The sequence below is a fragment of the Mycoplasmoides alvi ATCC 29626 genome (assembly GCF_000701785.1).
Taxonomy (GTDB): Bacteria; Bacillota_I; Bacilli_A; order Mycoplasmatales; family Mycoplasmoidaceae; genus Mycoplasmoides; species Mycoplasmoides alvi.
The window spans coordinates 1-57671 of sequence record NZ_KL370825.1 but is presented as its reverse complement, the minus strand read 5'-3'; the positions used below and the strand labels follow the sequence as shown (position 1 = coordinate 57671).

Annotated in this window: 62 protein-coding genes, 1 tRNA gene and 1 pseudogene (1 of these 64 running past the window's edge); 7 read left to right on the top strand and 57 right to left on the bottom strand. The window is 26.7% G+C overall.

All coding sequences use genetic code 4. The features are described 5' to 3' along the window. On the top strand, positions 1 to 230 hold the 3' portion of the coding sequence (rpsT, locus tag T383_RS0103145; RefSeq protein ID WP_033160219.1) for a 30S ribosomal protein S20. Its footprint begins 25 nt before the window's first position; the window shows 230 of its 255 coding nt (coding positions 26-255); the start codon falls outside the window, past its left edge; the stop codon is at positions 228 to 230. A gap of 81 nt (positions 231 to 311) precedes the next feature. Here rpsT and T383_RS0103140 read toward each other — a convergent pair whose 3' ends face one another. The 4 genes from T383_RS0103140 to hisS form a co-directional block, all read right to left on the bottom strand. Further along, entirely contained in the window at positions 312 to 2036 is a 1725-nt protein-coding gene (locus T383_RS0103140) for an amidohydrolase (RefSeq protein WP_052664055.1), read from the bottom strand. A gap of 12 nt (positions 2037 to 2048) precedes the next feature. Then, positions 2049 to 4217, bottom strand: a complete 2169-nt coding sequence (locus tag T383_RS0103135; RefSeq protein ID WP_033160218.1) for an MFS transporter — start codon at positions 4215 to 4217, stop codon at positions 2049 to 2051. 86 nt (positions 4218 to 4303) lie between these two features. Beyond that, positions 4304 to 6055, bottom strand: a complete 1752-nt coding sequence (gene aspS / locus T383_RS0103130) for an aspartate--tRNA ligase (protein ID WP_052664054.1) — start codon at positions 6053 to 6055, stop codon at positions 4304 to 4306. Positions 6056 to 6058: 3 nt separating this feature from the next. Next, on the bottom strand, positions 6059 to 7318 hold the full coding sequence (gene hisS, locus T383_RS0103125) for a histidine--tRNA ligase (RefSeq protein WP_033160217.1): 1260 nt from the start codon (positions 7316 to 7318) through the stop codon (positions 6059 to 6061). A gap of 83 nt (positions 7319 to 7401) precedes the next feature. Between hisS and T383_RS0103120 the strand changes: the two genes are divergently transcribed. Beyond that, positions 7402 to 8214, top strand: a complete 813-nt coding sequence (locus tag T383_RS0103120; RefSeq protein ID WP_033160216.1) for a protein kinase family protein — start codon at positions 7402 to 7404, stop codon at positions 8212 to 8214. Here T383_RS0103120 and mtnN read toward each other — a convergent pair. Together mtnN and T383_RS0103110 are read right to left on the bottom strand one after the other, a co-directional pair. After that, on the bottom strand, positions 8203 to 8949 hold the full coding sequence (mtnN, locus tag T383_RS03790; protein ID WP_084269098.1) for a 5'-methylthioadenosine/S-adenosylhomocysteine nucleosidase: 747 nt from the start codon (positions 8947 to 8949) through the stop codon (positions 8203 to 8205). The two genes, T383_RS0103120 and mtnN, sit on opposite strands and share 12 nt — an antisense overlap. Continuing rightward, a complete protein-coding gene (locus T383_RS0103110) occupies positions 8927 to 10300 on the bottom strand; it encodes a DEAD/DEAH box helicase (protein ID WP_052664052.1) in 1374 nt (457 codons plus the stop codon). Before T383_RS0103110 ends, mtnN begins: the two co-directional genes overlap by 23 nt. A 368-nt stretch (positions 10301 to 10668) precedes the next feature. Here T383_RS0103110 and T383_RS0103105 point away from each other — a divergent pair, with 368 nt between their 5' ends. Then, positions 10669 to 11013 (top strand): TlpA family protein disulfide reductase, encoded by a 345-nt coding sequence (locus T383_RS0103105; protein WP_033160215.1) that lies wholly within the window; start codon positions 10669 to 10671, stop codon positions 11011 to 11013. Positions 11014 to 11089: 76 nt separating this feature from the next. Here T383_RS0103105 and T383_RS0103100 read toward each other — a convergent pair. The 4 genes from T383_RS0103100 to T383_RS0103085 form a co-directional block, all read right to left on the bottom strand. Further along, positions 11090 to 11164 (bottom strand) — tRNA-Trp (locus tag T383_RS0103100). 77 nt (positions 11165 to 11241) lie between these two features. Continuing rightward, complete coding sequence (locus tag T383_RS0103095; RefSeq protein WP_033160214.1) at positions 11242 to 11826, bottom strand: hypothetical protein; 585 nt, start codon at positions 11824 to 11826, stop codon at positions 11242 to 11244. A 114-nt stretch (positions 11827 to 11940) separates the two neighbouring features. Next, positions 11941 to 13719: a molecular chaperone DnaK gene (gene dnaK, locus T383_RS0103090; RefSeq protein WP_033160213.1), complete on the bottom strand. Its 1779-nt coding sequence runs from the start codon at positions 13717 to 13719 to the stop codon at positions 11941 to 11943. A 628-nt stretch (positions 13720 to 14347) separates the two neighbouring features. Further along, on the bottom strand, positions 14348 to 15118 hold the full coding sequence (locus tag T383_RS0103085; RefSeq protein ID WP_033160212.1) for a hypothetical protein: 771 nt from the start codon (positions 15116 to 15118) through the stop codon (positions 14348 to 14350). Between the two features lie 429 nt (positions 15119 to 15547). Between T383_RS0103085 and T383_RS0103080 the strand changes: the two genes are divergently transcribed. Then, complete coding sequence (locus T383_RS0103080) at positions 15548 to 17041, top strand: aldehyde dehydrogenase family protein (RefSeq protein ID WP_052664051.1); 1494 nt, start codon at positions 15548 to 15550, stop codon at positions 17039 to 17041. A 7-nt stretch (positions 17042 to 17048) separates the two neighbouring features. On the opposite strand, the gene T383_RS0103075 is transcribed toward T383_RS0103080, so the two are convergent. The 5 genes and pseudogenes from T383_RS0103075 to T383_RS0103055 all read right to left on the bottom strand — a co-directional run. Then, positions 17049 to 18674, bottom strand: coding sequence for a hypothetical protein (locus T383_RS0103075; protein ID WP_156940255.1), 1626 nt, complete (start codon positions 18672 to 18674; stop codon positions 17049 to 17051). Between the two features lie 169 nt (positions 18675 to 18843). Beyond that, a complete protein-coding gene (smpB, locus tag T383_RS0103070; RefSeq protein WP_033160210.1) occupies positions 18844 to 19275 on the bottom strand; it encodes an SsrA-binding protein SmpB in 432 nt (143 codons plus the stop codon). Then, positions 19244 to 19648: a hypothetical protein gene (locus tag T383_RS0103065; RefSeq protein ID WP_033160209.1), complete on the bottom strand. Its 405-nt coding sequence runs from the start codon at positions 19646 to 19648 to the stop codon at positions 19244 to 19246. Before T383_RS0103065 ends, smpB begins: the two co-directional genes overlap by 32 nt. A 10-nt stretch (positions 19649 to 19658) precedes the next feature. Further along, the gene (locus T383_RS0103060; protein WP_033160208.1) at positions 19659 to 20453 is read right to left on the bottom strand and encodes an NAD(+) kinase; all 795 of its coding nucleotides are present in this window, start codon (positions 20451 to 20453) and stop codon (positions 19659 to 19661) included. A gap of 161 nt (positions 20454 to 20614) precedes the next feature. After that, positions 20615 to 21046 (bottom strand): annotated as a pseudogene (locus T383_RS0103055) (Spx/MgsR family RNA polymerase-binding regulatory protein); the annotation flags it as partial. A gap of 138 nt (positions 21047 to 21184) precedes the next feature. Between T383_RS0103055 and trpS the strand changes: the two are divergent. Together trpS and T383_RS0103045 are read left to right on the top strand one after the other, a co-directional pair. Beyond that, positions 21185 to 22246 (top strand): tryptophan--tRNA ligase, encoded by a 1062-nt coding sequence (gene trpS, locus T383_RS0103050; RefSeq protein WP_033160207.1) that lies wholly within the window; start codon positions 21185 to 21187, stop codon positions 22244 to 22246. Further along, positions 22218 to 23120 carry a Cof-type HAD-IIB family hydrolase gene (locus T383_RS0103045; RefSeq protein WP_052664050.1) on the top strand — a complete coding sequence of 301 codons (903 nt, stop codon included), beginning with the start codon at positions 22218 to 22220 and terminating at the stop codon, positions 23118 to 23120. Before trpS ends, T383_RS0103045 begins: the two co-directional genes overlap by 29 nt. Here the strand turns inward: T383_RS0103045 and tilS are convergent. The 6 genes from tilS to gmk form a co-directional block, all read right to left on the bottom strand. Further along, positions 23110 to 23997: a tRNA lysidine(34) synthetase TilS gene (tilS, locus tag T383_RS0103040; protein ID WP_052664049.1), complete on the bottom strand. Its 888-nt coding sequence runs from the start codon at positions 23995 to 23997 to the stop codon at positions 23110 to 23112. The genes T383_RS0103045 and tilS overlap by 11 nt on opposite strands. After that, positions 23990 to 24556 carry an aminoacyl-tRNA hydrolase gene (pth, locus tag T383_RS0103035; RefSeq protein ID WP_245595173.1) on the bottom strand — a complete coding sequence of 189 codons (567 nt, stop codon included), beginning with the start codon at positions 24554 to 24556 and terminating at the stop codon, positions 23990 to 23992. The genes tilS and pth overlap by 8 nt, the downstream gene beginning before the upstream one ends. Before the next feature lie 195 nt (positions 24557 to 24751). Beyond that, positions 24752 to 25603: a ribosome small subunit-dependent GTPase A gene (gene rsgA / locus T383_RS0103030; RefSeq protein ID WP_052664048.1), complete on the bottom strand. Its 852-nt coding sequence runs from the start codon at positions 25601 to 25603 to the stop codon at positions 24752 to 24754. A 13-nt stretch (positions 25604 to 25616) separates the two neighbouring features. Further along, positions 25617 to 26804: a serine/threonine-protein kinase gene (locus tag T383_RS0103025; protein WP_033160206.1), complete on the bottom strand. Its 1188-nt coding sequence runs from the start codon at positions 26802 to 26804 to the stop codon at positions 25617 to 25619. Then, on the bottom strand, positions 26791 to 27615 hold the full coding sequence (locus T383_RS0103020) for a PP2C family serine/threonine-protein phosphatase (protein ID WP_052664047.1): 825 nt from the start codon (positions 27613 to 27615) through the stop codon (positions 26791 to 26793). The genes T383_RS0103025 and T383_RS0103020 overlap by 14 nt, the downstream gene beginning before the upstream one ends. Positions 27616 to 27672: 57 nt before the next feature. After that, the gene (gene gmk, locus T383_RS0103015; protein ID WP_033160205.1) at positions 27673 to 28251 is read right to left on the bottom strand and encodes a guanylate kinase; all 579 of its coding nucleotides are present in this window, start codon (positions 28249 to 28251) and stop codon (positions 27673 to 27675) included. Between the two features lie 71 nt (positions 28252 to 28322). Between gmk and def the strand changes: the two genes are divergently transcribed. Further along, the gene (gene def / locus T383_RS0103010; RefSeq protein ID WP_033160204.1) at positions 28323 to 28883 is read left to right on the top strand and encodes a peptide deformylase; all 561 of its coding nucleotides are present in this window, start codon (positions 28323 to 28325) and stop codon (positions 28881 to 28883) included. 3 nt (positions 28884 to 28886) lie between these two features. On the opposite strand, the gene T383_RS0103005 is transcribed toward def, so the two are convergent. From T383_RS0103005 to rpsJ, 36 genes are all read right to left on the bottom strand, one after another. After that, on the bottom strand, positions 28887 to 31739 hold the full coding sequence (locus T383_RS0103005) for a cation-translocating P-type ATPase (protein ID WP_033160203.1): 2853 nt from the start codon (positions 31737 to 31739) through the stop codon (positions 28887 to 28889). A gap of 485 nt (positions 31740 to 32224) precedes the next feature. Next, positions 32225 to 32770 (bottom strand): RNA polymerase sigma factor, encoded by a 546-nt coding sequence (locus tag T383_RS0103000; RefSeq protein WP_033160202.1) that lies wholly within the window; start codon positions 32768 to 32770, stop codon positions 32225 to 32227. A 100-nt stretch (positions 32771 to 32870) separates the two neighbouring features. After that, entirely contained in the window at positions 32871 to 35405 is a 2535-nt protein-coding gene (locus T383_RS0102995) for an ATP-binding cassette domain-containing protein (RefSeq protein ID WP_033160201.1), read from the bottom strand. Positions 35406 to 35411: 6 nt separating this feature from the next. Continuing rightward, entirely contained in the window at positions 35412 to 36704 is a 1293-nt protein-coding gene (locus T383_RS0102990; protein WP_052664046.1) for an ABC transporter ATP-binding protein, read from the bottom strand. A 3-nt stretch (positions 36705 to 36707) separates the two neighbouring features. Beyond that, positions 36708 to 37859: an ABC transporter permease gene (locus tag T383_RS0102985; protein ID WP_052664045.1), complete on the bottom strand. Its 1152-nt coding sequence runs from the start codon at positions 37857 to 37859 to the stop codon at positions 36708 to 36710. A 2-nt stretch (positions 37860 to 37861) separates the two neighbouring features. Continuing rightward, positions 37862 to 39079, bottom strand: coding sequence for an ABC transporter permease (locus T383_RS0102980; RefSeq protein WP_084269093.1), 1218 nt, complete (start codon positions 39077 to 39079; stop codon positions 37862 to 37864). Between the two features lie 38 nt (positions 39080 to 39117). Beyond that, positions 39118 to 41748: an MG321/MPN456 family lipoprotein gene (locus T383_RS0102975; protein WP_033160199.1), complete on the bottom strand. Its 2631-nt coding sequence runs from the start codon at positions 41746 to 41748 to the stop codon at positions 39118 to 39120. A 242-nt stretch (positions 41749 to 41990) separates the two neighbouring features. Next, on the bottom strand, positions 41991 to 42446 hold the full coding sequence (gene rplQ, locus T383_RS0102970) for a 50S ribosomal protein L17 (RefSeq protein ID WP_033160198.1): 456 nt from the start codon (positions 42444 to 42446) through the stop codon (positions 41991 to 41993). Positions 42447 to 42453: 7 nt separating this feature from the next. Continuing rightward, a complete protein-coding gene (locus T383_RS0102965) occupies positions 42454 to 43431 on the bottom strand; it encodes a DNA-directed RNA polymerase subunit alpha (protein ID WP_033160197.1) in 978 nt (325 codons plus the stop codon). Positions 43432 to 43449: 18 nt separating this feature from the next. Then, positions 43450 to 43815: a 30S ribosomal protein S11 gene (gene rpsK / locus T383_RS0102960; protein WP_033160196.1), complete on the bottom strand. Its 366-nt coding sequence runs from the start codon at positions 43813 to 43815 to the stop codon at positions 43450 to 43452. A gap of 15 nt (positions 43816 to 43830) precedes the next feature. After that, positions 43831 to 44205 (bottom strand): 30S ribosomal protein S13, encoded by a 375-nt coding sequence (gene rpsM, locus T383_RS0102955; RefSeq protein WP_033160195.1) that lies wholly within the window; start codon positions 44203 to 44205, stop codon positions 43831 to 43833. Between the two features lie 24 nt (positions 44206 to 44229). Further along, the gene (gene rpmJ / locus T383_RS0102950; RefSeq protein WP_033160194.1) at positions 44230 to 44343 is read right to left on the bottom strand and encodes a 50S ribosomal protein L36; all 114 of its coding nucleotides are present in this window, start codon (positions 44341 to 44343) and stop codon (positions 44230 to 44232) included. Between the two features lie 63 nt (positions 44344 to 44406). After that, entirely contained in the window at positions 44407 to 44628 is a 222-nt protein-coding gene (gene infA, locus T383_RS0102945) for a translation initiation factor IF-1 (protein ID WP_033160193.1), read from the bottom strand. Between the two features lie 13 nt (positions 44629 to 44641). Beyond that, positions 44642 to 45388 (bottom strand): type I methionyl aminopeptidase, encoded by a 747-nt coding sequence (gene map / locus T383_RS0102940; RefSeq protein ID WP_033160192.1) that lies wholly within the window; start codon positions 45386 to 45388, stop codon positions 44642 to 44644. 1 nt (position 45389) lies between these two features. After that, positions 45390 to 46046, bottom strand: a complete 657-nt coding sequence (locus T383_RS0102935) for a nucleoside monophosphate kinase (protein WP_033160191.1) — start codon at positions 46044 to 46046, stop codon at positions 45390 to 45392. Further along, the gene (secY, locus tag T383_RS0102930; RefSeq protein WP_084269088.1) at positions 46040 to 47500 is read right to left on the bottom strand and encodes a preprotein translocase subunit SecY; all 1461 of its coding nucleotides are present in this window, start codon (positions 47498 to 47500) and stop codon (positions 46040 to 46042) included. The genes T383_RS0102935 and secY overlap by 7 nt, the downstream gene beginning before the upstream one ends. An 8-nt stretch (positions 47501 to 47508) precedes the next feature. Then, positions 47509 to 48000: a 50S ribosomal protein L15 gene (rplO, locus tag T383_RS0102925; protein WP_033160190.1), complete on the bottom strand. Its 492-nt coding sequence runs from the start codon at positions 47998 to 48000 to the stop codon at positions 47509 to 47511. Between the two features lie 25 nt (positions 48001 to 48025). Then, positions 48026 to 48637 (bottom strand): 30S ribosomal protein S5, encoded by a 612-nt coding sequence (gene rpsE, locus T383_RS03650; RefSeq protein WP_036433738.1) that lies wholly within the window; start codon positions 48635 to 48637, stop codon positions 48026 to 48028. Positions 48638 to 48656: 19 nt separating this feature from the next. Beyond that, positions 48657 to 49016, bottom strand: a complete 360-nt coding sequence (rplR, locus tag T383_RS0102915; RefSeq protein ID WP_052664044.1) for a 50S ribosomal protein L18 — start codon at positions 49014 to 49016, stop codon at positions 48657 to 48659. A gap of 30 nt (positions 49017 to 49046) precedes the next feature. Beyond that, positions 49047 to 49604 carry a 50S ribosomal protein L6 gene (rplF, locus tag T383_RS0102910; RefSeq protein WP_033160189.1) on the bottom strand — a complete coding sequence of 186 codons (558 nt, stop codon included), beginning with the start codon at positions 49602 to 49604 and terminating at the stop codon, positions 49047 to 49049. 17 nt (positions 49605 to 49621) lie between these two features. After that, positions 49622 to 50026 (bottom strand): 30S ribosomal protein S8, encoded by a 405-nt coding sequence (gene rpsH, locus T383_RS0102905; protein ID WP_033160188.1) that lies wholly within the window; start codon positions 50024 to 50026, stop codon positions 49622 to 49624. A gap of 21 nt (positions 50027 to 50047) precedes the next feature. Further along, a complete protein-coding gene (locus tag T383_RS0102900; RefSeq protein ID WP_033160187.1) occupies positions 50048 to 50233 on the bottom strand; it encodes a type Z 30S ribosomal protein S14 in 186 nt (61 codons plus the stop codon). 3 nt (positions 50234 to 50236) lie between these two features. Next, entirely contained in the window at positions 50237 to 50794 is a 558-nt protein-coding gene (gene rplE, locus T383_RS0102895) for a 50S ribosomal protein L5 (RefSeq protein ID WP_033160186.1), read from the bottom strand. Further along, the gene (rplX, locus tag T383_RS0102890; protein ID WP_033160185.1) at positions 50794 to 51126 is read right to left on the bottom strand and encodes a 50S ribosomal protein L24; all 333 of its coding nucleotides are present in this window, start codon (positions 51124 to 51126) and stop codon (positions 50794 to 50796) included. The genes rplE and rplX overlap by 1 nt, the downstream gene beginning before the upstream one ends. A gap of 14 nt (positions 51127 to 51140) precedes the next feature. After that, complete coding sequence (gene rplN / locus T383_RS0102885) at positions 51141 to 51509, bottom strand: 50S ribosomal protein L14 (protein ID WP_033160184.1); 369 nt, start codon at positions 51507 to 51509, stop codon at positions 51141 to 51143. Between the two features lie 11 nt (positions 51510 to 51520). Beyond that, positions 51521 to 51778 carry a 30S ribosomal protein S17 gene (gene rpsQ, locus T383_RS0102880; protein WP_033160183.1) on the bottom strand — a complete coding sequence of 86 codons (258 nt, stop codon included), beginning with the start codon at positions 51776 to 51778 and terminating at the stop codon, positions 51521 to 51523. Between the two features lie 2 nt (positions 51779 to 51780). After that, complete coding sequence (gene rpmC, locus T383_RS03865; RefSeq protein ID WP_033160182.1) at positions 51781 to 52266, bottom strand: 50S ribosomal protein L29; 486 nt, start codon at positions 52264 to 52266, stop codon at positions 51781 to 51783. Then, entirely contained in the window at positions 52266 to 52688 is a 423-nt protein-coding gene (gene rplP, locus T383_RS0102870) for a 50S ribosomal protein L16 (protein ID WP_033160181.1), read from the bottom strand. The genes rpmC and rplP overlap by 1 nt, the downstream gene beginning before the upstream one ends. Positions 52689 to 52690: 2 nt before the next feature. Further along, positions 52691 to 53488 (bottom strand): 30S ribosomal protein S3, encoded by a 798-nt coding sequence (rpsC, locus tag T383_RS0102865; RefSeq protein ID WP_033160180.1) that lies wholly within the window; start codon positions 53486 to 53488, stop codon positions 52691 to 52693. Between the two features lie 3 nt (positions 53489 to 53491). After that, entirely contained in the window at positions 53492 to 53914 is a 423-nt protein-coding gene (rplV, locus tag T383_RS0102860) for a 50S ribosomal protein L22 (RefSeq protein WP_033160179.1), read from the bottom strand. Between the two features lie 18 nt (positions 53915 to 53932). Continuing rightward, positions 53933 to 54196, bottom strand: coding sequence for a 30S ribosomal protein S19 (rpsS, locus tag T383_RS0102855; RefSeq protein ID WP_033160178.1), 264 nt, complete (start codon positions 54194 to 54196; stop codon positions 53933 to 53935). 11 nt (positions 54197 to 54207) lie between these two features. Beyond that, a complete protein-coding gene (gene rplB, locus T383_RS0102850) occupies positions 54208 to 55050 on the bottom strand; it encodes a 50S ribosomal protein L2 (RefSeq protein WP_033160177.1) in 843 nt (280 codons plus the stop codon). Between the two features lie 3 nt (positions 55051 to 55053). Further along, positions 55054 to 55383, bottom strand: coding sequence for an uL23 family ribosomal protein (locus T383_RS0102845; RefSeq protein ID WP_033160176.1), 330 nt, complete (start codon positions 55381 to 55383; stop codon positions 55054 to 55056). Position 55384: 1 nt separating this feature from the next. Beyond that, positions 55385 to 56020, bottom strand: a complete 636-nt coding sequence (rplD, locus tag T383_RS0102840; RefSeq protein ID WP_033160175.1) for a 50S ribosomal protein L4 — start codon at positions 56018 to 56020, stop codon at positions 55385 to 55387. After that, entirely contained in the window at positions 56013 to 56759 is a 747-nt protein-coding gene (gene rplC / locus T383_RS0102835) for a 50S ribosomal protein L3 (protein WP_156940254.1), read from the bottom strand. The genes rplD and rplC overlap by 8 nt, the downstream gene beginning before the upstream one ends. Positions 56760 to 56787: 28 nt before the next feature. Further along, positions 56788 to 57090: a 30S ribosomal protein S10 gene (gene rpsJ, locus T383_RS0102830; protein WP_033160174.1), complete on the bottom strand. Its 303-nt coding sequence runs from the start codon at positions 57088 to 57090 to the stop codon at positions 56788 to 56790. Between the last annotated feature and the right edge of the window lie 581 nt (positions 57091 to 57671).

Sequence of the window (57671 nt, the reverse complement as noted above, 5' to 3'; positions counted from 1 at the left end):
AAACTTTAAAAAAATCAACTAAAAAAAGAACAGTGCATAAGGGGCAAAAAACAACTCTTAAAAATCAAGTAAAAAAAACTAAAAGCACTGCTAATAAAAAAGACCTTTCAAAGACATATTCAACTGCTGATAAATTAGCCAAAAAAGGAACTATTCCAAAAGCTAAAGCACAACGTGTAAAGTCAAAAACAGCAAAATCTTTAAACAAAAAAGCTTCTGCTAAAAAATAATTAATTTAATTGTTTTTTAATACATCTGGTAAATTTTAATAGTTTTTGCCAGATGTATTTTTTTTATAAAAAATAAAAAAATTAATTAGTCAAATATACTTTTCCACCTAAAACAGTAGCATAAATATTAATATTTTTAATATTTTCTTTATCTATTTCTGTCAAAGGACTATCTAAAACCGTAAAGTCAGCAAATTTATGTAAATCAATAGAACCAATATAATTTTCTTGATTTAGTAAATAAGCAGCATTTATTGTTATGGCTTTTAAAGCATCATAAACAGAAATAATTTCATCTTCTCCATATATAGAACTAGTAAGAGATTGACGATTAACTGCTGTTCATATAGATAACAATGGATTTACAGGGGTTACAGGATCATCAGAGTGAAAAGCGAAAATTACATTTTTCATTAATCCAGATTTAGTTGGATTCATTCCATGAACTAAATTTGGTCCAACTGTATATTTTGCATGAATATCACCATAATAATAGATATGATTAATAAAAAAATTGGAACAAATATTGTTTTTGCTCATTCTACTTAATTGATTATTAGTGACTAATTGATTATGCTCAATTGTGTGCCTAAATTTATTTGAATTATAAGGATGAATTTTTTCAATAACTTTTATACAAGCCTCTATGGCCCCACTACCATTTGCATGAATATGCGAAGGTAAATTATGGATTTCTGCATTTTCAATAAATGTAGCCAATTCATTTTCATTCAATTGCAAATTTCCATTAACTAAAATATTATCTACATAAACTTGCCCAGGAATTAAATTGGCTGTAAATCCTTGGATAGAACCATCAAGAATAATTTTTTGGCCTCCTATTCATAAATATTTATTATTATTTTTAATCATTTTTTCAATTTTATTTCAACCACCATAAACAATTATGCTAGCAAATCAAATGTCTAAATGAAATCTTGTAAAGCTTTCTTCATTTAAAGAATATTTTACATATGCTTGATAAGATAATTCGGGATTTAAAGATGGAAACCCTAAGCCTTTATCAGCAATTGTGGTTACACCATTAAGCTGAGCTATTTTGGATACTAATTTAGTTGCATTAATAAAGTCATCTAATGACGCTTTAAAATTCATTGCCCCAGATATAATAGCTAATTTCATTCCCTCAGTTTCTGAAACAATACCTGTTAGTTCTCCATTAATTTTCTGTAAATTATTGCTATCAAATAATGGATCATCCTTTGAAAGATTGGTATATCCTGCTTTTTGAAGACCAGCTGTATTTAAACTCATGACATGATTTGACTGATGTAAAATACAAATAGGTATATCTTGATTTATTGAATCTAAAACATCTTTTGTTAGAAATTCTTTGTTATGAAATAATGGATCATAACCTCAAAAATTTATTCATTTTGAATTTTTATTTGCATCTTTATTAATTTCTTTTTTAATAAATTCAATTACTTCTTTTAGAGTTTTTAAACCCTTTAAAATTTTGCCATTAGGCAACTTACGATCAAAAAAACCAATATAAGGAAAATTGAGGAGGTACATACCAAGCAATTGAGGATGCATATGAGGTTCAATAAAACCAGGATAAATATATTTATTTTTAAAAAGATTATTCACAATATAATTTAAATGTTTTTTGTTTAATAATTTTTTAAGTTCATTTGTTTTTCCATAGCCAATAATTTTATCTTCTTGAACTAAAACAGCTTCTGCCTCATCATTTCTATCATTAACTGTAATAATTTTTTTAGCAACATACAATGTAATTAATTTGTTTTTTAAAATTTTGGTAGAAAGTATTGTATTCATATTTATAAATTCCTATTTGTGATAATATTTATGATCGAATTTAAATGCTTTATCTTCTTCTAAGTGTTTAATTAATAAATTGTTTAAATATCTAGCCCGATTTCTATAAAATTTTTTAGCCGCTTCATAATCTTCATTTATTCTTTGTTTTGAAATTTCTAATTGCTTTATCTTTTCATTTAATTTTTTATCATTAGCTAAAATCTTGTTTTGCAATTCATCAATAGGTTTAGTTTCTAATTTTTTATAGTTAGAAATTTTTTTAGATACTTTGTTTTGAAAATAAAATTTTTGTAAATTATTTTTATTTTTAAGATCTTTAGATGATACTTTATTCAAGTATTTATCTAATTTATGTCTACTTAAATTTTGATAAAATAAAATTTTATGTGATTTTATATGATTGCTAGTAAGTTCTTTATTTTTTTTAGAAAATTTATTTTTAATTTTTTGTTCTATATCTGCAATTAATTTAAATTTATTTTTATAAATTTTGTCTTCAATTTTCATTGAAAAATCATATCGAAATTTATTGTTATCTAATTGAGCTTTTTTAAGTATTTTCTGTCAATATTTGCTTTCTGTGATATCTTTTGACATGTAAAGACCAAAAAATCGAGCTATTCACAAAAATAAACCATATTTTTTTCTAATTAATTTATTTAAATTAGTATTTTCATATTTTGATAAAAAAATAATTCCCAAATGGTGTAAAACTATCAATGATACAAAAATCATCAAAAACCCTATTGTTAAAATGATGATGCATATAATTCATACAATAGGTCATGTACCTGAAATTTGATGCCCTAAAAAATTATTAACATTTAATCACTCAGTGCCTGATGAATTTAATCCAGTTTTTCCCACTATCAATCCATCAATAAATAAAAATAAACCAAATCCTAAAAAATAGGGAAAACTAACAATTCCAAGGTGTTTAGTTTGATTTTTATTACCAAATAAATAACTACACATGTATTGGGCACTAGATGTAAAAATGTAAATTCCAAGTCCAGCAGTTATTCCTCAAACATAAGGTAAAATGTGTGGTGCAAGTGGAGAAAATAACATTGAAAAAGCAGCTATTAATTCTAAAATAAAACCAATAAAAAAAGATTTCTTAATACCAATTTTGTCATTTAAAAATCCCCCTATTGGATTTCCCAATAAACAACCAAATCCATAAATAATTGTTATGTTCGATAAAATTTTTAAAGAATTATTTCGATTAAATCCGTCATTGAGTTCAATTAAACCATTAGCTACTGTTTCTTGTGCCTGAGTAATAATTGTTCCAACTCCTGCAGATAAAAAGAAAAAACCAACTATAAATATTTTGTATCAAATTAATTTAAATGTTCTATGTGGTGTTACAACAATCTTATTTATTTCATCCATTTTTAATTGTTCTTTATCTATTATTGATGATAGATAAATAGATTCATAAATTGGAATTGGATCTATAACAATAATTAAACAAACAATAATTCCAACAATTAAAGATAATCCGCCAAATAAAATAAATATAGCATATGAGGAATTTAAAAATAAATTCATTAAAAGATTTTCTACCAATGGTGTGATTCACATATTACCAACTGCTCCGCCCATAAAAACAATTCCTAAAATTAAGCCTTTTTTAGATTGCGGAAATCATTTAGAAATTAAGTAATTAATTCCTAATGTAGAAAATATTAAAGTACCAATTTGTGAAATACCTGATAATATTAGCAATACCAAAGTAGTAATCACAATATTTAATGAATTTGATGAAATTCCATTATTAGAAATTAAATAACCTAAACTAAATAGAATAAAACCAACACTAGATAAACTAATACCTAAAATAAAAATAAATTTAGGTTTTTTGGTTTTGGATAATCAATTTCCAATTAAAGGACCTGTAAAAGCGGCGATAATTAAGCCAAAAGATAGAATTAAATTAGCTAAAACTGTGTTATTACCTAATCAATTAATAAATAAAACAGAAGATAATGTGGGTGTTAAATTTTGTACAATCGTATATGGAAGCATTTGTAATAAAAAACTGCCAATTACAATTATAGTCATTCATAATTTACGCTTACTATAAGACTGCTTAGATAAAGTTACTTGATCATCTAATGATAAACTATTAGGATCAAAAAATATTTTTTGGTTTCCATTTACATAATTCATATAAATTTAAAAATTTTTTTAAATAATTTAATTTTTTAGATTTAATAAATTTTAATTGGAAAAGAAAAAATGAGGCAAAATTAACTTTATTTTTTTACTTCAATAAAAATATCTTTTAATTGATCATTATCTGTAATTTCACTTGGGGAATCCATCATTAAATCAATTCCCTGTGCATTCTTAGGAAATGCAATAACATCACGAATATTTTGACTATTAGTAATAATCATTAAAATTCGATCCAATCCTAAACCCATTCCTCCATGGAAAGGGGCTCCATACTCATAAGCTTCTAGTAAAAAACCAAATTTAATTTTAATTTCATCATCAGATAAATTTAATGATTTCATAATAGTTAATTGATCTTGTGGATTGTGAATTCGTATGGCACCACTGCCTAATTCAAAACCATTAAGTACTAAATCATATGAAGAAGCTAACATATTTTCTTTATCATTTTCAGAAATATTTTGTATATTCATGTCTTTAGGTGCTGTAAACAAATTATGTGCAGATTCATACTTTTTAATCTGATCATTTCATTCATACAAAGGTCAATCTGTAATTCATAAAAAGGAATATGTATTATTAGCTAGTTTATATAATTCATTTAAAGCATTTCTAACAGCACCTAATGCTTTTTTTACAATTAAAGTTTTTAAATGACCTATAAAAAGTAATGACCCTTTATTAGATAAATTAGTTATTTTTTTTATAAATTCAAAATCTAAAAATTTTTTAATTGAACCATCAATTATTTGATTATTTTCATATGTTATTCAAGCTAAACCATTTGCAAAATTATCTTTAGCAATTTTTTCTAAATACTTAATTTGTTTATTATCTATATGATGGCCTGATAAATTAATTAAATTAATACATCCATTTTCATTAGCTATTTTTTTAAAAATTTGAAATTCAGAGTCAATAAAATAAGTAGTTACATTTTCTAGTTTAAGTTCAAATCTTATATCTGGCTTATCAGAACCATAAATATTTATTGCATCTTTATATTTCATTTTTAAAAAAGGTGTTTGTAATTTGATATTTAAAGTTTTTTCAAAAACATATACAAACATTTCTTCAATTAATTTTTGAATCATATTTTCATTTACAAATGACATTTCTAAATCAATTTGTGTGTGTTCTGGTTGTCGGTCCTTGCGTCCATCTTCATCACGGAAACATCTAGCTATTTGAAAATATCTTTCAAAACCAGAAATCATTAATAATTGTTTATATAGTTGTGGTGATTGAGGCAAAGCATAAAATCTATTAGGGCCAATTCGTGTAGGCACAATATAGTCGCGCGCTCCTTCTGGAGTAGGTTTAGTAAAATTAGGCGTTTCAATTTCAATAAATTCTTTAGAATCTAAAAAATTACGAACATTTTGCAAGAAACGAAATCGTAATTTCAACTTATCCTGCATAATAGGTCTTCGTAGATCTAAATATCGATATTTTAATCTAACATCTTCCAATGCATCTGTTTCATTTTCAATAATTAAAGGAGGCGTTTTAGATTCAGCTATGACTTTGACTTCATTTATTTTAATTTCATACTCTCCTAAAGGAATATCTAAATTAGGATTGCTACGTTTTTGAAATTTACCAGCAATCATCACTACACTTTCGCGTGTTAATTTATTTGTTAAATTAAAAGTAGATGACTCTGAGTCATCAACAATTTGAATACTTCCACTAGAATCTCATAGTGTTAAAAAACATAAATTACCTAATTTACGATTTTTTTTAACTCATCCAGCAACACAAACATCTTGATTTAAAAGATTAGTGTTATTTAAAGATTTAATTGGAATTCTATTTTCAATAATCATTGCTTATTTTAAATCCATTCATCAATTTTTTATTTTAGATTGATCAATTTCTATTTGATTTTGTGTTAATAAATCTTTAATATTAATTGATTTTGCTTTCATTTCATTTAAACCAATAATGCCTAAATATCGATATCCTAAGCGTTCACAAAATTTAATTCCTTTTTTAATATCATTAATTTTGTGATTGTAGATTAAAGGGCAATTTTCTTTAAGTAAATTATCACTTAATTTTATTAAATCTTTACTAAACATGGAATCTAAACCAATAAGTAAAATTTTTTTATTATTAGCATTTATTATTTCATTCACAATGCTATCATCTATCATATTAGCACAACGATTAACACCAACTGCTAAACCTATAGCTTTCAAATTCTCACCAGTCAATTCTTCAACTAATTTATCATACTGACCGCCACCTATAATTGTAAGATTATCTGTTAAATCAACAAATTCAAAAACAATATCTGTGTAATAATCTAAACCTCTAACAAGATTATCAGTCACTTTATAATTAATTTCTAATAAATCCAAAACCTTTAATGTTTCGTAAAATTTTTCCTTTTCTTCATTTGTTAAAAAATCAAAAATTTTTGGTGCATCTATAACAAAAGGTAATTTGCCATCAATTTTATCATCTAAAATTCTTAAAGGGTTTGTTTTTAATCTCTCTTGAGATAATTCACTCAACTCATTTTGGTATTTATTAAAATACATTTTCAATTCTTTAATTCATTTTGATCTTGTTTCAAAAGAACCAATAAAATTAATTCTTAATTCCACATTTTTAAGTAAATTTAATTTTGATAAAATTTTGTGACCATAACTAATTACATTAACTACATCATATATGGAATCATTCCCAATAATTTCAATATCAAATTGTTGAAATTCACGTTGTCTTCCATCTTGAGGTCGTTCATATCGGAACATTGAACCATAAGTAAAAACTTTTACTGGTAGGGGTCAATTATGTAATAGTTTATTTTCACCTAAACATCGAATTAAAGAAGCAGTAGCTTCTGGACGTAAAGCTAATAAACGATCCCCTCTATCTTTAAATTCATACAATTCTTTCTTAACAATATCTGAATTTTCATTATTTCTGTAAAACAATTCATTATATTCAAAAGTTGGTAAAATTATTTCAAAAAAGCCATAATTTTGAGCTAATTGTTTACAAGTATCAATGACAAAATTATACTTGTCAATTTCTAAACCAAATAAATCTTTTGTTCCTCTTGGTCTACTAATTTTCATACTAAACTTAATTCTGTAATATACTTTTATTAATTAAAATGTAATCTTAATAAATAAATTATACAAAGAAAGTTTAACTAAATATGAATGATTTTAAAGTAAAAGCAATAAATATATTTAAACTTTACATGCCAAATAAATTATCTGAAATCAAATCTATAAAAATTATTTCTAATGGTTTTACAAATTTTTCTTACAAAGTGGTCAATACAAAAGATCAAAAATATCAAGTTAGAGTTGGTAATAAAAAAATAGATCGTAATAATGAATATGCAATTGTAAATAAATTGAAAAATAAAGGTGATTTTATTTTTTATGACAAAAAAAATGGTAATGCAATAAAAAAATGAATTGATGGAAATATTCCATCCATAAAGGTATGCAAATCTGATCTTTTTTTAAAATCTTTTGCAAATGAATTATTTAAGTTACAAAAACTAGATACAAGTGTATTAATTTCAAAAAGAAATTTTTTTGTATTTGAAGATATTGCCAATTTTAATGGCTTAAAAAATGAATTAAAAAAATATCATCAAATAATTGAAAAATATAGAGACCTTCCAATAGTTGTTTCTCATAATGATTTAAGACCTAGCAATTTAATTTGAAATAATAAAAATGTAAAATTTATTGACTACGAGTGGGGATCATTAAATAATAATTATTGAGATTTATGCAATTTCTTAAGAGAAATAAAATATCCAATAAAAAATTTAAAAAAATTAATTCAAAAATATTTTGAAAAATTAGATTATGAAATAGTGTTAAACTTCATGTTCGCCACTACTTTTTTTGCTTATCAATGAACTTTTTTTCCAAAACAAACAAAAGAAATTATTACTTACAGAGAAAATACTAAAAAATTAATAAATAAATATTACAGTTTAATTAAATAAAAAATTAAGCATATTTAACAATATTTTTTTGTACTCATCTTTAGCTTGTTGAAACATTAAATAATTATTTTTTGATTTAACATAATCTGAACCAAACTTAATAGATAAAATTTGTATTTTATTCAAATAACACACTTGCATTAAACTAGCAAGTTCCATGTCAATACCTTGCACTATTGTATGCTTTATATTTAGTATGTTTTTTAACTTATTTTTATCGATAAATTGATCACCAGTTGCAATGTTACATTTAAAAGCTTTAATTTTATTTTTTTTAAATATTTTCATCAATTGGTTAACTTCATTTGATTTAATTTCATAACATGATGGCAAACCTGGTAATTGACCTAATTGATAACAAAAATTAGTTAAATCAACATCATGATAAATTATCTTATTAACTAAAATAGGTAAAAATAAACTTATTTTTTTATCTAATATGCCAATTAAACCAACATTAATTATGTAATTAATTTTGTAATTAAATATAAGTTTAGTTGCTGCAATTGCTGCATTAGTTTTGCCTACTCCTGAAACATAAATATGTAGTTTTAGAATTTGAAAATTTAAAAAAACAAGAGGCTTAGAAAATGTCAAAACAAATAGTTTGTTTTTTTCAGATGTAGAAAAAATTTTTATTTTTGGTTTAAATTTTTTAAAAAAAAATAAAAGTGGTTGAGCTTCATCCATTAAAGCACAAACTATGGCAAACCTATAGGTCTGATTCTCATTCATTATCTTTCTTAATTAGCCTTTCTTCAGCTGCTCTCAATTTGCTTTTTTGACTAGAACTATCTGTTGCTTTTTTACTCATAGATTTACTTGAAAAACTACTATAATTATTTTTTCTATTACTAAATTTTTTATTATTTTTTAACTTATTTATATTTCTAGCTTGGATTGCATATGATGGATGCGAATTCAATATTTCTTTTGTAATATTATGTGATGGTTCTATATCTTTAGAATTAAATTTTGCAATTTCAATTTCATTTTGCATTAATTTTAAAATATTGTTAGTATTGTCTACTTCTAAAAAGGATGAAAAAGAAATGCACTCTCCTTTTTGGTTAGCTCTACCTGTTCTACCCATTCGATGAATATAATTATATACGTTAGTTGGAATATCATAATTTATTACTAACCCTACATTATCCACATGAATTCCACGTGCAGCAAGATCTGTCCCAACTAAAACATTACAAATACCTTTTTTAAAGTCATTAATAATTTTACTTCTAACATATTGTGGTTTATCACCATGAATAGCTCTTGTTCTAATTCCGGATTTGTTCAAAAAAAAGGAAATAAAATTTGCACAAGATTTTTTATTACAAAAAACCATAATTGGTTTGTTTAAATTTTTAGTAACTAATGTTAATAATAACTTAATTTTATCCTGATTATTTATGTAATACAATTTTTGTTTAATTGAACCACTATTTCTGAGATTAGCATCTGCTTCAATATACTCATAATCATTCATTATTTTTTTAATTAATGACTGAATTTTATTTGGAATAGTTGCAGAAAAAAAAGCAATTTGAATGGATTCTGGCATTTGCTTATGAATAAAAGAAATATCATCATAAAAACCTAAATCTAACATCATGTCAACTTCATCCAATACAAAATGCTGAACATTAGAGCAATCAATCTTTTTTTTCTCTATCAAGTCTTTTAATCTACCTGGGGTTGCTACAATTACATCAACCCCAACATTTAATTTTTCAACTTGATGTTTTTCTTTAACGCCACCAATAATCAAACAACTTTTTAAATTAATTTTATCACTAACTAACAAATTGAATGTTGAATCTATTTGATCAGACAATTCTCGTGTCGGACTTAAGATAATTACTCTAGGTGTTTTTTCGTGTTTTTCTTTTATTAATTCTATTATTGGCAATAAAAAAGCAGCTGTTTTCCCTGATCCTGTGGGAGCTTTGGCTACCACATTTTTTCGATTTAAAATTACTGGAATAGCTTGTATTTGTACATTTGAAGGACTAATAATCTTATTATTAGTTAATTGGTAAATTATTTCACTACTGATTCCTAAATCAGCAAATGTTATCTTGTCCATATGTTCTTATTATGTATTAATTTACTTATGTGTTAATGCAACTAAGGTATCAACATATATTACCAAAATTTATTAATTCTTAAAAATTATTTAAATTTCAATTTAAAAAATTATTAATAAACATATTTTTATAAATTTATTTCCAACTTAATACGAAATTATATTTTCTCATCATCATTTATACAAAATATCAATTAATTTATATGCATAAAAAATCATTTAATTTTTATTTTTAACATATATTGCATTGATAGTGAATAATTAAACCATATTTTAGAAAAGAATATATAAATCTATAAAAACAATAATGTAAAATTTTAAAATTAAGATAAATAAGCTTGAACTATTTTAAGGAGATTTTGATAATTATGGAATTTAAAAATATAGATCTTAATCTCTTTGAAGACATTATTAATAAAAAAAATGAACCAGTTTTAGGTATTTTTTTTGGTACATGATGTAATTTTTGTCAAATAAATATTCCTGAAATCATTACATATTTTGCTGAAATAAAAGCTAATTATGATGTTTATATGATACATGTTGAAGAATCAGATAATGTTTGATTAGAAGATAATAATCAAAAATGAAAACTTATAAAGGTTCCAACTTTTAGAGTTTATGATAATAAAAAAATCATTGCTTTTCATGAAGGCCCAATAAAACCTAAAAAATTAGAAACAATGATCAAAACTTATTTAATTAAAAAATAACTTTTATATTGATAAAAACATTAAATTAAAATAGTTCACAAACACTTGTGAACTATTTATAAATGTCAAAATAAAATGGCAGGGGTGACAGGACTCGAACCCACAACACTTGGTTTTGAAGACCAATGTTCTACCATTGAACTACACCCCTATATAAAGCACTTTTAATTTTATATTTATTTAATTAAATTCACAAATTATTTTGCTTTATAAATAATTTCAATTAGATTAATTGTTGCTAGCACATTGGTGACAAGAATAAACTATTTTTTCACAACCTTCATTTATTAAAAGTGTCTTTAACATTTTATCTATTGAATAAATTTTTTCACATTTAATGCAAATAGCATTAGTAAAACTAGAATTTTCATTGTATTCAATAAATTTTTTCTTATTTTTTCTAAAGTAATTAATAGTCATACAGGCACTAATTAATCCAATAAATGGAATAAAAATACCAATTATTCCTAAAATAAAATAAGTTTCTCCAGATGGTTTTATATATGTTTTTGAAGCATTTATTTTAATTACAAAAATAATTGCAACAATAAAAGATAAAATTCCAAAAATAATACTAGACATAAAAAATATTATAGTTACAATTCCATTGTTATTTAAAGTTGTGGTAGTAATGATTTCATTGCCATTTATAGTATTTGTTATATCAGTTAAACTTTTTCCATTTATAGATATAATGACTATTAGCAAACAAATTAAAGATACAAAGCAAATAATTTCAAAAACAACAAATACTATTGCTGTATAAAATGTTGACTTACACTCAGTATTTAAATTATGATTTGGCAAATCCATAAAAATAAATCTCTTAATTAATACACTTAATTGCAAGAAATTATACAAAAAACACAATCTTGATCACCAAGATTGTGTTTTAATTTTATTTATTGATTAACTAATACAGTGAAACTATTTCTTTTCTCCACCTTGTGAAGGATCGCCATATTTCTTGGCCATTTCATCACGTCATTTTTTAAAGTCATTAACTTTAGCTTCAAGACCATCTCAATTTTGAGCGTCCAATTCCTTCTTGACACCATCAGCCATGTCTTGTAATTTTTTCTTTTCTTCTTCAGGTAATTCTTTAGCTTCATTAGATTTTAAAATTTCTGTAATGTTAAATACAATGCTTTCACCTTCATGTCGTAATTCAATTCGTTTACGAATCATAGCATCACGTTCTTTGTTAGCTTCAGCATCACGAATCATTCTTTGAATGTCATCATCATTTAATTCACTACTATTACTAATAGTAATACTATTTTCTTTACCAGTAGATAAATCTTTAGCTTTAACATTTAAAATTCCATTAGCATCAATGTTAAAAGTAATTTCAATTTGTGGTTTACCACGAGGAGCAGGCTCAATGCCTCCAAGAGTAAATGTACCTAAAGATTTATTTTCCTTTGCTAAAGGACGTTCTCCTTGGCAAACTGAAACATCCACTGATTCTTGATTATCTTGAGCTGTAGAAAAAATTTGACTCTTAGAAACTGGAATAGTTGTATTACGCTTAATTACAGCAGTTGCAACACCACCTAATGTTTCAATAGCTAATGTTAAAGGAGTTACATCTAATAATAAAATATCTTTAACATCTCCACGTAAAACACCACCTTGAACAGCAGCCCCTAAAGCAACTACTTCATCTGGGTTAATTGATCGATTTGGTTTCTTATTTGGAATCATAGATTCAACTAGTGCTTGAACAGCAGGAATTCTTGTTGAACCTCCAACTAATAAAATTTCATCAATTTGACTAGGATCAACTTTGGCTTCTTCCAAAACATCCTTAATTGGATTTCTTGTACGTTCAACTAAGTCTTTTGTTAATTGCTCAAATGTAGAACGTGATAATTGCTTATCAAAGTTGACAGGACCAGATTCAGTTACAGCAATAAATGGTAATGAAACATTAACTTCTAATTGTGCTGATAATTCAATTTTAGCCCTTTCTGCAGCTTCTTTAAGACGTTGCATAGCCATTTTATCTTCACGAATTTTCAAATTAGGATGTTCTTTATTTAAATTTTCCACTATTCAATCAATAATTTTGTTATCCCAATCATCACCACCAAGACGATTATCCCCGGCAGTTGCTAATACTTCAAAAGTTCCGTCAGCAATATCTAATAAAGAAACATCGAATGTACCACCACCAAGGTCATAAACTAAAACTTTCATTTCACGATCTGATTTATCAATACCATATGCCAAAGCAGCAGCAGTTGGTTCATTAATGATACGTTCAACTTCTAATCCCGCAATCTTACCAGCTACTTTTGTTGCTTGACGTTCTGCATCATTAAAATAAGCAGGAACAGTAATAACAGCACGAGTAATTGTTTTACCAATCTTCTTTTCTGCGTAATTTTTTAAGTAAGTTAATATTTGTGCTGAAACTTCTTCAGGTGTTAATTCTTTTTTAGTTCCATTTTCTTCAACAGTAACTTTTTTACTTGTACCCATTAAACGTTTAATAGATACAATTGTGTTGGGATTAGTTAACATCTGACGTTTAGCAGCATCACCAACAATAACTTCTCCATTTTTATAAGAAACAATTGAAGGAGTTGTTCTCTTACCTTCAGGATTTTCTAAAACAGTTTTTTGATTGCCTTCCATTACAGCAACACAAGAGTTTGTTGTTCCAAGGTCAATACCTATAATAATTCCAGAGTCTGCCATAGTTCTATATAACTTTAACCTTTCTTAAAAACAAATTTATTAGGAATAAATTTTAAGTTATGCAAAAGTATTATATATCTTTTTTTTAAAAATTAGCACTAAACTTAATAAAGTGCTAAATAACAAATATTTTTAAACTAAAGTTAATCTTAGATTGTATTTAAATTTTGTTGATAAAAATATCTTTTATAAAAAAGATTTTAACTTGATATTAAGACATAAAAAGTGCCCCTTACCAAACTAAGGAGTACATTAAAGATTATAATGTATAAACATTTAACTAATTGGAAAGAAACTTAAATTAATTTATTGTTTAATCAAGGAAAAAAATATTAGTGAAATTGCAAAATTATTAAAAAAATAAGTTTAGAGTTTATAAAGAAATAAAAGAAAGTAAGAATTAAATAAAGTTTGACTTAATTAATAAAATGCCTAGACAAATTGTGGATTAAAAAACTAGCATTAAATTATTTAATTAGTGAAACCTTAAATTAAAGCCATTAAATACATAAAATATGCATCCATTGTTTTTTATGGATGCATATTCCTAGAATGTCCCTCTAAGAATTTCCTAAAGTTAAGTTAGGGAATTATAATTTAATAATTTTTTTAAATTTTAGTTATTGAGTTATTGGCGAACAATGTAATTAACACTTAATATATCAATTGCATTGTTTGATCCTACAGAAATTAGAACAAAAGCTCTATCAAGCATATTGTTGCTTATAATTACTGCTCGATTAATTTGCAAACCAAAACGATTTTGTGGAATGAATGAAAGTACTCTTTGAACTATTGCTGCATCAGAACCATTATCTAATGTTCCAATATTTAAATTTTTTAAAACCTTGTTATTAGAAATCAGTGTAATAATTTCTGCCATAGTATTGTTTTGTTGAGCAAGCAAGCTTTCATTTAGTTTAATTTGATTTGAAAGTCGAATAGATAAATTAGTTTTTTCACTTTCAGCTAATTCAACTTTGGAAGTTAAATTTTTAGCTTGAAGTTCTAAATCAGCAATATTTTGTTTAGTCTTTTCTATCATTTGCTCTTGATTTTGAATTAATTTAATTAATTTTTCATTTTCCGCACTTAGATCACTATTATTTATCCTTTCTTGACTTAATTGATTACTTAAATCTTTCAATTCTGAATTTATTAATTCTTGTTTGTTTGTTATTAATTGAATTTCTTTTTGTAATAAATTATTTGTTGATGTTTCCTTTTTAATAACATCATTTTTCTGCGTTAGTGAAGTTGAAGTAATAATTGCCATAGTTGTTGATGCTATAACACCTAATGATAAAAGTCCCAAAGATGATCCTAAGATAATTTTTTTTCATTTTTTCTTTGTGTTAATAGGTGTTTTTAAAGATTTGTTAGTATTATTTGTGTTCATGAGTTATTTGTCTTTCTTTGTTGTTAAAAGTTAGAAGGCAAAAACTTTTATTAAAAATGTATAAAGCAATAAATTTCTAATTTTAGTTTAAGACTTATCTTGTTGAAATATGATAAACATATTTCACTAACTACTTAAAGTTATATTGTGTACTTATCAATGTCATTAACATTTTACAGTTCATAAAGTTATTTACAACATGACTTTAATTAATAAAAATATTGTTAAAAGAAAGTCATCTAGTTATTAACAAAATAATAACTAGGTCTTAAGTATAAACTTGCAAATTATTCTGTATTAAAATATGCTTACATTTATTTATGCCTATAAAAATAAAGCATATTTTGTGCAAAAAAAATAAATTAAATTATCTTTTTGATATGTATATAATTAGTTTAATATTAATTTGGATAGTTAGGTATAGGGATTATGCAAAATAACAAAAAGAAAAAAGATTGTTTCCATTGTGCCCCTGAAGGGTTTAACATTGAGTATTTAAAAGAAAATGTTTGTGGATTAATAGGCAATAAAAAAATTGCATCTCAAAAAATAATTACAATTAAATCTCCTATTGATTTAGAAGATGATGGGCGCGTATGTGCAATGTCTGCTAATGATATTACAAATGCATATGAAGATGCAAATAAAGCATTTAGTTCATGATCTAAAACATCATTTAGTCAAAGAAAAAAGATTTTACAAAAATTTGCAAAATCTCTCTGAGACAATCGAAAAGATTTAGCTAAATTAGTTATTAATCATGTTGCCAAAACTACTAATGATACTTTAGATGAAATTAAACGATCAATTGAATATATTAATGAAACTATATTGGTTTATGAAAAAATAATAAAAACACCAAAAATTATTGGTCCAAAAGACCATAAAATTAAAAATAAAACTGGTTATTTCACCCGTGAACCAATAGGTGTTGTTTTAGCCATTACTCCATTTAATTATCCAGTTAATTCTCCAATTGCTAAAATTGTTCCAGCATTAGTTAGTGGTAATACTGTTGTCTTTAAACCTGCTACTCAAGCAAGTATAATTGGAATTAAAATATCTGAATTATTAATTAAAGCTGGTTTGCCAAAGGGAGTTATTAATTGTGTAGTTGGTTATGGCAATGAAATTAGTAAGGCATTAATTACTAATCCTCATATATCTATGATTTCATTCACAGGCGGAACAAAAGTAGGAAAAGAATTGCTAGCAATGAGCCAAGTGGGTAATGTTTCTTTGGAACTTGGTGGCAAAGATGCAGCAATTGTATTATCTGATGCTGATTTGAAAATAGCTACAGATGAAATTATTAAAGGGGCTTTTTCATTTTCAGGACAAAGATGTACTGCAATCAAAAGAGTAATTGTTTTAAAATCTGTTGCCAAAGAATTAATAAAAATGCTTAAAAATAGGATTGATAAATTGATTATTGGTAACCCAATTCAAAATCCTGATATTGTTCCTGTTGTTGACCTAAATTCAGCAGAATATATTGAATCATTAATAAATGATGCCAAAAAACACAATGCAGTAATTGAAATTGGAGGCAAAAGAGAAAGAAATTTTATTGTGCCAACATTAATTAGCAAAGTAACTGAAAAAATGAGAATTGCATGAGAAGAACAATTTGGGCCAGTTTTACCAATTTTAGAAGTTAAAGATATTAACGAAGCCATTAAAATTCATAATATGTCTAATTATGGTTTGCAAGCATCAATATTTACCAAGAATGAAAAAATAGTTCACACAATTACTAAAGAATTAGAGGTTGGTTCAGTTAACTGAAATAAATCTTCATCAAGAGGACCTGATTTGTTTCCATTTTTAGGAATAAAAGATTCTGGAATTGGGGCACCACAAGGAATTGAAGACACTATCTTATCTATGACTAGGTACAAAGGTTTAATTATCAACAAATAAATTACATCTAAATTATTCTTTGTCTTATAACAAAAGATCAAATTTCCATAATATTTGGCGAAACATAAATAATATTTTTATCATTTTGAAAAACAGATAAATTCATTTTGGAATCTGATGTAATTGAAGAGAAAAAAGTATTTGTTAAAATTTTTGATGGATTTTTTCCAATTAAATCGCAACTAGAAGAAAAATCAAAATTTTTATCTATTAATCCTGGCAAAATTTCTTCTGAATCAAGAGCAATAGGTTTTCAATTTTTACTAACATATTCAAATTGAATTTTAATTTTATCACCAGCTTGCACGTTGTATTTATTTGTATAATCTCGATCATTAATAAGTTGAAAATATGCACTAAAATTAGTTTTATTTTCTTTTATTATCCCCTCAGCTGTTGCAACAAGTTTCTCATTTACTATTTCATTATTCACATAATAATTAATCTCAGTAAAATTATCACTAAACATTTGATACAAATAAAAACGTAAATGATACATTATCTCTTTTTTAAAATCATCTCAAGTAAATTTATTTTGTGCATTTACATAATTTTGATGATTCGTTCTCTTAATGTTAGAAATTTTGAAGGTTTCTAATTTCCCTTTATATGAAATTGCATTTGCTGGCGTTGGAAGTTTATCAATAGGTTGGGCATCTAATTTGCCTATATATTCAGGATCCAACTTAAATCCATCTAATGTATAATCAAAAGTTTCAGTTACATAATTTGGATCATCTGTATCAATGTTATCATATTTATTTCTTTTCCCAATTTTAACTTTTACTTGAAATACTATAGATGTTGGATTTTCAGGATTAAATTTATAACCATTTTTAAGTTGAAAATTAATGTCACAGTCATTTGACTGAAATGGATTAGATTGATAAATTTCCTCTAATTCTTTTGAATTAATTTCAAAATAATCATATATTTGCCATGGTTCTGTGCTTAATAAGGTTAAAAAATTCATGACAGTTATATTTCTATAATCAGGTGCATTTTCTTCTGAATTAGAAATTATTTTTAGATTTTTTTCAAGACTCTTAAGCATTTGTGTATTTTTTTGTTTTTGCGTTAAATTATCTGGCAATGCAAAACCAGTTAATTTTATAAGTTTATCCCTTGTATATGATTTATAAGCAATTTTGTATGAAACAAATAAACAAGTGTAATCTGTTCCATCAATAGCAGCATTAACAAATGTATATGTTATGTCACTATCTAATCCACTTAAAATAAAATATTTAAGCAGTGATGATTCATCAACAATTTCTTTTGCTTCCAATAAAGAACAATCTGTACTACTTTTTGGAATAATATTAAAGTTTAAATAAGCCTTATTTAATTTATCTAAATATTGTGATTCTAAATTTGAATTTGTTAAATTATCTTCAACATTATCATTAGAATTATTACCATTATTATTGTTATTTGTATTAGAATCAGAATTATTATTTGATGGATTTTGATTGCCACTTTCTTTATCACTAGTTGACTCATTCCCACAACTTATCATGGATATTGTTGAAATTCCTAACGTAATTATGGAAAATGAAACAAATAAAAATTTAAAAGTAAATTTTTTTTTCTTATTTCTAAAGAAGACTAAATCATTTTTATGAGAATGCATAATCAATTTATTTACTAATTTTATAAATCAAATTTAGTTTAATTTTAATTTTTAAAAGAAAAATTTGGAATTAAAATTTCTTAAATTTAAAAATACATTTTAATTTTAATATGTAGTAGCATAGGAAAATTTAATTAAGAAATACATAACTAAAATAATAAAAACAATATTAATATGATTTTATTGTTTTGATATCATCGCGCATCTTTAAAATTTCACGTTTATCATGTTTTTTTCGACCTTTAGCTAAAGCTATCTTTACTTTAATTTTTTTGTTTTTCCAATAAATCATTAAAGGTATTAATGTTAATTTTTCTTGCTTTTTCTTAAGTTCAATTTTCCTTATTTCATATTTATGCATCAATAATTTGCGAGTTCTAGTCTCTTCATGATTTTTAACTGTATTAAACTTATATTTTGGAATATTAAAATTTAAAAGAAACATTTCCATTCTTCTAATAATAACAAAAGCTTCATTAAGATTGCCATGTGATTCACTTAATGATTTAACTTCGCTACCAGTTAAAACAATGCCAGCTTCATAAGTTGCAATAATTGAATAATTAAAATTAGCTTTTTTGTTGTTGACTAATATTTTCATAGTTTGTAAGTTTATTTTTAATAAATTTTTCTAATGCTGAAGAAAAATCACCAAATAAAATTGTTAAGGTGTTTTCAGCATCTCACATATAACCTTTTGGTTTAAATTTTTTAAATTTGATTTCATCAAATAAACTTTTATCAAATAATTTTATTTTAATAGAAGATATTGTGCTAGAACAAAATGCAATATTTTTTAAACCACCCAATGATAAAATAAAATCATCTATATTAAATGGAATGTTATTACTTACAATCAAGGAATCATTTACAACTTGAGCTTGTTTTTTTGCCATTTTTTTTAAAATAAAAAAAAGTATGCCAAATGTAAAAATATAACCAAGAATTAGAATGAATTTTTGTAATTTTGTCATTTTTCAAAATTTAACCTTTTATAAAAGTTTTTTGTAATTTAGTTATAAATGATTCTATTGTATTTGGCAAAAGAAATTTTGCTTTACTTTTAATTGATTCAATTTCTACACAAGTATTAGAAAAATTATTTTCAATTTCAATCCCATCTAAATAAATTTTAGATATATTTTTGTTTGCACTTAAATTTTCTTCTGCGCAAATTTTTATTTTAGTTTTTAAAGGTAATATTATTGGAGATTGAATTGTTAAAAAATCTACATGCAACAACGGTTGCAATTCAACAAATTCTAAACAGTCAATTCCAGGAGAAATAATTGCTCCCTTTGCAGATTTAATATAACCAGTGCTACCTGTTCTAGTTCCAATTAAAACTCCAGTACCTCTAAATTGTTCATAAAAAAAATCATTAAAATAAATTTTAAGTGGATATGCTGTGCTACTAATAACAGCTAATTCATTTATGCCAAAATGAAGTTTGTTATTATGTTTTACCTGTATTAAATCAATTTTTTCAAAATTTAATTTTTTTCAATTAGATAAAAGAAAATTTATATTTTTTTCATTGAACGAACTATAAAAACCCAAATTACCACCATTAATACCAATAATCTTTGTATTAGCAAAATTATATTCAATTGCATGCTTAATAAAAGTGCCGTCCCCACCAACAGAAAATAAATAATCTGGCTTGTTATTATTGGAAGGCAAAAAATGTTTTGACAAGACTTTAATTAAATTATTTCCAATTTTTATTGCCTTAGGAGAATCACTACATTTTACTTGAAAGGTGTTTTTTATTGACATAGTCTAAATAAAGCAAAACAATCTTATCTTAAAGAATTTTTTAAACTTTTAGTTTTAGATTTTTTAGGTACAGTTCTTACTGGTGAAATATCATCAGGAAATTCAAGAAATTTTGAATTATCTTCAGTTGTAAAATCAGATTTGTGAAATTCAATATCTTTAAGTGGTCTTAAAAAGACACGAATATCCACACTATTATAACCAATCATTAATCGTTTTGGATTACCAGATTTATCATATTGTAATAAAATTGGTCTTTTAACAATTGATGGGTGTTCATGAACTAATTTAATTAATTCAGAAATTTTTAATGAATTTATATCTATTTTATTATTTGTTAAATATTTACTTCGCATTGAAATAACATCATAAACACCATTTTCTGTTAAACTAAGAATGTCTTTAAAATGTTTTTCTAGTATTGGTTTTGTATAAAAATTAATTTCAATATAAGGTAATTTGTTATCAATAAAAAACTTCTTTGTTCTTACACAACTAGAACAACTTGCAGTAATTAACAATAGAGTCTTATTTGCATCTGAACTATTTAATGCTGAAGGACTTTTTGTACTAATCAATTTACTTGTTTTCATATTTAGTAATTACCGCCTCTATATTTTCTATTCTAATTTAGTATAATTTAATTTTAGAAAATAGGTTTAAATGTACTTTAAATAATTATTGTGAATCAAAACCTACAGAATAAAAATAATTGATATTTTATATATAAGATGAAATTAAAAAGAACTATTTCGGGCATTCAATCAAGTGGAAAATTGCATTTAGGAAATTACTTAGGGTCTATAAGTAATTTTGTAAAATTACAAAATGATTACGAGATGTATTTGTTTATTGCAGACTTACATGCAATTACGTTGGATTTTGATCCTAAAGTAATTAATAGCAATAGTTTAAACATTGCAAGTACTTATTTAGCTAGTGGAATAAATCCAAAAAAAGTTAATATTTTTATTCAAAGTCAAGTTTGTGAACACACTACATTAGGTTACATATTAATGTGCCATACAAATTTGGGTGAATTAGAAAGAATGACACAATATAAAAATAAAATTACAAACCAGGATTTACAACAAAGCAATAATACAAAAAGAATACCAACAGGTTTGCTAATTTATCCAACTCTAATGTCTGCAGATATTTTATTATATCAACCACATTTAGTTCCTGTTGGAATAGATCAAAAGCAACATTTAGAATTAACACGTGACATTGCATTACGCTTTAATAAAAAATATGGAGAAACATTTATTGTTCCAGAACCTTTTATTGCTAGTGTAGGCAATAAAATTATGGATTTAGTAGAACCAACAAAGAAAATGTCAAAATCATCAAAGAATAAAAAAGGAATTATATTTTTAGATGATTCAATGAAAGAAATTGAAGAGAAGATTAAAACTGCAAAAACTGATTCATTAAATAATGTTAGATATAATATATCTGAACAACCAAATATAAGTAATTTAATGACAATATATTTATGTTCAATAAATGATCCAATAAACTATTTGTTGCGTGAACAATTATTTAACACAAACAAAGAAATTAATTATTCAAACATAGAATTAAAATATAAAAATAAAGATTATAGAGAATTTAAAATAGACTTAATAAAAATTGTTTCTTCACTAATAAAAACTATTCAAGATAGAAAAAAAGAATATTCTAAGAATGATATATTAAAAATATTAGATGAAGGTAAAAACAAAGCAAAAATAATTGCTAAAAAAACATTAGGTACTGTATATGAAAAAATCGGTTTCACCATCAGTTAAAATAGATTTAACACTTAAACAATTTAAAAGACAAATGTTAATTATTTCAGATCTTGATGGTACCTTATTAAATGATCAGTCTGAATTGTCAAAATTTACAATAGATGTAGTAAAAAAAATTAGTCAACAAGGGCATCTATTTTGTATTGCTACGGGAAGAAATGCTCACGGTTCAATAGATATTTATAAAAAATTAAATTTAAAAACTGTTTTAGTCAATCTAAATGGTTCGTACATTTGACATCCATATGATACTAATTTATCACCAATTAATATCGTTTTTAATAAAGAATTAATAAGAAAATTAATTCTAGAAGACAACATATTTAAACATATTGATAATATAATTGCTGAATCTTATAATGCGATGTACATTCTAAATAAACCAAATAAACCAAAAGAAATACAAGAATTAAATGAATTGTTTAGAATAGATGTTAACAAAACTGAAAATCAATTTTATGGTAAAAATCATTTACTTAACATGAAAAATGATCCTAATACAGTTTTACTTCAATTAAAAAAATCACGTTATCTTGATGATGTTGTTTATTACATAAAACAAAGATTTAACACATTTGTTGTTAGAAATTGGTCTTTGCCCAATGCTGGAAATATTATTGAAATTAATACAAAATTTGCAAATAAAGGTAATGCTATTGATTTTTTAATGAGTTATTATGGCATATCTATGGATAGCACTATTAGTTTTGGGGACGGAGAAAATGACATTGAATTGCTTAGAAAAGCTAGATTTGGTTATGCAATGAAAAATGGATCTAGTGCAGCTAAATTAGTTGCTAGATATATCACTTCAAAAAGTAATGATAAAGATGGAGTTGCTATAGAACTAAAAAAAATTTTTATGAAATAATAAATAATTGTTTATTTTTTACATAAAGTTTTTTGTTTTTACCAATTCTCAAGCCTTTATTAGGATTATTTTTATACATTAAAATTAAAATTGCCTTAAATTTATTAATATCAAATTTTAGATTATATTCTTTAAACATTTCAAAAAGAACATGAAAAATAAAATCAATATTTTTATTCAAAAGTATTTTGGTATATTTGTTGCTTTTTCAAATTTTGTAAAATGAAATAACTGAGTCATTTAATTTTTCATTTTTATTGTTATACTTTTTTACAAGTACAAGAAAATATAAAAGTTCATTAATATCTCATTTATTTATATTATTTCTAATAATGTTTCTTTCATATTTTAAAGAAAAATTAGATTCATCTATTCCAAAAGGAACTGAATTAGATAAGCAATAATTTAGTAGATCTTTTTTTCAAATATTAATAAAAGGTCGATAAATATAAAGATCATGATATTTACTATATTGCTTAATACCTAAAAATAATGTTAATTTTTTTTTTAATATTTGCATTATAGCGGTTTCAATAAAATCATTTAAATTATGTGCAACTAAAATTGTTTTTATATTGTATTGTTTGGCAATTTTGTGCATAAAATTATATCTAACAATGCGGGCTCAATTTTGAAAGTTTTTTGTTGCTTCTAATTTGCTATTTACACTAAGAACATGCAATTTAATGTTATTTTTTAAACAATAAGCTTTAACAATGTTTTCATCCCGTTTAGAGGTATGACGAGCATTATAATTAACATGACAAACAACTTTTATACAATCTTTATATTTATTAAGCAATGCCATGGAATCAGGGCCACCTGATACACTTGCTAGACATTGATTGATAATTTCATTTTTATTATTTTTAAACATTATATTTATTCATTAAATTAGAAAAATCATTTTTTTCTAAAAAATCACAAGCAGCTAATGTTGCTTTACTTATACCTAAATCTAATAAAATTGATTCATTAGGAAGAAAATTACTTAAAACAAAATTAGCTAAATTTTTATTATTTTGTGGACCTATACCGACTCTAATTCTTTTTATCTTATCAGTTGACATACACTTGATAATATTTTGCATTCCATTATGTCCACCACTAGATCCCTTTAATCTTAATTTAATTTGACCCAAATTAAATGCCAAATCATCATAAATTATCAAAATATTTTGAGGTCATATCTTGTAAAAATCAGATAATTGTCTAACGAAAATTCCAGATAAATTCATAAAAGTTTGGGGTTTAGAAATAATAAAATCTTGATCATTAAATTTGGATTTAACAAAAAGACCTTTGAACCCTTCATTTGTTAATGAAAGACCTAAAGTATCACATAACTTATCAACAAACATAAAACCAACATTATGTCGAGTGTTTTCATATTGTTTGCCTGGATTTCCTAAACCAACTATAAGTTTTAAACTCATAAAAATCACTTAAATAAAATAGTCAATGAAATACTTAAAAATATTTATGCTTTTATTCTAAATAATTAATTTTTTGTTTAATAAAATGTTTGTTGTGTTAATTTCCTTATACAAACTTAACAAATGCTTAAATTAAAACTAAAGCAAATAATGAAATCATTTAAAAATTTGAATGCTTAAAAATAAACTTTTCATTTAGGTAAATTTAAGTTGTTTTTGTAATTCAACATAAATGTTATAACGTCATTGCGGCATCAATGCTGATCCCAAAATTTTTATAATTGCACAATTAAATTCATTTAAGTGTAGACAATCATTAAATTTACACTTTGTCTTAAGTTTAGAAAAATCATGAAAAGATTCACTCAATTGATGTGGTGTTAAATTTAATAAAAATTTTGAATATCCAGGTGTGTCAACCAAAAAACCATTATGAAAAGATAGTAATTCAGTTTGAGTTGTAGTATTTTTGCCTCTATTTAATTTTCAAGAAATTTCTTGAACAGATCGCATAAACTTTGGATCTAAATTATTAATTAAAGTTGATTTTCCGACGCCACTTTCACCTGTAAAACAAGAAATTTTTGAAGCGACAATGTTTTGCAAAGTAATTAAATCTTTTTCTTTGTTTTTAATCAAAACAACATAACCTATCTGTTTTAAGTCATTTAAAAACATTTGATCATTTACACTTATTTTTGCAATATCAGTTTTTGTAATAAGAAAAATGGGTATTATATTTGCATGGTATTCATAAAAGGCTATAGTCTTTAGCAAAGACAATCAATTGATATTTGGTTCAACAATTGATTGAACAACAATTAAATTATCAATATTTGCTATTCGAAGTTTTTCAATTAAATTTTTACGCGGATATAAATCAATTATTTGTAATTCTGAGCCGCGATAATCTAACTGAACATAATCACCTGGATATATTTTTATTCCCATTTGTTTTCATTTTCCAGGAGCAAAAACTTTAATTTCTTTATTTTCATGTCACACAACTACTAAATTAGCTACAATTTTTAAAACAATTGCTTTCATAACCAATTATCACTTATTTAGTAAAATGAACAATTGTTAATACAAGAACTAAAATTGTTATTAAAAAAAATAAAAGAGAACAATTTACTACTAAATATTTTTTATAATACCAAGACTCTTTGCTTTTGCTAAATTGTGGATTAAAGCTATCTTCGCGTTCAAGAACACGAGATGCAATGGGTTTTAATAATTCTTCATTTATACGATTAGGTTGATCATATGTTTCAATATCACTTAACAACTCATCACAATTTGAATATCGATATTTTAAATCCTCTATTTTTGAAGCAATACATCTAAAAACAATATTATCAATACTATTTGGAATATCATATCGAATTCCTTTCATTACAGGAATATCATACAAACGTGCTTTTTTAATTGTTTCCTTATCATCTTTAGAGCTTTTAGTAAATGGTTTGTCACCTGTTAACATTTCAAACAAAATAATACCCAATGAATGAAAATCAAATTGTGGAGTTGGAGGTTTACGAATTTTTTTATTTGTCTTAGGATCAATATTAAAATCCAAATTATCAGGAGACATATATTCAACAGTACCAAACAAAGATTGTTCTTCTGTAATTGTAATAAAATTAAAATTTTCAACAATTACAGATGAGGATATGCCAAAATCTAAAATTTTAATTTCACGTAAATCCTTAGATAACAAAATATTTTCTGGTTTTAAATCCCGATGGATAATCATATGGGTATAAGTATGCAATCGTTTAATCCCTAGTACTATTTTTTTAAAATAATACATAGCCTCATCGACACTAAAATAACCTTTAGTATTCAATAAATTACGTAATGAAGGTCCATCAACACTTTCCATTACTATAATAGCAACATCATTCAAAACAACAATTCGGTTATTTCGTAATACTTCTAATTTTTGTGTAACAACATCATATGTTTGAACCAAATTAGCATGGCGCACACGACTAGCAGTAACTAGTTCTTCTAAAAATTTGGTTCAATTATGTTCTTTCATTGTAGGAGTTCTTTGAACTACTTTAATTACAACTTGCTCTATTTGTGCATCAGTTGATAAACTAGTGTCTAAAGAAGTATTAATAGCTGAGTAAATATAAGAATCCATGCCACCCTTATTAATGGGCTTTATTACCTTATATTTACCAAGAATAATGTCATTGGGTAATAATAAATCGACTTTTTTCGATTTATTTTTTTCCATGTAACACCTCTAATAAATTAACGACTGCAACAGTAACATTATCATTACTCATATTTTGCATTGCAACATTAATTAAATGCTTTGAAGCGCCAATCATATCATCTGAATAATTTTCAATTAAAGTATAAAAACTTTCTGAATTAACAAAGTTATAAAAACCATCAGAACATAAAATTAAATACTTTTCACTCTCTTTTGGTTCATGAATAGAAACACCAAAAGTTTGCTTATGATCAATATCTTTAGAAATTATGTTAGTTAAAGCTAACAATTCATTTGCATGTTTCTTAAAAGTTTCTTCTCTTGCATTTGCAAGCTTTAAAACATTATAAAGATTGTGATCTAGAGTTATTTGCCACGTTTGTTTATTAGTATCAACTAAATATGCACGTGAGTCACCAATTCAAAAAGTATAAATTTTTTTATTAGCAACTAAAGTTAAAACAATAGTTGTTGCCATTTGTGACAAATCAGGTTGCTGATAACTGTTATTCATAACGTAATTGCTAATAGAATGACGTGATTTTAAAACTGTTTGAGCAAATCAATCTTCAATAAATTTTTTTGATTTACCATTAAAATCATTACTTAAAAATTCATCTCGAAATAAATTACAAACAATGCTTGATGCAATTGCGCCACCCTTATAACCTCCTAATCCATCACAAACAATAACAATCAAGTTGTTATAAATGTTGGTTCCAATAAAAACAGAATCTTGGTTTTCTTTTCGAACAATACCAACATCAGATGCTGAACCAAATGAATTATTTTTTATTGATGAAAAATTACGATTTTTTTTTAAAGTCATTGTATCTCTTGAATGTAACTAGTTAATCTAGTGACTTATTATAAATAATAAAATCTATTATTTATTAATCACTTCTTGGAATAAGATATTATAAATATTTTTTATAGTTTCATTTAAAACATCATTCATTAAAATATACTTATATTTGCGTGAATAAAGATCTAATTCATTTTTAGCTTGTTCAATTCTTTTATCAATCATTGTATCTGTTTCTGAATTACGTTTTTTTAATCGATTTCTTAATTCTTCAAATGATGGTGGAGTAATAAAAATACTTAGAGTATCTGAAAATTTATTTAACACTTGCATCGCGCCAAGGCACTCAATCTCTAATAAAAGGTTATAACCCGAATTTAAAATATCTTCTACTTGAGACATCGGGGTTCCATAATAATTACCCACATACATGGCATATTCTAGCAATTCATTATTTTCAATCATTTTTTCAAATTGTTCTTTTGTTTTAAAGAAATAATGAATGCCTTCTTGTTCATTAATTCTTTTAGGTCTAGTAGTAGCAGATATAGCATATTTAAGTTTTAATTCATGAAATTTTAATAACTCATTAACAATGCTTCCTTTGCCCACGCCACTAGGACCAGATATTAAAACAATTGAGCCTTTTTTGTTATTCATAGAACATAATCACAAAAATGAATATAAAATTTCTTATATTATAAATAATTTAATATTTTGAAAGAAAAATCATGGACTATTTTCCAAAAAAAGATTGAATTACACTAGATCAAAATAATGAAATGAGAATTAAATGTGAAAAAGTTAATTTTCCTTTAAATGAAATTGACTTAGTTAATATAAAAAAAATGATTAGCTATATAGATGAAAGTTATTTAGGTAATGCAAAAAAATTTAATATCAGACCAGGAATTGGCATTGCAGCAAATCAAATTGGATATAAAAAAAGAATGTTTTACATTCATCTTGATGATGAAAATAAAATTGAACATAAATATTTCCTTATAAATCCAAATTTATTGAGCGTATCAGCAAAAAAAGCATATATTCTTGCAGGCGAAGGTTGTTTAAGTGTGCCTGTCGATAAGAAAGGATATGTAATTAGAAATTCTAAGATTAAAATAGAAGGTTATGATTTTTTCCAAAAAAAGAATATAACCATTGAAGCAAAAGGTATATTATCCATGTGCTTACAACATGAATATGATCATTTAGAAGGAAAACTTTACTATGATCGAATAAACCCAATTAAACCTATGTTTGTAGATGAAGATTGAGAAAAAATTAACTAAAAATTACTTTCTAGACATTTTAGAAAAAATATTTTTAGGTCTTAGAATCATTTGAAAATCATTAATTGGTTTAAGTTTGTCTTTTTGCTTTTTAATTATTTCTAAAATAATTTTTTGAATTTCAATTAAAAATGTTGGAATAAAAGCAAAGCCAATTCCATAACCTAAAATTATTGGATGATCAAAAAGATACTCACTCATATTAAAAACGATTGCAATTTTAGGAACAAATGTTACAAATAAAATCATTAAAACACTAAACAAAACTGATAAATAAATCATTTTGTAATAAATTAATGATGATTTAAATATTGATTGTTCATTCATTAAATTTAAAGCATGAAATGAAGCAGAAATTCCAACAACTAAAAAACAAGCAGAGGAACCAAATTCATTGAACTGAATTGAACCTGATTGAATATCAGATGATAAATTATTCAATGCATATTCAATACCTAAACCATATGCTAATAAACCTAAAAATCCTATTAAAATGCCTTGCCACAACAAATCAATGCCCATTCTCTGAGCAAAAATACTTTCATATTTACTATATGGTCGAATATTCATAACATTAACTTTTGAACGTTGAATCCCCAAACAAACTGCAGGAACTCCATGAACCAATAAATTTATTCATAATAATTGAAGGGCACTAAGAACTTCAAACTGAACATTAGGTTTATTAATTTGATCTTTATAAATAAGACCAAAAACCAACATTCCAAATAAAACAACCAAAATTTCAGCAATACTACTAATTAACAAATTTTGAATTACTCGACGAATTGAATGATAAATTTGACGACCATTTTTAATAGCTGAAACAATTGTACTAAAATTATCATCCATTAAAATCATATCAGCTGCATCTTTAGAAACATCTGTCCCTGTAATTCCCATTGCACAACCAATATCAGCAGCCTTTAATGCTGGGGCATCATTTACACCATCACCAGTCATGGCCACAACTTGGTCATTTGCTTGTCAAGCTTTTACAATTCGCAATTTATCAGATGGATTTACTCTGGCATAAACTGCATATTTACCAATATTTTGTTTCAACTCATCATCAGAAATTTTTGCTAATTCTGAACCTTGAATGGCTAAACTATCTGAACGCATAATGCCAATATCACTAGCAATTGCAATTGCAGTGGATAAATGGTCACCAGTAATCATTACTGGTTTAACCCCTGCATGTCAACAAGTTTGAATAACTTCTTTAATTTCATTTCTAGGAGGATCAATCATAGCAATCACACCCTGAAAAGTTAAATTTTTATTAAGTTCATCATCTGTTAATTTAGAAAGATCAATAGAATCATCTAGTTTTTTATATGCAACTGCTAAAGTTCTATATGCTTGTTTAGAGTAATTATTAATAACAGTATTGACATAATTCTCATCAACATTGTTACAAAGTTTAATCAAAACATCAGGAGCACCCTTTACAATAACACAATTTTTATTGTCAATTTCGTTTACAACTGTCATTAATTTAGTATTTGAATCAAATGGCACTACTCGAAGACGTTTGTGTTTGTCAAATAACTCTTCTTTAACTATTTTATGATTCAATCCATACATAATTAATGAAGTTTCTGTTGGGTCTCCAACATGTTTATACTCATTATTTATAAAATTTACAGAACCTTCAGTACATAAAATTGCATGCTTAATTAAATTAAGATGTGAGACTTTAGGTTCATTTAAATTAAACTCTTGGTCTTCAGGAGTTCAAATCCCCATAACAGTCATTTTGTTTTGTGTTAAAGTTCCAGTTTTATCTGTACAAATTACACCAGTGCTTCCCAAAGTTTCAACTGCAGATAACTTTTTAATTAACCCATTTTCAGCTGCCATTCTACGAATTCCTAACGATAAAATTACAGTTGTAAATGCAGATAATCCTTCAGGAATTGCTGCAACAGCTAATGAAATTGATCCAACTAGGGCAATTGATCAAGTGTTATTTGTTGCAATATTTTCAAAACCTAAAATAGATAATTGGGCAACAAAAGCAATAACAAAAAGAACAATACCAAAATAACCAAAAATTTTGGACAATTTATTTAATTTTAATTGCAAAGGTGTTAAAAATGATTCTTCATTATTTAACATTCTAGCAATTTTACCAATTTGTGTGTTTTTGCCTGTTGCAAAAACAATTGCAGTTGCAGTTCCACTAACAACAGAACAACCACTAAACACTTTATTAATCTGATCTCCCAAAGGAGCATTTTTGTCAACAATAGCTTTAGGGTCTTTAACAACTGGTAAAGATTCACCTGTTAATGCTGATTCAATAACTTGAAGATTAGTAGCCAATTGTAATTTAGCATCAGCTCCAATTTGATCCCCAGCTTCTAAAATAATTACATCACCAATAACCAAATCTAAAGAATTAATTGACATAAGTTTATTGTCGCGAATAACTTTAGCATTCAAAACACTTAATTTTTGTAATGAAGTAATAGCTTTATCAGATTTAATTTCTTGAACAGTTCCTAACAAGGCATTTGTAATAACTACAAGTAAAATTACAAATGGTTGAACAAACTCAACAATTAACTGCTCATCAAAAACTCAATTTTTGTTATTACCAGTTATTATTGTCACAACAAAAGATGCAATAACAGCTCCTAGTAATATTAACATCATTAAGTCTTTAAATTGAGACAAAAAAATCAAGAAAACATTTTTTTTCTTTTTTATTGGTAGTGTATTTCTTCCATATTTTTCTAATCTAAATTTTGCTTCTGAAGTAGATAAACCTTGATTTATATTTGTATTTGTAAGTTTTATTAATTCTTCTTCAAGAATTGTCTGTTCAGTTTCAGAGTCTCTTTTCATATATTACCTAAGTAAGAAATTATTATCAAGTTGATAATTAAGGAAGTATTTTAATACAAAATTATGTATTAAAAAAACTAATTTATAAAAATAAAGGCAAAACCCAAACACTGAGTTTTGCCAAAACTAGCATTTTTAAAATAAAAACAAAAAACTAAAAATGCTTTTAATTGATTTATAAAATTCATTGTAAAACCACTAAATAGAGAAAACATAGTTCATATCTTACAAAAATATTAACCCTTCATTGTGTAAGATGAAATCTGTTTTTAGATAATCAACTTCAAAACAATAAAACTAATTTTTGTTTATTTTCAGATACTATTTTTGAATCCAAATATTCCATAACAAACAAAACAACATTAACAAACCAATGTGCTTTGTCAAAATATTTGCATCTATTTAGCAAAAAATGAATTTAATCAATTAGTGAAATTAATCACAATAATATGATAAATGAAAAATAAAAAGATACATTAAAAATATTATCTTTCTTTTTCCTTTTGCAATAATTTTCTAATCTTAATAATTAAATATTTTAATTTATAAATCATTACATTATTTTTTAAAGCAATTTCTTTAAGTGAATTACATTTTTGAAAAAAATATTCATTTAAAGCTTTTTTCTCATTTTTAGATAATGAAAGATTTATGTTGTTTATTTTTTCTAACAAATCTGAAAATCTAGCAAATGATTCAGGAGTTTGATTATGTGCATAAAAATGATCATGAAATTCAGGTATTAATGTTGTTCTATCTTCAGGATTTATATGACATTTACGAGCATAAGTCATAAATAAATTTTTTAAAGAACCAGACAAATAAGATCTAAAATTTTGAATATTTTTATTTTTTAAAGAACGCTCTCATGTTTCTTTTAAAAAGATATAAGATAATGTTTTCAAATCTTGCCTTTCTAGTAAAAGAAATTCAAAGTAATATTTTTGCATTTTTTTATTTAAAAAATTAAATGAAAAATCTAAGTGAAACTTTAAAAGTTCATTTTCAGTCTTAGGGACTTCACATAACATAAATTACTAATACCTCCAAGAAGTATTATGTATTTATTGTTTCAAAAAATAGAATTGTAAAAGTATTGTATTTGTATACTAAAAAATAACTAAAAAGAAATTAAAAAGTTCACTCTTGATTGATTCAACTATTTACTTGAGATTTCGTGCCTAAAACCCAATGATCTTTAGAATTATTTACTTTTATAAAATGAGGAACATTAGTTATACTTCATTCCTTATCATATGATAATTCATCACTAAATGATGAAAGGTCAACATGAACTCGTGATAATTTAGGAGTAGCTTTAATAAGTGATCTAGTATAAGGATGAATTGGGTTATTAAAAATTGAATCAACGCTACCTTTTTCTAAAATTCTACCTTGGTGCACAATAATTGCTCTATTACAAACATAATTAACCATTGATAAATCATGTGCAATAAACAAAACAGTAATTTTATTTTTTTCTGCTAGATTTTTTAAAATATTAATAACTTGAGCTTGAATAGATACGTCTAATGCTGAAATTGGTTCATCAGCAATTATTAATTGAGGTTCAGTTATCAATGCCCTTGCAATAACAATTCTTTGCCTTTGACCTCCTGAAAATTCATGGGGATACCTATAAGCATGTTCTCTTTTTAAGCCCACACTTTCTAAAGCTTTATAAACGCTATCACGTTTAAGCAAGTTTTTAAAAATAAAAAATAAAAATCAAGTAAAAATTGGTTTTCATGTATAAAGTTTACGATAAAAAAAGGTTTCACGCACTGAATTGTGATATTCAAAATTAATTGCTTTAATGGTTTTAGTTCTTAATTTAAACTCTCTAATAATACTAGAATCAAATTTTAAATTTTCATTATGACTTACTTGCTTTAAATGCTTCATTAATTTTAAGAATAGATTATTAAATCTAGTTAATTCTTTATTATATTTTTCTTCACATTCTTTTAAAATTTTACTGTTATTGTCATTCCTTTTAGAAATTTTAATTCAATCATTATCTAAAAAACTAGAAACTGCATTTGCATGATTTTTTTTAGCTAAAAATAAATCAGATTTACATATAGTAACAGTATCTATATATTCATTTTCTTTATTGTTTTTTAAATAATCATAATGGTCTTTAACAATTTCTTTGTATTCATTTTTTAAGTGTGATAAAACATTTTTTTGATTTTTTATTTTTTTATGGTGCTCACTTAAAGTTTTGGAACTATTAAATTTACTTTCGTCAATTATTAAGGTTAACTGATTTAAAATAGAAAGAAACTGATCAAAAACTTCAGCACTCAACAAATGATGAAAAAAATTATCATTAGCATTTATTTTAGATGTATATTTTTTAATTGTAGATTGAAAAAAGTCATAACTAATAATTTTTTTAGATTTGAAAGTTAAATAATAAAATTGAGCTATTTTAACAATACTTTTCAAGTTATTAATAATAACTAATTTTTCTTTAACACTTGTTGACGAATCAAATAAATTATTTTGTTCCATATAATATGTAAAAAAAATTGAATATAACTCTTTTAAAAGATTGTCAACTTTTGCAATTGTAGAACTAATGTAATTTTCATCCAAATATTTATGTTTTTTTAAAAATTTAACAAAACTAAAAGTATGCTTAGCAATAATCAAATTTAGATTATGATAAATCTTATCAACTAAATTAAGTGACAATTTAATATTTTGTTTTAAAGCTTTGATATTGCTTAAAACTGTTGATTCTCAACTTTTAATATATCCAAAATTTTTATGATTATAAATTTCTTTAAAATGAATATTAAAGTTATTAAGTTGGGTTTCAACATCACATATCTCTTTATGTTTTTGAATACCTTTGTTTGAATACTTCATTGCTTTTTTAGCAAGTGCTAATGACTTTTTAGCATTACTTAAATCATAGTCAACTTTTTCAAAATTACCAGTATCATAACTATTAATATTTTTATTAATAATAGCCTTATAATCATCAACATATTTATAAATTGATTCACTTAAATTTTGGATATTAAAACTTAAATCATCATAATGTGCTAAAAAAATATTATGCTGATCATTGTATGTTTTATGCTTGTTATTTTCAAGTAAAATATTTAAGTTATTATTAAAATCAGAGATAACATTATAAAAATTAGTTAAAAAATGTTTTTTAAATTCAAAAAATAATTGTGATTCACTACTAATAAAATTATAGTGAAAATATTGAGATACTTGATTTACTTTTAAAAAGTACTTAAAAGTGTTTTTAAATAATAGTTTATTAATTATCAATGGTTCTGATATAAGTTGTAATACATTTTTAGTTGGATTTAACGAAGCCATTGGGTCTTGAAAAATCATTTGAACATTTTTGCGTAATCATTGATTAGAACGACGACTCAACCTTTTATTAGATAAAAGGTTATTATCAATTTCAATTTTTCCACCTGTAGGTTTATTAAGTCTAATAATACACTTGCCTATTGTAGATTTTCCACTACCAGACTCACCAATAATGCCAAAAAAATCACCTTTATTAACTTGAAAACTAACATTATTTAAAGCCTGAAATAATGTTCCACGAATCTTAAAAAGCATATTTAAGTTTTCAACTTCTAAAAATGTTTCATGTTTAGAGAAAGAAAGTTCTTCATTATTCATCTTTGCTTACTCCTTATTTTTTAAATCATTTGTATTTGATGCTAATCCATCATCATTTACATAATTTTTAGTATTTATGTTAATAGATCTTTGAACTTCTTCTGTTCGTTTTTTTTCAATATATATTTGAAATGATGATCTTGACTCATCAATTTTTTTCTGAACTTCTTCTGGTATATTCACCTTTGGAGCATCTGGATGCAACAATCAAGTTGCTGCTTTGTGTGTTTCAGTAATATCAAATAAAGGTGGATGATATTCAAAATCAATTTGCATTGCATATTTATTTCTAGGCGCAAAAGCATCACCTCGTGGAGGAGAAACTAAATTTGGTGGTGTTCCTGGGATTGATGATAACTTTTCATCTTTAGCAGATTCATTAGGAATTGAGGCAATTAAAGCTCAAGTATATGGGTGCTTAGGATCTAAAAATAATTCTTCAGTTTTACCTTGCTCTAAAATGCGCCCAGCATACATGACATAAACATAATCACAAAAGTTAGCAACAAGAGCAATGTTATGAGAAATAAAAATGATTGTAATATTAAATTCATCACGCAATCTTTTAATTAATTCCAAAACTTTAGCTTGAATTGTAACATCTAGAGCTGTTGTTGGTTCGTCAGCAATAATTAAATCTGGTCGTGTTGCTACAGCAATTGCAATTACAATTCTTTGACGCATCCCTCCAGAAAACTCATGTGGATAAGAGTGCATTCTAGATTCTGCATTTTTAATGCCAATAAAATTTAAAATTTCAATTACTCTTTTTTTGACAGTATCACGTTTGGTTAATTGGTGATATTCATTCCTATAACTATTTAATTTAGATGCATAATCATTATCAAATTTAGATAAATTTTTTTTTCTTTGTAAATATTTACGACGTTCAGATGTTAAAACTGCTTCAGCAACTTGGGCTCCAATTTTTTTTGTAGGATTCAAGGATAATAAAGGATCTTGTGGGATATATGAAACATAACTACCACGAATATAACTTCATGAATGTTTTTTAATTTTAGTTAAATCAATATCAGATAAATTTAATAAATCGGCCTCAATAACTGCATTATCATTGAATCCAATTAATGATTTTACACAAACAGATTTTCCGCTACCAGATTCACCAACAATACCAACAATTTGTCCTTTACGAACTGTTAAGTCAACACCACGAACAGCTTGTAAAATTCCATCTTTAATCTTGAAATTAACCTTTAAATTTTCAATACGCAAAATTTCGTCGTTTTTTAATTTTTGATTAGAATTACTAATAAAAACATTTTGGTGCAATGCCATAATCTAATTTCTTCCTACAATTCTTGGATCAATTGCATCATTCAAGGCATTAGCAATAATTTGAGCTGATATTGTAATTGAAGCAAAAGTAACAATTGGAGCAACAATTAAAGCTGTATTAGTCACTTGCCATGCATCATTTAACATAATACCTAGTCCCAATTCTGTTGTAGATTTTAAACCAATAAATACCAATGAAGCTTCATAAAAAATTGCTAATGGAATTAAATTAACAAAAATAACAGCTAGTCTTCCCATAATAATAGGAATCATATGTAAAAATATTATTCTTGCTTGACTTCCGCCTAAACTTCTTGTAGCTTGAACATATTCAGCATCTTTATTTTTTAAAATATAAGTTCTTGTGGCATTTGCTGGAGACATTCAAGAGATAAAAATTAATGCAGGAATAATGGAAAGATTGGAAATTGTCCCTGAACTAGAACCTGTAATAACAGCACCTAAAATAATTAATCAAACTAAAGTAGGAACTCCACTAATAATATCAACAATTCTCATCATAACAATATCAATAGTACGGCCAGCAAAACTGCCCGCAATGGAACCATAAACAACACCAATTAATGTAGCAGAAATTGCTATTATCAAAGCAATACTTAAAGAAATACCAACAGAAATTCATAATTTAGTTCAAATATCAATTCCAGAACCATCTGTGCCAAGGATAGATAATTTATCTACTAAACTTGGATAATTATAAGGACGATAATAAATTTTAAATCAACCCTCTAATCCAGGAACTGGTTCATAATGATCCAGCATTCCAAAATTTTGATAGAGATCAATCATATTTTGCTTGCCTGCAACAATGGCAATTGGAGAATCCATTAAAGTTAATCTAGGAGGTAAATTAATACCAAATGAACCAGCATTGCTAATTGGCGAATAAGCACTATATTGAGATACTAATGGTGCAATAATTGCTGTAAAAAAAATTATTAATAAAATTACTAATAAACCAGTTGCTCATTTATTTTTAAAAAATCGCTTTAAAATTTCAATAAAATATTTACTTGGTCTACCAACCATTTGATCAACACGGTTTAAACTATAAATATCAACTGGTTTGAAACTATCCTTAGTTATTTTTACATCCAACTGGGATAAAGATTTATCTATTTTTTCATTTGTCATCACTAAACAACCTCCTTTCTAATCCGCAAAATATTTTTGTTAATTAATAGATAATTAGCATTTTTATTTAATTCAAATTTTTCATAACAAACTTCTTCAATAATAACCTGTTTCTTTTTGTAATTAATCAAATTATTTTTAATTAAGTAATTATGAAAATTTGAACCACTAACAATTACTTGATAAGCATTGTTATCAAGTTTTTTTAATTTTTGATGCCATCTAATACGAGTTTCTAATGAAATAAAAATATTAAATAATGAAGTACTATTTTGCTGTGATAATTTAATTCTTGGGTCAACTATTGTGTATATCAAATCCAATAAAATTGAAATAGAAAAATACAAGCTTGATAAGAAAAGAGCTTGGAACATAACAATATTTACTTGATTAGTTTGAATTGCATTAACTAAAACTCTAGCAATGCCTGATACACCAAACATTTGTTCTAAAACAATTGAACCACTAATAGTTATCAATAAACTTGGACCTAAAATGGACAAAACTGGTATTAATGCATTACGAAAAACATGTTTAAAAAGAATTTCAAAGGTCCCTAAACCTTTAGATTTAGCTGTTTTAATATAATCTTGATTCAAAACATCAATTACTTCATTTCTAACATAGTATGTAAGAGTGGATGCTAACCCAAATGTTAAAGATAATACTGGCATAATTGATGACTGAATAAAAGTGCTAAAATTTCAATCTACATCACCAAAATTAGAAAACCTCAATGGCAATCCAAGAACACCAGCAATTTTCAACAAAACAACTCCTATAACAAAAGATGGCACTGATATAAATACTACTGATAAAACATTTACCAATGTATCTTGTCATTTACCACGATAAGTGGCGGCAATAAAACCAAATGTAAAACCAAACAAAATAGCTAGAACATAAGCCAATATTGCAATATACATTGTATTTGGCAATTTAGGAAATACTTCTTGTTGAATGGAAGTAGAAGATTTTCCATAAATTGGACCTAAATTACCACTAAATAAATTACTCCAATAATCTAAATAACGTTGAAAAATTGGTTTAGTAAGTCCAGCTGCTTCAAGTGCTTTTTGGTATTCTTCTTGGGTTTCATGTGGATTCTTTTGCAATGGAGAAATTGGCAACAATGACATTAAAAAAAAGATTATTGTCAATAAAATGAACAAAGCAAGCAAGGCAAATAAAATACGTCTCAAAATATAACTTAACATCATTTATTACCCCTTTCTTTGACATATGTACTATATTTATTTTATTTTAAATATTGAAAATCACGTAAATTTAATGGAGCGACACCGCTAATTCTAACTTTGAAAGTATCTTTTTTTAATAAGTTTATTATCGCTTCATTTAATCCATTTTCACTTCTAGGAATAAAATTAAATGAACGATCCGATGTTGATGTTAATCAAAGTGCATTTTCATCAGATAATCCAGCAAAAATGCCCATTTCATTACCATATAAATCAGCATTTGTTAATGTTGAAGAATTATTTTTTTTCTTAAATACTTTTGCCCATGGAACCAATTGATCAACTTTGGTTGGTGCTACATATTTATTATCAACAGTTCTTTGTTCTAACTCTATCATTTGTTCAGGACTGTTCAACATACTATTGATAGCATCACCATCGAAAACATTTGCAGCTAACATATAATTTACAAATTCAACAGCCTTTTTAGAATAATTAAAATCGGTTCAAATTTTTGAATTTGCTCAAGGGTCATTTTGAAAAATAGAATTTTTTGTATTATCTGGTTCTACATATTCAAATTTATTTTGATCAGATTTATATGTCACGTTCAAATCTTTTAATGCAACTATAATAGTTTTTAATACCATGGGAAATGAAGAGTATGTATTAGTGCTTGGGGCTCCATCAGATGTTAAAATTGAATTTCCTTCCAATCACGAACCAACTCCATCATAATCTGGGGATCATGAACTATAACCCATTGAACTTGATTGCTTATTAAATCAATCACTAGATGATGGTGTTGTTCCAGCACGTGGAATTAAATTAAAAGTAATATACCCACCACCTAAAGCTTCAATAGCTCGTTTTAAACTATTCAAATAATTTTGATACTCACTAGAAATTGAAGCTTCTCCATATTTGTATTGAAAAATTAATGGATTTTCTAAAGTTGCTCCGGCAGCTTTTAATGAATTAATAAAATTAGTTTTATTAATAACTAAATTAGTTTTAACATAATTATTGTTTTGAAATTCATAATACGGAATTTCAAATTCTGCTAATGGTCCTTCAAATAAAAAATTCTCATCAATTGAATTATCATCTACATGATCTACATAATCATTATAAGATCTGGGTAGTCCACCTATAATTTCATTCTTACTAATCGCTGAATAATATTCTTTGGAATTATTTAACTTGCTAATAATTGATACATCATTAAAAGGAAAAACACCATATGGTAAAGCTGATAACTGAAAATCACCAGAAGATAAATTTAACTTGGATAAAGCAAAATGATTAATTAAACCTGAAATTCCAGCTTTAAAAATTCGACCTTCTTTAGAACTAAAATTGTAAATAATTTTAGCTGCGCCTTCGCTAACATTTGCATTATTAGTAATTGTATCAGAACTACTAATTACATATGGTTTAGGTGTATAAACAATATAATTAGATTGCACAATTCTAGAAATTCCTGTTTGATATACTTCTGATGAATGGTTTAAAATAGCATCAGTTCTTTTGCTCTCTGGAACTACATTTACTCATGATTCTTGATTTGCAATAAAACGATTGTAAAACACTTCAGCATTACCTGAACCATAATTTAAAACATAACGTTTAATTTTATTTCCATTGTTTGGATCCAATGAATCTTTCATTCTTTCAATATATTTTTCATTTAAAATGCCAAGAATTTGACTATTAGTAAATGCATTAAAATAATATGGACCAGCAAATCATGTATGATCTAAAAAAACACCTACAGGACCAGAACCATATAATTGATTAAAGTTCGTATTAGTTTGATCCATAACTACATTGCCAGGAGTACCAGTTCAAGCAATTGGAGTTTTTGAATTAGTCAACCTAATATTTTTTACGTACTCATTATTATGTGGTAATGGACTAAAATAACTTTTGCATAAAACTGATAATATATATATGTAGGGTTTATTTAAATAAACTGTAAATTTATTATCATCTATGCTTCGGTAATTATCAATGTCATAATTAGGATCATCAATTGTTGGTGCATTATCATAACCTACTGTTCGATTAACATCTAAACCAATTAGATTAACAAAATAATCATTACGTTGATAACCAAGTTTGCCACCTAAAATATATGATTCTAGTCCACGTTCAAAATCTTTACTTGATAAATAATCTCTAACTATACCATTAGAATCAATTCATGGTATTTTAGTATCAATTGTAAAGACATATTTAGTTGCATTAGCTACAACTTCTTTATATGTAGGATTAGCATTAGTTAAAATATCACCACGGTTTAACGTTCCCACCAATTCTTCAACCACTTGACCATTGTTTGAAACTTCTTTATAAGCATCAACTTTTAAAGCAGCTTCAAATTTAAGATTATCTTCAGTAACTTGATCATGAGTTCCATCAGGTTTAAAATGAAATTGACCAGTTGTCTCATATGTTAATAAAGTAATAATTGTACTTGCAGCATATGAATCAATTGGCATATTAGAAAAAGGGGCATTTAATGGACCATTTTGAGAATCCAAAAATTGAGCAGCATTAGAATAAACAAAAGTGTCTTGATTAGATGTAGAAGAACATGAAGTAACTGACACTGTAAGCGTTGCAGAAACTACCCCAATGCCAATAAGTGAAGAAACCATCGTTATTAATTTTTTTTTATGATTCATATATAACACTACCCAATTCAAATTTATTTACAATGATCTATATGAAATATCAACAAAATACTTTGTAAGCAAACACATTTGCATACCATAGAACAATATAATAAGACTTTTAGTATTTTAGTATACTATATTAAATAAATTATTTAGACTTGAAAAGTATTTTTGCAAACTATTTAAATTTAAAATCTATCAAATAAAATGTGTTTTATTTTTATGTACTTTAATGATTAAATACTTAAAAATTAAACATTAGAAACAATAGGTTTGGTTTCAACTTTCAATGCAGGTGAATCTTTTTTAGAAGCAACTTTAGTTTTCTTTTTAAATGCTGGTATTTTATCTACAAATTGCAAAATAGCTATTTCAGTAGCATCACCCTGTCTTTTACCTAATTTTAAAACCCTTGTATATCCACCAGCGCGATTTTTAAATACTGGCCCAATTGTTTCAAATAAATATTTAATTGCATCTTTGGCACATATTTTTTGATTATCTAGTAATAATTTAGTTGCTAAACGACGATTAGCAATCGTATCTTTTTTTGACAATGTAATCAATTTTTCAATATGCTTTTGAGTTTCTTTAGCTTTTGTTAAAGTTGTTTTAATTTCATGATAAGCAATCATGTCAGTAACTTGCTGACGAATAATCATTAATCGACTAGCTGTTGTTTTTCCTGGTTTATTTATGTATGACATTGAATTTTTATCCTTTTAATTTAAGACCATATTCCAATAGTTTTTTGTTAATTTCTCGCAATGATTTTTTACCTAAATTACGAATCTTTTCAATTTCAGTTCTTGGTTTTTCTGTTAATTCTTGTATGGTTTGAATTCCATGGCGTTTTAAACAATTATATGAACGAACTGTTAAATCTAAATTTTCAATTGGAATTGATAATGTTTGACTGCGAATTTCTTCATTCTTTTCTCTCATTACTTGTAACTCATGTAAAGATTGATTAATATCAATTAATGGATTTAAATGAGCTACTAAAATTTTAGCTGCTAAAGCAATTGCATCACCTGCGCTAATTGTACCATTAGTACCCACTTCTAAAATCAAACGATCATTTGTTGATTGTTTAGATAACTTAACCTCTTCTACTGAATAACTGACTTTTACAATGGGCGAAAAATTGGAATCAATTGGAATGACAGATATTGTATTAATAAGGTCTCGGTTTTCATTAAAAGTTTTAAATCCTCGTCCCCGAGTTACATAAATGTCCATATTAAATTTCTTGTCAGATGTTAAAGTACAAATATGTAAGTTTTTGTTAATAACTTCAAAACCAGCCGGACATTCAATATCAGCCCCTGTTACTGCTCCTGTACGATTTAAATTAATTTTTAAAACTGGTCATTTTTCTAATGTTGTTTCTGATAATTTATCGTCACTAATGATATTTTCATTAATTGACACAATTAAATTTTTTAAATTCAAAATAATTTGAGTCATATCCTCTACAACATTAGGCACAGCTTGAAATTCACGAGTTACATCATTAACCTTAACAGCAAACACACTAGCGCCAGGAATATTGGAAAGCATAATTCTTCTTAAAGCATTTCCAATAGTTATTCCAAATCCACTTTGCAGTGGTTGAATACTATAACGACCATAATTTTTTGTATCATCTTCTTTTACAACATTAATTTCATATTTTAAAAAGTGTTCCATTTACAATAATCTCCTGTGCTATCGTGGTTTTTTTGGCGGGCGACAACCATTATGGGGAATAGGTGTAACATCATTAATTTCAGTAATCATTAAACCAGCAGTTTGCAAACTTCTAATTGCTACTTCTTTCCCACGGCCAACACCATTAACACGAACTTTAATTGATGTTAATCCCATTTCTACAGCATCCTTAGCAGCTGCTTCTGCAGCAACACCTGCAGAATAAGGTGTTTTCTTTTTAGTTCCTTTTAAACCAATTGTTCCGCTTGATGCTCAAGTGATGACATTACCCTTTTCATCAGCAATTGAAATAATTGTATTATTAGAAGAAGCATGAATATGCGCAACACCATTTGTGAAAGATAATCGTTTCTTTTTTGCCATTTATCATTACTCCTATTACTTGGACTCAATTTTCTTATTCGCAACAGTCTTGCGTGGACCTTTACGAGTTCTTGCATTTGATTTAGTTCTTTGCCCGCGTACTGGCAAATTACGACGATGACGCAAACCTCTTCATGAACCAATTTCCATTAAACGTTTAATGTTAAATGCAACATCACGTCGCAAATCACCCTCTAAAGTATATTCACTAGCAATATTACGAATTGTAGCTAATTCTTCATCACTTAAATCTTTAACTCGTTTATTTTTATTAATGTTAGATTTTTTTAAAATTTCCTGAGAACGAGATAAACCTATACCATAAACATATGTTAATGCCACTTCAATTCGCTTATTGTTAGGAATATCTACACCTAAAATTCGAGCCATAAATATTTAATCCTTTCTCAATTATTAACCTTGACGTTGTTTGTGTTTAGGAATTTTGCAAATTACACGAATGCGTCCATGACGCTTAATAATTTTGCAATCTTTACAAATTGGTTTTACTGATGATCTAACTTTCATAATTTAATTAGTTCCCTTTCCTATCAATTTAAAGAAAATTAGTAAAACAACTTTAAACTATAATTATTCATCATTTTTAAAGCGATAAGTAATTCGGCCACATGTTAAGTCATACGGACTAAACTCAACTTCTACAGTATCGCCTGGTAAAATGCGGATTTTGTTCATTCGAATTTTACCCGACACGTGCGCCTCAACTTTCATACCATTTTCTAATAATACTTTAAACTTATCACCTTTTAAAGCTTCTTTTACTACACCTTTAATACTAATATTGTCTTTCAAAAATATATTTCTCCTATTGAGTTAAAATTTCACAACCATTTTCGGTTACAAGAACCATATGCTCTCAATGACATGTCATTTGAGGAATATTACTGATAACCGATCAATTATCTGAACCTAAATGAACATCTTTGTTTTTGGATAGAACCATTGGTTCAATACAAATAACCACACCTGGCTTTAACTTAAAACCAACTTTAGGTTGTCCATAATTCAAAATTAATGGATCTTCATGAATCTTTAAACCGCAACCATGGCCACCATAATTTTCTAAAATATGGTAACCATGCTTCTCAATATAGGTTTGAATTGTATGTGAAATATCACCTATATATGTTCCTGGTTTAATTATTTTAGCAGCCTCATAAATAGATTGTAATGTTACGTCTGATAATTTGATATATTCTTGATCAACTTGAGGTCCAAAAATGGTAAAAGCTGAATCACAAATATAATTCTCATATTTAACACCAAGATCTAAACTTAACTTATCTTTTGGTCCAAATTTTTGATCATGGGTACCAATACCATGGATAATCACATTATTTAATGACATGCAATTATACCCAGGGAAACCATTGTACCCATGAAAAACACATTCTGCTCCAAAAGATTCAATTGTTGTTTTTGTAAATTCATCTATTGATTTTAAATCTTTATTTACAAAATTTTCATTTAAACAAATGTCACGAACTTTTTTAAAAATAGCACAAGCTTTTTTGATCCCGTTAATTTCATCGTTATTTTTAATGTAAATCATACTAAACCTTTAACAGTTTTAAGACATTTTCAATAACGTCTTCTGCTAATAAGTTAGCATCTATTGTAAATAAAATATTTTTGTTTTTATAAAAGTCAATAACACTTTTAATTGATTTTTGATATTCGACAATTCGATGTTTAATGACATTAAGATCATCATCTTTTCTTGAAACTAACAAAGTTTTATCATAAGCACATAACTTTAAACTATTTGGGTCATCAAAATCTTTACTACCAAATACTTTTTGACATTTGGGACATACCAATCTACTAGCAAGTCTTCCAACAATCATATCCAAATTAGTAGGTTCTAACAAAATTGCAATATCAATATTTATTAATGTATCTAAATATTTTGCTTGATCTAAAGTTCTTGGATATCCATCAAAAATTAACAAAGGTTCATTTTTTTCTTTCAAAATAGATCCTAAAGCTTCTTTTACAACTTCATTAGTTATTTCATCAGGAACATACTTTCCCTCTTGAAGATATCCATTTAGTTTTTCGCCAAGCAAACTATTATTGTTAATCATTTGTCTAAACATATCACCAGTAGATAAATGTACAAAATTATAATGATCATGTAAAAACTGTGAGACTGTACCTTTTCCAGTTCCTGGAGCACCTAAAAAAACAACCTTTTTCTTACTTATCATAAGTCACTAACATTGTCCTTGTCATTATCATTAACTGATACATTTGAACTGCTTTCAGTTTTATTTTTACTATTAATTGGATTTAATTCACTTGCTTGTGCTAAAACAAAACTATTGACAGAAGCTGCAAGCTGTTGGCGCATTTGTTGATAATTAGTTGTTGTGGCTGCAGATTTTAATGAATTAAACAACTCCAAACTAGCAGCTACCATAATTACAATTCCAGTACCTCCTAAACTTAATGTATTTGGTATTCCTAGTGTAGCAGAAATAATATATGGAATAATTGCAATAACAGCTAAAAAAGGTGCGCCTAAAAAATTAGTTCTCATTAAAACTCTACTAATATGTCTTTCTGTTTCATATCCAGGTCTAACTCCAGGGATAAAGCGGTGGCTTTTTTCAAAATTTTTTGATAATTGCTCTGGACTAATTTGAATATAACTATAAAAGAAAGTAAACAAAATAATAAGAACACCATAAATAGTAATTCCAACAGGTGTTGATAATGATAAATAATCCTCAACAAACCAACGCGCTTCCCCTTGAGGTGTAAATTGAGCAATTGTAATAGGAATAGACATAATTGAGGATGCAAATATTACTGGAATTACTCCTGCTGAATTAATTTTGATAGGTAAATATGGTAAAGCATTTAAATCCTCAATCATTCCTTGACCAGTTTGCTGAATTGGAATTTTACGAACCGAAATATTAATAAATGTTGTTGCAAACAATAAAATAAAAAAACCTAAAACATAAACACTAAATGAAATAATTGATGTCAATAAAGGATTAACAGTAATTACTAAACCAGTAATTACATTAAATACTGTGACAAAACCAGCAGGTAATTGTGCCAAAATACCACTTAGAATTAATAAAGTAACACCGTTCCCAACGCCTTTCTTAGAAATCATATCGCCAATAAAAATTGAAATATATGTTCCTGATGTCATTGCAATAATGTAAAAAGCTTTATGAGCAGCATCATTTTGAGAAATAGTAAAGGCTCCGCCATTACCAGATAATTCAATAATTGCAAAAGCTTGAACAAGTGCAAAAGGCAAAGTCACAATCCGTGTAATAACTTCAATTCTTTTTCTACCTAGTTCACCACTTTTTGCTAATTGGGAAAGTGGTGGAATTAAATCAGTTGATAACAACTGCATAATAATTTGACTAGTAATGTATGGACTTACTCCAATTGCAAACAAAGACAATTGACTTAATCCGCCACCACCCAATAAATTAAATAATGAAAAAAAATCATTTGTTGAAGAAGAACCAGATGAAGTATTATTAATTGTTATTCCGGGCAAAGGAATTGTAGAAATAATACGGAAAATTAACAACAAAAATAGAGTTACCAAAACAGAAATCATAAAATTTTTGTTTTGTAGTAAAATAATTATTTTTTGACCAAATGATTTTTTCTTAATTGAATTAGTCATTTTTTACCTTATTTTGCAAGTGAATTTTTATATTCCTTTAAAGCAGTTGATAAATCAACAATAACAACCTTTCCTCCAGCTGCTTCAATCTTATTTTTAGCCCCAGCAGAAATTTTTTGAACTTCTACTACAATTGGTTTTGATACATCTACATTACCGATTATCTTAATTGGTTGTTTAGATTTGTTACTAATCAAGTTACAATTAACAAAATTAAGTCTTTTATATTGACTTTCGGTTTTGTCAATCAAATTTTCTAAATTAATTGTTACATATTTAGTTTTAAAATTATAAGTACTAAAACCAAATTTAGGTAATCTTCTATATAAAGGTGTTTGCCCCCCTTCAAAACCTGGTCTTGTATGCCCAGATTTACGTGCCTTTTGTCCTTTTTGGCCACGACCACTAGTTTTACCTAAACCAGAACCGTGACCACGACCAACTATTTTTGTTCGATGATTACGTGATTTAGGTGTACTTTTTAATTGATGCAATTCCATATTATATTCCTACCACTTAAGTAAACTAAAGATCCCGTAATTCCTTGCCTCGTAAACGAGCAACTTCTTTTGGTGTTAATTGATTAGTAATTCCATTTAAAGTAGCACTAATCATATTTACAGGAGTGTTTTTGCCAAGATTTTTAGTATAGATATCTGTATAACCAGCAAGTTCAATAATTGCCCGAATTGGTCCACCAGCAATAATACCTGTTCCAGATGGAGCTGGTTTTAATAGAACTTTAGCAGCACCAAAACGACCAACAACTTCATGAAAGATAGTTCCATGTTTATTTATAAATACATCATGAACATTTTTTTCGGCTGCACGCAAAGCTTTTTTAATAGCATTAGGAACTTCTAGTGCTTTTGCGAGTCCAAAACCAACCTTGCCACGGCGATTACCTATTACAACTAAAGCGCTAAAACGCATGTTACGTCCCCCTTTAGTTGTTTTAGAAATTCGACTAATTTTTACAATTCTTTCTTCATATTCAGATTTAGACTTACGTTCAACTTTACGTTTGTTACGTTCATCATTATTTTTTTTAGCAGCATTAGTTTTATTAGTTTTGCTTGGATTGGAAGCGATTGCAACAGCTTCTTCTTTATTAGTTTCTTTTTCAATGCTATTCATAATAAACAATTATTTCCTTTTAAAATTTCAAACCAGCAGCTCTTGCAGCATCAGCTAATGCTGCAATTCGACCATGGTATTTAGAACCACCAGAATCAAAACCAACTTCCTTGATGTCTTTAGCTAACAATTTTTTGGCAATTTCTTGACCAACTAAAGCTGCATTTTCTTTATTTCCATTTTTTAATTTCATAGATTTAGATGATGCAGATGCAACTACTTTATTTTCTTGATAATTTCAAGCTTGAACATTAATATGTAAATTTGATTTAATAACAACTAAAACAATTTTATCATTATCTATTTTGCGAATGCGTTTAGTAATGCGCTTGTGGCGCATTTGTCTACGTGCTGTACGGTTCATATTAATTTGTTTCATACTTTAATTATAACCTCTTGCAAGCATAAATTACTTTTTACCTTCAGCAGTTTTCCCTGCTTTACGAATAATATGTTCATCAACATATAGCACGCCTTTCCCTTTGTATGGTTCTGGCAAGCGTCACTTACGAATTTGGATTGCAAATTCACCAACTAATTGCTTATCAACTCCTGTGATACTAATCAAGGTGTTTTTATCAACAGTCACTTTAATACCTGTTGGAATTTTAATATCAATTGGATGTGAATATCCTAAAGCTAAATTTAATGTTGTTGGATCTTTTAGAGTAGCACGGTATCCAACTCCAACTAATTGTAATTGTTTAGTAAAACCCTGAGTTACACCAATAATTGCATTTTTTAAAAGTGCATTATATGTTCCATGTAACATTTTAGTTGTTTTTAAATCATTTGTACGTAAAATTTTTGCAGTATTATTTTCAATTTTAAAATTCAAAACATTAGATTCACGTGGTAACTTAATATCAACTTGACCTAATGGTCCTTTAACATTAATTAGATTAGTAGTTAAAGCAATATTAACTCCATTAGGTACTTCAATAACACGATTGCCAATTCTGGACATGATAAATACACCTCTTACTACCAAATATATGCGATAACTTCGCCACCAATTTTTTTAGTACGTGCTAACTTGTCGGTCATCAAACCTTCACTTGTAGAAATAATTGCAATCCCTAATCCATTTAAAACCTTTGGTAATTTTTCATAAGGTACATAAACTCTTAAACCAGGTTTAGAAATTTGTCTAATTCCATGAATAGTTGCAACTTTATTTTCATCAAACTTTAACTTCACTTTAATAAAAGCTTTTGTTTTATTTTTATTTTCAAATAATTCATAATGTTTTAAATAGCCTTCTTTAACCAAAATTTCAAGAATTGCAATTTTAAGTTTAGAAGCTTGCAATTTTACATCTTCGAGCTTAGCACGATTAGCATTATTAATTTTAACTAGCAAATCAGCCACTGGGTCTATATGTGACATAATCTAATACCTCCTCTCTCTCTACCATGAAGCCTTTTTAATTCCTGGTATCACACCAGCATAAGCTAAATCTCTGAAGCACAAACGGCAAACACCAAATTTTCGATAAACAGCTTTAGGACGTCCGCAGCGCTTGCAGCGTGTATAAGCTCTTACAGCAAATTTTGGTTGTTTTTGTTGTTTTTGTTTTAATGCTGTTTTTGCCATAGATTAATGATGTTCCTTTGTTTTTATTAATGGTAATCCTAATAATGTTAATAATTGTAGTGTTTGTGCTTTATTATTTGTAGAAGTAACAAGTGTAATATCAAAACCACGAACCTTCTTAATATCATCATATACAATTTCAGGAAAAACTATTTGTTCTTTAATACCAATTGTATAATTTCCACCGCTATCAATACTTTTTGGTGATAAACCCCTAAAGTCACGAACTCGAGGTAAGGCAATATTGATTAATCTTTCTAAAAAAGACCACATTCTAGCTCCACGTAAGGTTACCTTGCAACCAATTGGTTGACCCATTCTTAGTTTAAAAGTAGCAATTGAATTTTTAGCTTTAGTCACAACAGGTTTTTGGCCAGTAATCAATGTTAGTTCTCTAATACCTGATTCTAACAATTTAGCATCTTTAACTGCATCGCCAATACCCATATTAATAACAATTTTTTCAATTTTAGGTATTTGCATTACAGATGATAAATTAAATTGTTTTTGTAATTCGGGTCGAATTTCCTTTAAATATTTTTCTTGTAATTGACTTGCCATTATTTGCCACCCAATGCATTTTGTGTTTTTCTTGAAACACGAATTTTATTCTTTGTTTTAGAATCAATTGTATATTTAACTTTTGCAGGCATTTGTTTCTTATCTTTTGTATCAATTAATGCCAATTTGCACAATTTAATTGGAGCTTCTTGCTCTACAATTTCACTTTTCTTAGTATTACGTTCATCGCCTTTTTGATGCTTCTTGACTTTATTAAGACCTTCAACAATTGCTGCATTTTTTTTATTCAAAATTTTTAGTACAATTCCAGCAGCTCCTCGATTTTTGCCACTAATGACAATCACTTGATCGCCTTTTCTTATCCTTTGCATAATCATTTCCCTTTCTAAACTACTTCAGCTGCTAATGAAGTAATTTTGATAAAGCCTTTTTCACGTAGTTCACGAGCCACTGGACCAAAAATCCGAGTTCCTCTTGGGCTTAAATCTTCTTTAATAATTACACAAGCATTATCAGCAAAACTTACATGTGTGCCATCTGAACGCTGACTGCCCTTAACAGTACGAACAATAACTGCTTTAACTACTTGTCCTTTTCTTACCATTCCTGTTGGAATGGCATTTTTAACAGAGACAACCACAATGTCACCAACACCTGCATATCTTCTTCTTGAACCACCAAGAACTTTAATAATGCCAACCTCTTTTGCGCCACTATTATCAGCAACATTTAAACGAGTCATAAATTGAACCATAAAATTCTCCTTTATTTTGCGCGTTCAATAATGCTGCTAACGCGTCAACGCTTAGTAGCAGATAGTGGACGAGTTTCTGTAATTTCAACACGATCACCATTTCTTGCTGGTTCTTTCAAATCATTATGAGCATGATAACGCTTATGTTTGATAACTAATTTATGATACAAAGGATGTTTAGTCTTTAATTCAACTTCAACAGTTGCTGTTAATTTCATTTTGTCACTAACAACTTTTCCTACAAGAACTTTGCGACGATTTCTTTCCATTGCTAAACTCCTTTTCTACGTGTTCTAGATGACATTTTGTTTGTTGTTTTTTTAACTTTGGTTGTTTTTTTAGTTTTTGAAGATACTTTTTTCTTAGCAACCTTTTCTTTCTTTACAATTGGTTTTTGTTGTTGTTTTAATTCAGCAACTTTTTTCTTGTTTTCTTCTCGAGATTTTTTAGATTTAGCTAATTTTTCATTACGAATCTTTTGCATTTCTTCTCTAGCTTGTTTTGCTTTTTGTTGAACTGGGTTATTTTGCTGAACACTTATTTTATTAATTCTAGAACCAACTAATCTTGGATCAACTTTACGTTCAGTTAGAATAGTATAAATTCTTGCAAGTAATCTTTTGGTATCCTTAATTAAATGAGGTTTATCCAATTCACCATAAGATTTCTTAAAACGATATTGTAATAATTGACCTTTTAAACGAATAACTAAATCAATTAACTCATCTGTTGTTTTAGCACGTAATTCCTTATTCATTATTGTGCTCCTTTAGATTCGCGTGAAACAATTTTTCATGTTACAGGTAATTTATGTCCTGCTCTAGTTAAAGCCTCAATCATTTGATTTATTGGCAAACCAGCAATTTCAAACATAATTGTTCCTTTTTTAACAACTGCAACTCAAAATTCAGGATTACCTTTACCTGAACCCATACGTACTTCAAGTGGTTTTTTAGTTTTAGACATTTGTGGAAAAATGCGAATTCACATTTTACCTGTTTTACCAATATACTTGCTTATAGCAATCCGTGCTGATTCAATTGATCGTGTATCAACTCAAGATCCAGATGTTGCCATCAATCCATACTCACCAAAAGCAACATAGGCATTGCCCTTAGCTTTTCCTTCATAACTAACATTATGAGGTTTACGGTATTTTGTACGTTTTGGTTGTAACATTACTACTTACCATCCTTTTCAAGAATTGAGTCACCAAGTATATCAGATGATTCAATTATTTGACTACGTTCAGATTTATGACTTGCTTTTGTTTTCTTGTCATAACTCTTATTAGATCTTTGCAAGTGAACAGGTTTTTTATTTAGATCTTTACCAAAGATTTCGCCACGATTAATTCAAATTTTGACACCAATAACTCCATATGACATATGAGCTTCTTCCAAAGCATAATCAATGTCAGCTCTTAATGTTGATAACGGCATATTACCTTCAATATACATTTTGTCTCTGGCAATTTCTGCTCCATTTAAACGACCAGAAACTAAAACCTTAATTCCTTGTCCACCAGCAGTTAAAACTTTTTTTAAAGCCATTCTCATTGCTGAACGTAATGGCACACGATTTTGAATGTTATCTGCCATTTCACGAGCAATTAAACGAGCTGATAAGGCTGGGTTACCAATTTCATTTACAGTTAAATCAACCTTAACATTACGACCAACAATTTTATTAATTTCTTTAATAATAGCAGGGATAGCATTTCCTTTTTGACCAATAACTAAAATTACTTGGGAAGCGTAAACAAAAATTTCAATTCATTTTTTACCTTGTTTTTCACCACGTTCAATTTCAATATTACTTATGTTAGCATCATGGTATTTTTTGAAAAGAAATTTACGAATTTTTTCATCTTGAACTAATCAATCACCCATTTCTTTGTCAGTTCTAGCGATTCAACGTGATTGCCAGTTCTTGTTAATCCCATATCGTAATCCATTAGAATTTACTTTTTGACCCATAAACTATTTAGTTGCTCCTTTTGCTCTTTTTTGACCTTCAGTTCTTTTGATTACTTTTGCCTTTATTTTTTCAACAATTATTTTACGTTCATTACGATTATCTGAAAGTGTTAAAACAAAATTAGTAGAACGTTTACGAATAAGATCTGCACTACCCTTACTTCTAGGCAAAGTTCTTTTAATTACTGGTCCTTGATTAGCTAATGCCTCAAAAACATATAATTGATCTGCTTTCATTGCATGATTATTTGTTGCATTGCTAATAACACTATTTAAAAGTTTCAATAAAATACGTGCACCTTTTTTATCAGTGTTAGACAAAATTGTTTGTGCTTCACTAATGGATTTATTAGCTATTAATTGACAAACTAATCGTGCTTTTTGAGGTGATATACGAACGCGGTTTTGCTTTGCTTTTGCAATCATTTTATTTTACCTTTCAAATTAACGGTTAGATGTATGCTGTTTAAAAGAACGAGTTGGAGCAAATTCACCTAACTTATGACCTACCATATCTTCTGTGATATAAACATTTATAAAATTTTTACCATTATGAACACTAAAAGTATTACCAACAAATTCAGGAAAAATAGTACTCCTTCTTGATCAAGTTTTAATTGGTTTCTTTTTTTCAGTTGAATTCATAGCAATAACTTTTTTTAATAAACTTGCTTCAACATAAGCACCTTTTTTAGAACTACGGGACATATTGTTTTTCCTTATTTGTTACGAATGATTAAATTAGTTGATGGTTTTTTATTGTTGCGTGTTTTAACACCCATATGGCGTTTACCTCATGGTGTACGAGGAGCATCTCTACCTACTGGACTACGACCTTCTCCACCACCATGGGGGTGATCATTAGGATTCATTGCAGAACCACGAACAGTTGGTCTAATTCCCCGATGGCGATTGCGACCAGCTTTTCCGATTACAACCAAGTTATGATCTTGATTAGAAACAATTCCAATAGTTGCTCGGCACTCTTTTAAAAATTTACGAGTTTCCCCAGAGCTTAATTTTAGAATTACATATCTACCAGTTTCATCTGAACCAAGAATTTGTCCATATGTACCTGCGCTTCTTGCAACTTGACCACCTCGCTTAGGTGTAAATTCAATATTATGAACCATTGTACCTTCTGGGATAAATTCAAGTGGCATACAATTACCAAGAATAACATCTACAGCTTTTTCACTAGAAATAATTTTGTCTCCAACCTTAATACCATGAGGAGATATAATGTAAGTTTTAGCACCATTTTCATAACTAACTAAACTAATAAAAGCGCTACGGTTTGGATCATATTCAATTGTTTTAATTGTCCCAACTTTGTTATCATACAAATTACGTTTAAAATCAATTATTCTATACTTACGTTTGTGACCACCACCATGGTGACGAACAGTAATCTTACCTTGGTTATTACGACCACTATTCTTTTTATTTTTAACTAACAAAGATTTTTGAGGTTTGTTAGTTGTTAAGTCTTTTCGGTAATCAATAACAGTGGCATGATGAATTCCACTATTAGATCGATTAACAATTTTCTTTACTGGCATAAACTATTCCTTTTTTGCTTTAGAATCATTTGTATTTTCAGGTTTTTCACCAGTAACAAGAATTTCAACACCTGGTGGCAAAGTAATAACAGCAATTTTTTTCATCTTTGTATATCCAGGTTTTGCTGTTCCTGTTTTTGTTCTTGAAGGTTTACGAATTTTTACATTTACACTAATAGGGTTAACACCATATATTGCAGTAAATGCTTGACGAATTAAAGTTTTATTAGCTTTTAAATTGACTTGAAAAGAATATTTCTTTTTCTCACTCATAGTTTCAAAATAAGATTTTTCAGTCAAAACAGGTCTAATTAGAACGGTTGTTAAATCCATATTAATTCATCCTTTCCATTCACTGATTTAAAGCACTTGGTTGCACAATAACATTTTTTGCATTAAGCATATCTTCTGTTGATACTTGATTTCATTTTTTTAAAGTTATATTCTTTAAATTATTAGCTGATCTAGATAAAATTTCATTATCTTTACCAATAACAATTAAAACTTTAGATTTTTTATTACCAATAATTTTTTCAACAAGTTTATTTAATGCTTTAGAAGAATAAGAATCTGGTTTAATATCATCATTTAAACCCATAACAACCATTTTATTAACTTGATGAGTAAATGCTGAACAAAAGGCTAATTGACTAATTTTTTTATTAACTTTTAAAGCATAATTGCGATTTGGTTTAGGTCCAAAAGCAATTCCGCCCCCTACATAATGAGGATTTCTAATTGAACCTTGACGAGCTCGACCAGTGTGTTTTTGCTTGTAAGGTTTTTTTCCTCCACCACTAACTTCACCTTTTTGTAAAGTTGAATGAGTTCCTTGTCGTCTACTTGCTCTTTCAGATATAATTGAATCAAAAATAGCTTGTTCATGAATTTTATCAACAAGTAATTTTTTATCAATTTCAACCTCACTAGAGATTGAACCATCAATATCAAAAACCTTAATTTTACTCATTTCCTACATCCTTAGTATTTTCTGGAACTATTGAAGCATTATCTACCACACTTGTTTTTGCACTACCATTAATATCAACCAAATCATATGTATAAACTTTATTTGGTTGTTTTTTAGATGTTGTAATTCTTACAACTTGACCAGATGGACCTGGAACAGCGCCCTTAACTAAAACAATGTTCTCTTCTGGTTTAAAAGCAACAATTGATAAATTTTGGATAGTGCAAACTTCATGTCCATAATGACCAGACATTTTTTTACCTTTAAAAACACGTTGTGCTTGAGAACCACCACGTCCAGTTTGAACTGAACCTTGGAATCGATGAGGATAACCAGCACCATGTCCTAAAGGACCAATTTTAAAATTTCATCTTTTAATAGCACCAGTAAAACCATGACCTTTGGTAATACCTTGAATATCAATGCATTGCCCTTGTTGAAATAGATCAGTAATTTTTAAAATTTGACCAATAGAATAACCAGTCATTCCTCGAATTTCTCGTAATATTTTACGTGGTTCAACATTGTTTTTTTTAAACAAACCTTTTTGAGGTGAATTTATTTTCTTTTCACTAACTTTTTTAAACCCTATTAAAGTAGAGTCATAACCATCTTTTTCTTTAGTTTTCACAGACACAACTTGATTTTCTTCGACATGAAGAATGGTTACAGGAATTAAGCAACCATTTTTTTCAAAAACTTGTGTCATTCCAACTTTAGTTCCTAATATACCTTTCATAAATTATCTCCTAATTGATGCACAAAATTTAAATATAAATCTGTAAATCCACGCCAGCAGGAATTTTAATTCTTTTTAAATTTTCAATTGTTTTTTGATTTGCATCTTTTAAGATAATTAGACGCTTGTGTGTTCTTCGTTCAAATTGTTCACGAGAAGCTTTATCAACATGTGGTGAACGAATAATTGTAACAACTAACTTCTTAGTCGGCAGAGGAACAGGGCCGCTAAATTTGGAACCAGTTTCTTTAACTATTTCAATAATTTTTTTGGCAGAACGGTCCAAAAGACGACTATCATATGATTTTAATTTAATACGTAGTTCTTGCATTTCAAAATTGCCTTACTTTATTATTAATTTATACCGTCATTTAATTTGACAACTGCTATTGGTGTATTAATTTAACAAACAAAAGCTTTTACATTTTAACATAAATACTATCCATTTCAACACTTTTTTGGAACTTGTTTTAATCACATTTTTTGTGCTTTGAATGTACTTATGTTTTAATTAATGAAACTGTTTAAATGTAATGTAAACTTCAAAAACTAAAGTAAATCTTTTTAAGTAAAACAAGATTTTAATTAAATTAACTTAAATTGATAATTTAATTATGTTTAAAAACTAATTTTATTTATCAAAATAAATTTATTAAATATCTACAACAAGAACAAATTATAAAAATTAACATCTTTAACTCAACCGAAATGTAGTAATTGAGTTAAAAATGTACATTTCAAAATTTCTTCAAAATTGTATAGTTCTTTTTGTCAAATAAAACCATGTTGTTATTTAGAGTGGTAGTAAGTATATACTAAAGAATGCTATCACACCAAAATGCATATCATAGATTTTAAGTATTTAATCCGGTTTAAGTCTACTAAAGAACGCTATCACACCAAAATATATTT